This is a genomic window from uncultured Halomonas sp., assembly GCF_947501415.1.
Taxonomy (GTDB): domain Bacteria; phylum Pseudomonadota; class Gammaproteobacteria; order Pseudomonadales; family Halomonadaceae; genus Halomonas.
Genome location: NZ_CANMVL010000017.1, coordinates 1 through 55,340, shown reverse-complemented (window position 1 = coordinate 55,340; position 55,340 = coordinate 1). Strand labels below are relative to the sequence as shown.

At 63.5% G+C, this 55,340-nt stretch carries 62 protein-coding genes and 4 tRNA genes (1 of these 66 running past the window's edge); 16 read left to right on the top strand and 50 right to left on the bottom strand.

Translation table 11 applies throughout. From position 1 onward, the window contains the following. The 11 genes from Q0894_RS12025 to fabB all read left to right on the top strand — a co-directional run. A protein-coding gene (locus tag Q0894_RS12025) for an FAD-dependent oxidoreductase (protein ID WP_299235638.1) crosses the window boundary here: on the top strand, positions 1-695 show its 3' portion. The gene continues 346 nt to the left of window position 1, outside the view; the window shows 695 of its 1,041 coding nt (coding positions 347-1,041); its start codon lies off the left edge, out of view; the stop codon is at positions 693-695. Then, positions 692-1,612 (top strand): MerR family transcriptional regulator, encoded by a 921-nt coding sequence (locus Q0894_RS12020; protein ID WP_299235635.1) that lies wholly within the window; start codon positions 692-694, stop codon positions 1,610-1,612. The genes Q0894_RS12025 and Q0894_RS12020 overlap by 4 nt, the downstream gene beginning before the upstream one ends. 10 nt (positions 1,613-1,622) lie before the next feature. Continuing rightward, the gene (phrB, locus tag Q0894_RS12015) at positions 1,623-3,038 is read left to right on the top strand and encodes a deoxyribodipyrimidine photo-lyase (protein WP_299235632.1); all 1,416 of its coding nucleotides are present in this window, start codon (positions 1,623-1,625) and stop codon (positions 3,036-3,038) included. A gap of 15 nt (positions 3,039-3,053) precedes the next feature. Next, positions 3,054-3,494, top strand: a complete 441-nt coding sequence (locus Q0894_RS12010) for a nuclear transport factor 2 family protein (protein ID WP_299235629.1) — start codon at positions 3,054-3,056, stop codon at positions 3,492-3,494. A 40-nt stretch (positions 3,495-3,534) separates the two neighbouring features. Further along, positions 3,535-4,320 (top strand): SDR family NAD(P)-dependent oxidoreductase, encoded by a 786-nt coding sequence (locus Q0894_RS12005; protein ID WP_299235626.1) that lies wholly within the window; start codon positions 3,535-3,537, stop codon positions 4,318-4,320. Beyond that, positions 4,317-5,684 carry an FAD-dependent oxidoreductase gene (locus Q0894_RS12000; protein WP_299235623.1) on the top strand — a complete coding sequence of 456 codons (1,368 nt, stop codon included), beginning with the start codon at positions 4,317-4,319 and terminating at the stop codon, positions 5,682-5,684. Before Q0894_RS12005 ends, Q0894_RS12000 begins: the two co-directional genes overlap by 4 nt. Continuing rightward, on the top strand, positions 5,681-6,457 hold the full coding sequence (locus Q0894_RS11995; RefSeq protein WP_299235620.1) for a DUF1365 domain-containing protein: 777 nt from the start codon (positions 5,681-5,683) through the stop codon (positions 6,455-6,457). The genes Q0894_RS12000 and Q0894_RS11995 overlap by 4 nt, the downstream gene beginning before the upstream one ends. Before the next feature lie 12 nt (positions 6,458-6,469). Continuing rightward, positions 6,470-7,750 carry a cyclopropane-fatty-acyl-phospholipid synthase family protein gene (locus tag Q0894_RS11990; protein ID WP_299235617.1) on the top strand — a complete coding sequence of 427 codons (1,281 nt, stop codon included), beginning with the start codon at positions 6,470-6,472 and terminating at the stop codon, positions 7,748-7,750. 28 nt (positions 7,751-7,778) lie between these two features. Beyond that, positions 7,779-8,309 (top strand): DUF2878 domain-containing protein, encoded by a 531-nt coding sequence (locus tag Q0894_RS11985; RefSeq protein ID WP_299235816.1) that lies wholly within the window; start codon positions 7,779-7,781, stop codon positions 8,307-8,309. 86 nt (positions 8,310-8,395) lie between these two features. Further along, on the top strand, positions 8,396-8,911 hold the full coding sequence (fabA, locus tag Q0894_RS11980) for a 3-hydroxyacyl-[acyl-carrier-protein] dehydratase FabA (protein ID WP_132044135.1): 516 nt from the start codon (positions 8,396-8,398) through the stop codon (positions 8,909-8,911). 13 nt (positions 8,912-8,924) lie between these two features. After that, positions 8,925-10,142, top strand: a complete 1,218-nt coding sequence (fabB, locus tag Q0894_RS11975; protein ID WP_299235614.1) for a beta-ketoacyl-ACP synthase I — start codon at positions 8,925-8,927, stop codon at positions 10,140-10,142. Between the two features lie 142 nt (positions 10,143-10,284). Here fabB and Q0894_RS11970 read toward each other — a convergent pair whose 3' ends face one another. The 4 genes from Q0894_RS11970 to Q0894_RS11955 form a co-directional block, all read right to left on the bottom strand. Further along, positions 10,285-11,034: a lysophospholipid acyltransferase family protein gene (locus tag Q0894_RS11970; RefSeq protein ID WP_299235612.1), complete on the bottom strand. Its 750-nt coding sequence runs from the start codon at positions 11,032-11,034 to the stop codon at positions 10,285-10,287. Continuing rightward, a complete protein-coding gene (locus Q0894_RS11965) occupies positions 11,031-11,918 on the bottom strand; it encodes a sugar nucleotide-binding protein (protein WP_299235609.1) in 888 nt (295 codons plus the stop codon). Before Q0894_RS11965 ends, Q0894_RS11970 begins: the two co-directional genes overlap by 4 nt. 40 nt (positions 11,919-11,958) lie before the next feature. Further along, positions 11,959-12,609 (bottom strand): single-stranded DNA-binding protein, encoded by a 651-nt coding sequence (ssb, locus tag Q0894_RS11960; protein WP_132044129.1) that lies wholly within the window; start codon positions 12,607-12,609, stop codon positions 11,959-11,961. Positions 12,610-12,763: 154 nt separating this feature from the next. Beyond that, positions 12,764-14,152 carry an MFS transporter gene (locus tag Q0894_RS11955; protein WP_299235597.1) on the bottom strand — a complete coding sequence of 463 codons (1,389 nt, stop codon included), beginning with the start codon at positions 14,150-14,152 and terminating at the stop codon, positions 12,764-12,766. 177 nt (positions 14,153-14,329) lie between these two features. Between Q0894_RS11955 and uvrA the strand changes: the two genes are divergently transcribed. The 5 genes from uvrA (at position 14,330) to Q0894_RS11930 (ending at position 21,863) form a co-directional block, all read left to right on the top strand. After that, positions 14,330-17,203 (top strand): excinuclease ABC subunit UvrA, encoded by a 2,874-nt coding sequence (gene uvrA, locus Q0894_RS11950; RefSeq protein WP_299235594.1) that lies wholly within the window; start codon positions 14,330-14,332, stop codon positions 17,201-17,203. Between the two features lie 120 nt (positions 17,204-17,323). After that, complete coding sequence (locus Q0894_RS11945) at positions 17,324-18,466, top strand: endonuclease/exonuclease/phosphatase family protein (protein ID WP_299235591.1); 1,143 nt, start codon at positions 17,324-17,326, stop codon at positions 18,464-18,466. A 447-nt stretch (positions 18,467-18,913) separates the two neighbouring features. Next, positions 18,914-19,924 (top strand): TRAP transporter substrate-binding protein, encoded by a 1,011-nt coding sequence (locus Q0894_RS11940; RefSeq protein ID WP_299235588.1) that lies wholly within the window; start codon positions 18,914-18,916, stop codon positions 19,922-19,924. A 23-nt stretch (positions 19,925-19,947) separates the two neighbouring features. Continuing rightward, positions 19,948-20,460, top strand: a complete 513-nt coding sequence (locus Q0894_RS11935; RefSeq protein WP_299235585.1) for a TRAP transporter small permease subunit — start codon at positions 19,948-19,950, stop codon at positions 20,458-20,460. Between the two features lie 83 nt (positions 20,461-20,543). Next, positions 20,544-21,863 (top strand): TRAP transporter large permease subunit, encoded by a 1,320-nt coding sequence (locus Q0894_RS11930; RefSeq protein ID WP_299235582.1) that lies wholly within the window; start codon positions 20,544-20,546, stop codon positions 21,861-21,863. Positions 21,864-21,995: 132 nt separating this feature from the next. On the opposite strand, the gene rplQ is transcribed toward Q0894_RS11930, so the two are convergent. The 46 genes from rplQ to Q0894_RS11700 form a co-directional block, all read right to left on the bottom strand. Beyond that, a complete protein-coding gene (gene rplQ, locus Q0894_RS11925; protein ID WP_132044123.1) occupies positions 21,996-22,379 on the bottom strand; it encodes a 50S ribosomal protein L17 in 384 nt (127 codons plus the stop codon). A gap of 39 nt (positions 22,380-22,418) precedes the next feature. Further along, the gene (gene rpoA, locus Q0894_RS11920; protein WP_195689215.1) at positions 22,419-23,417 is read right to left on the bottom strand and encodes a DNA-directed RNA polymerase subunit alpha; all 999 of its coding nucleotides are present in this window, start codon (positions 23,415-23,417) and stop codon (positions 22,419-22,421) included. A gap of 86 nt (positions 23,418-23,503) precedes the next feature. Then, the gene (gene rpsD / locus Q0894_RS11915; RefSeq protein WP_132044119.1) at positions 23,504-24,124 is read right to left on the bottom strand and encodes a 30S ribosomal protein S4; all 621 of its coding nucleotides are present in this window, start codon (positions 24,122-24,124) and stop codon (positions 23,504-23,506) included. Positions 24,125-24,136: 12 nt separating this feature from the next. Continuing rightward, positions 24,137-24,523 carry a 30S ribosomal protein S11 gene (gene rpsK / locus Q0894_RS11910; protein WP_132044117.1) on the bottom strand — a complete coding sequence of 129 codons (387 nt, stop codon included), beginning with the start codon at positions 24,521-24,523 and terminating at the stop codon, positions 24,137-24,139. Positions 24,524-24,562: 39 nt separating this feature from the next. Continuing rightward, the gene (gene rpsM / locus Q0894_RS11905; RefSeq protein WP_161430190.1) at positions 24,563-24,919 is read right to left on the bottom strand and encodes a 30S ribosomal protein S13; all 357 of its coding nucleotides are present in this window, start codon (positions 24,917-24,919) and stop codon (positions 24,563-24,565) included. Positions 24,920-25,045: 126 nt separating this feature from the next. Then, a complete protein-coding gene (gene rpmJ, locus Q0894_RS11900; RefSeq protein ID WP_031384759.1) occupies positions 25,046-25,159 on the bottom strand; it encodes a 50S ribosomal protein L36 in 114 nt (37 codons plus the stop codon). 72 nt (positions 25,160-25,231) lie between these two features. After that, positions 25,232-26,563 (bottom strand): preprotein translocase subunit SecY, encoded by a 1,332-nt coding sequence (secY, locus tag Q0894_RS11895; protein ID WP_132044113.1) that lies wholly within the window; start codon positions 26,561-26,563, stop codon positions 25,232-25,234. Continuing rightward, positions 26,564-26,998 (bottom strand): 50S ribosomal protein L15, encoded by a 435-nt coding sequence (rplO, locus tag Q0894_RS11890; RefSeq protein WP_132044111.1) that lies wholly within the window; start codon positions 26,996-26,998, stop codon positions 26,564-26,566. A 3-nt stretch (positions 26,999-27,001) separates the two neighbouring features. Continuing rightward, positions 27,002-27,184 carry a 50S ribosomal protein L30 gene (gene rpmD, locus Q0894_RS11885; protein WP_132044109.1) on the bottom strand — a complete coding sequence of 61 codons (183 nt, stop codon included), beginning with the start codon at positions 27,182-27,184 and terminating at the stop codon, positions 27,002-27,004. A gap of 5 nt (positions 27,185-27,189) precedes the next feature. Then, positions 27,190-27,690, bottom strand: a complete 501-nt coding sequence (rpsE, locus tag Q0894_RS11880; RefSeq protein WP_027962365.1) for a 30S ribosomal protein S5 — start codon at positions 27,688-27,690, stop codon at positions 27,190-27,192. Between the two features lie 11 nt (positions 27,691-27,701). Beyond that, on the bottom strand, positions 27,702-28,052 hold the full coding sequence (gene rplR / locus Q0894_RS11875; RefSeq protein ID WP_027962364.1) for a 50S ribosomal protein L18: 351 nt from the start codon (positions 28,050-28,052) through the stop codon (positions 27,702-27,704). Positions 28,053-28,061: 9 nt separating this feature from the next. Further along, on the bottom strand, positions 28,062-28,592 hold the full coding sequence (rplF, locus tag Q0894_RS11870) for a 50S ribosomal protein L6 (protein WP_132044107.1): 531 nt from the start codon (positions 28,590-28,592) through the stop codon (positions 28,062-28,064). A 9-nt stretch (positions 28,593-28,601) separates the two neighbouring features. After that, positions 28,602-28,994: a 30S ribosomal protein S8 gene (gene rpsH / locus Q0894_RS11865; RefSeq protein WP_195689214.1), complete on the bottom strand. Its 393-nt coding sequence runs from the start codon at positions 28,992-28,994 to the stop codon at positions 28,602-28,604. A gap of 29 nt (positions 28,995-29,023) precedes the next feature. Then, positions 29,024-29,329 carry a 30S ribosomal protein S14 gene (gene rpsN, locus Q0894_RS11860; protein ID WP_132044103.1) on the bottom strand — a complete coding sequence of 102 codons (306 nt, stop codon included), beginning with the start codon at positions 29,327-29,329 and terminating at the stop codon, positions 29,024-29,026. Positions 29,330-29,339: 10 nt separating this feature from the next. Further along, positions 29,340-29,879, bottom strand: a complete 540-nt coding sequence (rplE, locus tag Q0894_RS11855; protein WP_132044101.1) for a 50S ribosomal protein L5 — start codon at positions 29,877-29,879, stop codon at positions 29,340-29,342. Positions 29,880-29,897: 18 nt separating this feature from the next. Further along, a complete protein-coding gene (gene rplX / locus Q0894_RS11850; RefSeq protein WP_040183125.1) occupies positions 29,898-30,212 on the bottom strand; it encodes a 50S ribosomal protein L24 in 315 nt (104 codons plus the stop codon). Positions 30,213-30,226: 14 nt separating this feature from the next. After that, positions 30,227-30,598: a 50S ribosomal protein L14 gene (rplN, locus tag Q0894_RS11845; RefSeq protein ID WP_027962358.1), complete on the bottom strand. Its 372-nt coding sequence runs from the start codon at positions 30,596-30,598 to the stop codon at positions 30,227-30,229. A gap of 38 nt (positions 30,599-30,636) precedes the next feature. Continuing rightward, the gene (rpsQ, locus tag Q0894_RS11840) at positions 30,637-30,897 is read right to left on the bottom strand and encodes a 30S ribosomal protein S17 (protein WP_132044203.1); all 261 of its coding nucleotides are present in this window, start codon (positions 30,895-30,897) and stop codon (positions 30,637-30,639) included. A 1-nt stretch (position 30,898) separates the two neighbouring features. Continuing rightward, positions 30,899-31,090: a 50S ribosomal protein L29 gene (gene rpmC, locus Q0894_RS11835; RefSeq protein ID WP_023007544.1), complete on the bottom strand. Its 192-nt coding sequence runs from the start codon at positions 31,088-31,090 to the stop codon at positions 30,899-30,901. Then, a complete protein-coding gene (gene rplP / locus Q0894_RS11830) occupies positions 31,090-31,503 on the bottom strand; it encodes a 50S ribosomal protein L16 (RefSeq protein ID WP_023007545.1) in 414 nt (137 codons plus the stop codon). The genes rpmC and rplP overlap by 1 nt, the downstream gene beginning before the upstream one ends. Positions 31,504-31,518: 15 nt before the next feature. Next, complete coding sequence (gene rpsC, locus Q0894_RS11825; RefSeq protein WP_132044097.1) at positions 31,519-32,217, bottom strand: 30S ribosomal protein S3; 699 nt, start codon at positions 32,215-32,217, stop codon at positions 31,519-31,521. 11 nt (positions 32,218-32,228) lie between these two features. Then, entirely contained in the window at positions 32,229-32,561 is a 333-nt protein-coding gene (rplV, locus tag Q0894_RS11820) for a 50S ribosomal protein L22 (RefSeq protein WP_027962354.1), read from the bottom strand. Positions 32,562-32,579: 18 nt separating this feature from the next. Beyond that, positions 32,580-32,855: a 30S ribosomal protein S19 gene (gene rpsS, locus Q0894_RS11815; protein WP_084286553.1), complete on the bottom strand. Its 276-nt coding sequence runs from the start codon at positions 32,853-32,855 to the stop codon at positions 32,580-32,582. Positions 32,856-32,877: 22 nt separating this feature from the next. Further along, the gene (rplB, locus tag Q0894_RS11810) at positions 32,878-33,705 is read right to left on the bottom strand and encodes a 50S ribosomal protein L2 (RefSeq protein ID WP_299235551.1); all 828 of its coding nucleotides are present in this window, start codon (positions 33,703-33,705) and stop codon (positions 32,878-32,880) included. A gap of 17 nt (positions 33,706-33,722) precedes the next feature. Then, positions 33,723-34,019 carry a 50S ribosomal protein L23 gene (rplW, locus tag Q0894_RS11805; RefSeq protein WP_132044093.1) on the bottom strand — a complete coding sequence of 99 codons (297 nt, stop codon included), beginning with the start codon at positions 34,017-34,019 and terminating at the stop codon, positions 33,723-33,725. Then, a complete protein-coding gene (gene rplD, locus Q0894_RS11800) occupies positions 34,016-34,621 on the bottom strand; it encodes a 50S ribosomal protein L4 (RefSeq protein ID WP_132044091.1) in 606 nt (201 codons plus the stop codon). Before rplD ends, rplW begins: the two co-directional genes overlap by 4 nt. A gap of 14 nt (positions 34,622-34,635) precedes the next feature. Then, a complete protein-coding gene (gene rplC / locus Q0894_RS11795; RefSeq protein WP_132044089.1) occupies positions 34,636-35,274 on the bottom strand; it encodes a 50S ribosomal protein L3 in 639 nt (212 codons plus the stop codon). A gap of 149 nt (positions 35,275-35,423) precedes the next feature. After that, positions 35,424-35,735, bottom strand: a complete 312-nt coding sequence (rpsJ, locus tag Q0894_RS11790; protein WP_021819602.1) for a 30S ribosomal protein S10 — start codon at positions 35,733-35,735, stop codon at positions 35,424-35,426. A gap of 163 nt (positions 35,736-35,898) precedes the next feature. Then, the gene (gene tuf / locus Q0894_RS11785) at positions 35,899-37,092 is read right to left on the bottom strand and encodes an elongation factor Tu (RefSeq protein ID WP_132044087.1); all 1,194 of its coding nucleotides are present in this window, start codon (positions 37,090-37,092) and stop codon (positions 35,899-35,901) included. 29 nt (positions 37,093-37,121) lie between these two features. Continuing rightward, complete coding sequence (fusA, locus tag Q0894_RS11780) at positions 37,122-39,242, bottom strand: elongation factor G (protein ID WP_132044085.1); 2,121 nt, start codon at positions 39,240-39,242, stop codon at positions 37,122-37,124. Positions 39,243-39,286: 44 nt separating this feature from the next. Further along, positions 39,287-39,757 (bottom strand): 30S ribosomal protein S7, encoded by a 471-nt coding sequence (gene rpsG, locus Q0894_RS11775; protein ID WP_132044083.1) that lies wholly within the window; start codon positions 39,755-39,757, stop codon positions 39,287-39,289. A gap of 130 nt (positions 39,758-39,887) precedes the next feature. After that, positions 39,888-40,262 (bottom strand): 30S ribosomal protein S12, encoded by a 375-nt coding sequence (gene rpsL / locus Q0894_RS11770; RefSeq protein ID WP_102626761.1) that lies wholly within the window; start codon positions 40,260-40,262, stop codon positions 39,888-39,890. 177 nt (positions 40,263-40,439) lie between these two features. Continuing rightward, complete coding sequence (gene rpoC, locus Q0894_RS11765) at positions 40,440-44,660, bottom strand: DNA-directed RNA polymerase subunit beta' (protein WP_299235541.1); 4,221 nt, start codon at positions 44,658-44,660, stop codon at positions 40,440-40,442. Between the two features lie 85 nt (positions 44,661-44,745). Continuing rightward, the gene (rpoB, locus tag Q0894_RS11760) at positions 44,746-48,825 is read right to left on the bottom strand and encodes a DNA-directed RNA polymerase subunit beta (RefSeq protein WP_299235539.1); all 4,080 of its coding nucleotides are present in this window, start codon (positions 48,823-48,825) and stop codon (positions 44,746-44,748) included. 235 nt (positions 48,826-49,060) lie between these two features. After that, positions 49,061-49,432: a 50S ribosomal protein L7/L12 gene (gene rplL, locus Q0894_RS11755; RefSeq protein ID WP_132044076.1), complete on the bottom strand. Its 372-nt coding sequence runs from the start codon at positions 49,430-49,432 to the stop codon at positions 49,061-49,063. A gap of 89 nt (positions 49,433-49,521) precedes the next feature. Then, positions 49,522-50,025, bottom strand: a complete 504-nt coding sequence (gene rplJ / locus Q0894_RS11750) for a 50S ribosomal protein L10 (protein ID WP_132044074.1) — start codon at positions 50,023-50,025, stop codon at positions 49,522-49,524. Between the two features lie 273 nt (positions 50,026-50,298). Further along, complete coding sequence (rplA, locus tag Q0894_RS11745) at positions 50,299-50,991, bottom strand: 50S ribosomal protein L1 (protein ID WP_132044072.1); 693 nt, start codon at positions 50,989-50,991, stop codon at positions 50,299-50,301. A gap of 2 nt (positions 50,992-50,993) precedes the next feature. Then, the gene (rplK, locus tag Q0894_RS11740) at positions 50,994-51,425 is read right to left on the bottom strand and encodes a 50S ribosomal protein L11 (RefSeq protein WP_132044070.1); all 432 of its coding nucleotides are present in this window, start codon (positions 51,423-51,425) and stop codon (positions 50,994-50,996) included. Positions 51,426-51,509: 84 nt separating this feature from the next. Further along, positions 51,510-52,043 (bottom strand): transcription termination/antitermination protein NusG, encoded by a 534-nt coding sequence (gene nusG, locus Q0894_RS11735; RefSeq protein WP_132044068.1) that lies wholly within the window; start codon positions 52,041-52,043, stop codon positions 51,510-51,512. Positions 52,044-52,051: 8 nt separating this feature from the next. Beyond that, complete coding sequence (gene secE, locus Q0894_RS11730; RefSeq protein WP_195689206.1) at positions 52,052-52,420, bottom strand: preprotein translocase subunit SecE; 369 nt, start codon at positions 52,418-52,420, stop codon at positions 52,052-52,054. A gap of 72 nt (positions 52,421-52,492) precedes the next feature. Then, positions 52,493-52,568, bottom strand: a tRNA-Trp gene (locus tag Q0894_RS11725). A gap of 148 nt (positions 52,569-52,716) precedes the next feature. Beyond that, positions 52,717-52,791: transfer RNA gene (locus Q0894_RS11720), tRNA-Thr, on the bottom strand. Positions 52,792-52,815: 24 nt separating this feature from the next. Continuing rightward, positions 52,816-52,889, bottom strand: a tRNA-Gly gene (locus tag Q0894_RS11715). A 51-nt stretch (positions 52,890-52,940) separates the two neighbouring features. Further along, positions 52,941-53,024 (bottom strand) — tRNA-Tyr (locus Q0894_RS11710). A 122-nt stretch (positions 53,025-53,146) separates the two neighbouring features. Next, positions 53,147-53,986, bottom strand: a complete 840-nt coding sequence (locus tag Q0894_RS11705; RefSeq protein WP_132044064.1) for a type III pantothenate kinase — start codon at positions 53,984-53,986, stop codon at positions 53,147-53,149. Next, positions 53,983-54,966, bottom strand: coding sequence for a biotin--[acetyl-CoA-carboxylase] ligase (locus Q0894_RS11700; RefSeq protein ID WP_299235530.1), 984 nt, complete (start codon positions 54,964-54,966; stop codon positions 53,983-53,985). The genes Q0894_RS11705 and Q0894_RS11700 overlap by 4 nt, the downstream gene beginning before the upstream one ends. Between the last annotated feature and the right edge of the window lie 374 nt (positions 54,967-55,340).

Below are 55,340 nucleotides of genomic sequence, written 5' to 3'. Positions count from 1 at the left end.
CTCGCCATCTGGCAGCGGGGCTCGAGCTTCACGCCAGGACCCGCATCGAGCGCCTCGAACACGATTCCCGAGAGTGGTGGCTGGTGGACGCCCAAGACGGGCGCCACGGCCCCTTCACCCAGGTGGTGATCGCCACCCCCTCAGCCCAGGCCAGGGCACTGGTGGCGCCCCACGACTCGGCCCTGGCCGCGGCCTGTGCGGCGGTGATCCAGCGCCCCTGCTGGGCCGCCTGGGTGCTGTTCGATGCCCCACTTCCTGCGCTGCCCGGCGTCGACGATGACTGGCAGGCGGTGCGCCTGCATGCGCCGGCGCTGCGCTTCGCGGTACGCAACCATCTCAAGCCCGGACGCGGCGACCAGGGCGAGAGCCTGACCCTGCTTGCCAACCTCGAATGGAGCAAGGTACGCCTCGAGGATGGCCCCGAAACCATCGCCGAGGCACTGCTCGACGCCTTCCAGCGCAGCCTGCCCGGAGATATTGCCCTGCCCGAGCCCAGTGTCATGGGCGCCCACCGCTGGCGCTACGCACAGCCCGATGTCTTCGCCTCGGGCGAGGCGGTCAACGTCGACTACCGCCTCGCCCGCAACGGCCTGGCGCTGTGCGGCGACGGCTGGCGCGGACCGCGCATCGAGGACGCCTGGCTCTCCGGACACCATCTCGGCGATGCCCTGACAGGAGGATCACCCACAACATGAACGAGCCGACCCAGCACGGCGGCGACACTCCGCTCTATCCGATTCGCGAGGTGTCGCGCCTCACCGGCGTCAACTCCGTGACCCTGCGGGCCTGGGAGCGTCGCTATGCGCTGATCAAGCCGCGCCGCACGCCCAAGGGGCATCGTCTATATGCCCGCGAGGACATCGAACGGGTCGAGCAGATCCTGCGCTGGCTCAACCGTGGCGTACCGGTGAGCCAGGTGCGCGAGCTGCTCGACCGCCCCACCAGCGATGAGCCCGAGGCACCGCCCCCCGCCCCGGGCGACTGGCCCGCCCAGCGCCGCCGCCTGTTCGAGGCCGTGGAGGCGATGGACCTCTCGCGCCTGGAGAGCCTCTACAACCAGTCACTGGCACTCTACCCGGTGGCCACCTGTGTCGCCGAGCTGTGGGCGCCGACGCTGCACGAACTGGAGGAGCGCTGGGGTGACGAGCGCCTGGGCAATACCCTTCAGCGCCGTACCCTGGAGTCCTTCCTGCGCTCGCGCATCGGCATGCGGCTCTACCACACCAACGCCCAGGTCTCGGGCCCAACCCTGCTGGCCATGCCACTGCCCGACGATCCCGGCACCCTGTGGCTGCTGCTCGCCGCCCTGCTGGCCGGTGACCGAGGCCTGGGTGTCATGCTGCTTGATACCGCTCCGCCCGTGGGCGAGCTGCCCCTGGCGGTGGAGCGCCTGAGCGCCAGCGGTGTGCTGATGGCCGGCAGCCATGCCGGACGCACCGACCTGATCCGCCGCCAGCTGCCACGCCTGGCAGAACAGCTCGAGGTCCCGCTGGGGCTTTGCGGGCCGGTGGCACGCATCCGCCAGTCCGAACTCGACGACAGCGGCGTGGCGGCACTGGGTGACGACCTCATCGAGGCCATCACACGCCTGCAGGCGCTGCTGCCCACCTGATGGAGCCGATATGTCCCCGACCCTGATGTGGTTTCGCAGCGACCTGCGCGTCCATGACAACCGTGCCCTGGCCGCCGCCGCAAACCGCGGCCCGGTGATCGCCGTCTACCTGCGCGCCCTGCCCCACTGGCAGCGCCACGGCCATGGCGCCAACCAGCTCGACTTCCGCGCCCGCGGCGTGGCGGCCCTCGAGACGGCGCTGCGAGGCCTGGGCATCCCGCTGCTGCATCGCGATATCGACGACTTCGGAGAGGCCCCGGAAACGCTGCTGACCATCGCCCGCGAGACCGGCGCCGGCAGAGTGCACTTCAATCGCGAGTACCCGGTGGACGAGCTCGCCAGGGACGCCGCGGTGATCGAGGCCTTCCAGGCGGCAGGTCTCGAGGCACGAGGCCATCACGATGCCGTGGCCTTCGCCCCGGGAGAGCTGCTCACCGGCAAGGGCGACTACTACGGGGTCTTCACCCCCTTCGCACGGGCCTGGCACCGTCAGCTGAGCGCGGAGCACCTGGCGCTGGCAGCCCCCCCGCCCCCCCAGGCATCCCTCGGTATCGAGAGCGACCCGCTGCCCGCCCTTCCGGTACTGGCGGACACCCCCATCGATGGCCGCCAGTGGCCCGCCGGTGAGGAGGCCGCCGCAGACCGCCTGGAGCGTTTCCTGCGCTTCCGTGCTCGCCACTACGCCAACCAGCGCGACTTCCCGGCGATTCGCGGCACCAGCGAACTCTCTCCCTACCTGGCACTGGGCATGATCTCCTGGCGCCAGTGTGTGCAGGCGGTGCTCGCCGAGAATGACGGCAGCCTGGCCGAAGGCGATGCGGGTCTGACCGCCTGGGTCAATGAGCTGGTGTGGCGCGAGTTCTATCGTCATGTGGCGGTGGGCTTTCCCCGCGTATGTCGGCATCGTGCCTTCCAGCGCCATACCGAGGGGCTCGCCTGGCGCGATGACGACGCAGGCTTCCGCGCCTGGTGCGAGGGCCGCACCGGCTACCCCATCGTCGACGCCGCCATGCGCCAGCTGGTCGCTACCGGCTGGATGCACAACCGCCTGCGCATGGTCACCGCCATGTTCCTGAGCAAGCACCTGTTGATCGACTGGCGCCGAGGCGAGGCCTTCTTCCTGCGCCACCTGGTGGATGGCGAGTTCTGCGCCAACAACGGCGGCTGGCAGTGGGCCGCCTCCACCGGCACCGATGCGGCTCCCTACTTCCGCATCTTCAACCCCACCACCCAGTCCACGCGCTTCGACCCCGATGGCACCTTCCTGTCCGAGTGGCTGCCGGAGCTGGCCGAACTGCCCGTCAAGGCCCGTCATGCGCCTCCCCGGGATCTGCTCGGCGGCAGCGACTATCCCCCCCCCATCGTCGACCACAAGGCGGCGCGTCTGCGCGCGCTGGAGGCCTTCAAGGCACTCAAGGCCGACTGAACCAAGGAGCGCCCGATGTCAGCCGACCCTCAGCTGGAGGCCTTCTGTGCCTTCTTTAAAAATCTAGACAAGAGCTGTACAAGAAAGGTGAGCGAGTTCTATACTCAAGACGTAATCTTTCACGACCCGCTTCACCATATCGAGGGTATAGAGGCACTCGAGCGCTACTTCTCGGCCTTGTACAGAAATGTCACCCAATGCCGATTTCGTTTTCACAGTCGGCAGCGCGTGGACCGCGAGGCCTTTGTCACCTGGACCATGCACCTGGTGCACCCCCGTCTGGAGAGCGGACGCGAGATCACGGTGGAAGGATGCTCTCACCTCGCCTTCGCGGAAGATGACAGCGGACGGATCGCCCGCCATCGCGACTACTTCGATGCCGGTGAACTGCTCTATGAACGGCTCCCTCTGCTAGGGGGTGCCATCCGACTGATAAAGCGCCAGCTCGACGCCTGAGAACAACGGCCCCGGGCATGGCAACCACCCCGGAGGCCCCATGTCCGACTCCCAGCGCATCTGGCTCACCGGCGCCAGCTCGGGTATCGGCCGCGCCCTGGCCGAACGCCTGCTGGCCCGCGGCGACCGCGTGGCACTCAGCGGCCGCAACACGGCAGCCCTCGATGAGCTGGCCGCCGGCCGCGCCAACGCCCTGGTACTGCCGCTGGATGTGACCGACCGCGGGGCGGTACGCGACGCCAGTCGGCAACTGGCGGCCGCCCTGGGGGGCCTCGACCTGGTGATCCTCAATGCCGGCACCTGCGAATATCTCGATGCTCGCCACTTCGACGTCGATCTGGTGGAACGAGTCTTCGCCGCCAACTTCCACGGCGCCCTCCACTGCATCGATGCCGCCCTGCCACTGCTGCGCCGCGCCCGCATCGAGGGCGGGAACCCGCTGCTCGCCGCCACCTCGAGTGCCGCGGCCTACCTGCCCCTGCCTCGGGCCGAGGCCTATGGCGCCTCCAAGGCGGCGCTGAGTCACTTCCTGGAGTCGCTGCGTCTGGACCTGGCCGACGAAAGGATCGACGTCAGCCTTATCCACCCGGGTTTCGTGCGCACGCCACTCACCGACCGCAATGATTTCCCTATGCCCATGCGAATGGAGGTCGACCAGGCCGCCGAGGCGATCCTCGACGGCCTCGCCCGCCGCCGCCTGGACATCCACTTCCCTCGACGCTTCACCCTGCCGCTCAAGCTGATGGGGATCCTGCCCGCCACGCTGCGCTATCGGCTGGGGCGACGCATGACGCGGTCCGAGACCGCCACGGAGAACACCCGATGAATGCTCGCCCCCCTCTCACCACAACCAGGCAGACCAACACCGTGAACAGCAGGCGCATCGCCGTGATCGGCAGCGGCATCGCCGGCATGGCCGCCGCCTGGTACCTGACGGGCCGCCACGAGGTGACTCTCTTCGAGTCCGATGCACGCCTGGGCGGCCACACCGCCACCGTGGATGTGGAGCTCGAGGGCCGCCACTACGCCATCGACACCGGTTTCATCGTCTTCAACGACTGGACCTATCCGCACTTTCAGCGCCTGATGCAGCGCCTCGGTGTGCTCTCCCAGCCCACCGAGATGAGCTTCTCGGTGCATGAGACCGCCCGCGACTTCGAGTACAACGGCCACACCCTGGCCAGCCTGTTCGCCCAGCGGCGTAACCTGATGCGCCCCAGTTTCTACCGCCTGCTGCGCGAGATTCTGCGCTTCAACCGCGAGGCGATACGCGCCATGGATGACGGCGCACTCGATCCCGCCATGACCCTGGGCACATGGCTCGAGGCGCGCGGCTTCGACAGCGCCTTCCAGAGGCGCTACCTGCTGCCCATGGGAGCGGCGATCTGGTCGGCAAGCCTGAGCGACCTGCGCGACTTTCCGCTGCAGTTCTTCGTGCGCTTCTTCCGCCACCACGGTCTGCTCTCGGTCAACGACAGGCCCCAGTGGTACACCCTGGTCGGCGGTTCGCGCAGCTATATTCCGCTGCTCACCGCGCCCTACGCCGGCCGCATCCGCCTGTCGACACCGGTGCGCGGCATCCGCCGACAGGCCGACGGCGTGGCGGTGCGCAGCGCCCTCGGCATCGAGCACTTCGACGAGGTGGTGATGGCCTGCCATGCCGACCAGGCCCTGGCGCTGCTGGAGGACCCCACCCCCGCCGAGCGCGAGCTCCTGGGCGCCCTGACCTACCAGGACAACGAGGTGGTGCTGCATACCGACACCCGCCTGCTGCCCCGCCGCCGCCGCGCCTGGGCGAGCTGGAACTATCGACTGGATGGTCGAGACGAGACGGCGCGCGTCTCGGTGACCTATGACATGAATATCCTGCAGCGCCTGGCGGCACCGCATACCTTCTGCGTCACCCTCAACGACAGTGAGGCGATCGCGCCGGAGAAGGTGCTGGGCCGATTCACCTATGCCCATCCACAGTTCACCCTGGAGGGCGAAGCGGCCAAGGCCCGCCATGACGAGATCTCCGGCACCGCCTTCCACACCCACTACTGTGGCGCCTACTGGCGCAACGGCTTCCACGAGGATGGCGTCTGGAGCGCCCTGCGCGTGGCCCACGCCCTGGGCGGTGACGAGGCGGGGCCCGAGGGGATCACCAACCTGCTCGCTCCCGTGGTCGAGGGGGCCATGAGCGCATGATCGCCACGCCCCGCTCACGCATCTACCGCGGCGAGCTGCGTCATCGGCGCTTCCTGCCGCGTAAGCACGCCTTCACCTACGGGACATGGATGGCCTGGCTCGATCTCGGTGAGTTGCCCGAGCTTTTCGACGATGTGCCCGGCTTCAGCGCCCGGCGCCCCGCGCTGGCTCGCTTCCGCCGCGAAGATCATCTCAAGGGCGGGCCGGTATCCGAGGATCTCCCGCTCGAGCAGGCGGTGCGCGAGGAGCTCTCGCGCCAGCTGGGCGACGCTCCCGACGGCCGCATCTGCCTGCTCACCCAGCTGCGCACCCTGGGCCTGGGCTTCAACCCCATCTCGCTCTACTACGCCTTCGATACCCGTGGCGGGCTACGCGCCGTGCTGGGCGAGGTGAGCAACACCCCCTGGGGCGAGCGCACCCGCTATGCCTGCGCCGTGGACCCGAGCCGGCATGCCCATACGGCCGAGTTCACCAAGGCGATGCACGTCTCGCCCTTCAACCCCATGGACATGATCTATCGCTGGCGCTTCAACACCCCCGGCGAGCGGCTGCTGATGCATATGGAGAACTGGCGCGAAGGGGAACGCCACTTCGACGCCACCCTGACCCTGGAGGGTCGCCCGGCGACCCGTGGCGTGCTGCTCACCACCCTGGCACGCCAGCCGTGGATGGGGGCCAAGACCCTGGCCGGCATCCACCTCGAGGCGCTACGCCTGTGGGCCAAGCGAGTACCGATCCATGACCACCCCGGCACCGACGCCGATCGTTCGTAAGGAGAGACCGACGTGAACACGCTGCGCTCCGCCAACACCACTCGTCCCCTGACGGACGACGCCGACCGTCTGACACGCTGGCTACGCCCGCGCCTGCTGGCCCAGCTGGACCGCCTGGAGGGCGGCCAGATCACATTGATCGAGGGGCATCGCCGCCACTGTCTGGGCCAGGGGGGGCCACTCGTGGCCAACCTGGTGGTGCGCGACAGCCGGGCCTGGAGGCGCCTGGCGCTGGGTGGCACCGTGGGGGCCGCGGAGGCCTACATGGATGGCGACTGGGATACCGATGATCTGGTCGCACTGGTACGGCTGTGCGCCGCCAACCTGGAGCGGGTCAACGGCGAGATCGAGAACGGCCCCGCGCGCCTGGGACGCTGGCTGCTGACCGCCCTCTACCGCCTGCAGCGCAACAGCCTGTCGGGTTCACGACGCAACATCTCGGCCCACTACGACATCGGCAACGAGCTGTTTGCCACCTTCCTCGACCGCGAACACCGCATGTATTCCAGCGCCGTCTTCCCCCACGTCGAGGCGAGCCTGGAGGAGGCCTCCACCCACAAGCTGGACCTCATGCTGGAGCGGCTGGATGTGCGCCCCGACCACCATCTGCTGGAGATCGGCACCGGCTGGGGCGGGCTCGCCATCCACGCGGCCAGGACCCGCGGGTGTCGGGTCACCACCACCACCATCTCCGAGGAGCAGTACGCCCATACCGCGCGCCGCATCGAGGAGGAGGGGCTCGGAGAGCGTATCACCCTGCTCATGCAGGACTACCGCGAGCTCGAGGGCCGCTACGACCGGCTGATCTCAGTGGAGATGATCGAAGCGGTGGGCCACCAGTATCTGGAGACCTACCTGGCCACCCTGGATCGGCTGCTCACCGACGACGGCCTGACGATGCTGCAGGCGATCACCATACGCGACCAGCGCTTCGAGGCCGCCAAGCGCGAGATGGATTTCATCAAGCGTCATATCTTCCCCGGGGGCTTCCTGCCCTCCCACCACGCCATCCTGCAGGGGGTGACGCGAAGCACCTCACTCAATGTGCTGTCCCTGAGCGAGATAGGCCCGCACTACGCGCGCACCCTGCGTGAATGGCGCCAGCGCTTCGAGGCCAACCTGGAGACCGTACGCAACCTGGGCTATGACGAACGATTCATCCGTATGTGGCGTTATTACCTGAGCTACTGCGAGGGCGGCTTTCTCGAGCGCACCATCGGCGCCTGCCACCTGCTGCTGGCCAAGCCCGGCGCCCGCCCGACGCCGCTCACCGACACCCGGGCCGATGCCTGATCCGATGCCCGAACCGAAGTCCGAACCGATGCCTGAGCCACCCTCGGGTCGACGACTCTCGCCCCCGCGCCTGCTGGCCAACCTGCTGACCTTCGAGGCGGGCTGGCTGGCCTGCGTGCTGGGCGGCAGCCTGGTGGGCGGGGCCGTGGCGGCGGCGCTGCTCGCCGCACATCTGCGTTGGCAGGCCCGGCCCGGGGAGTGGCGCTGGCTGCTCGGCTTTATCCTGCTCGGCCTGGCCGTCGACGGTGGCCTGACCCGGGTCGGCGGCTTCGACTTTGGCGACTCGCGCCTGGCCCTGGGGCTGCTACCGGCCTGGCTGTGGCTCTTGTGGCCACTGTTCGCCACCCTGCTGCATCACTCCCTGGCCTGGCTGTGGTCGCGACCTCGGCTCGCCGTCCTGGGCGGGGCCGTCGGTGGTCCGCTCTCCTACTACGCCGGCGCCAAGCTTGCCGAAGTCTCCCTCGCTCCCTGGCTGCTGCCTGCCCAGGCTGTTATCTGGGCCGGCCTCTGCCTGTGGCTATGCCGGCGACTGGGCGGCCACCCCAGCCCCGGGCAGTGAACTCCTGAACGCTCGGACCACGTGCATTCACCTTTCACGGGCAGTAGACTACGCCTCTAATAACATTCGACTCTCGGAATGACTCTGTGACCAAGCAACACTCCTTCAACCGCGACGAACTGCTGGCCTGTTCGCGAGGCGAACTGTTCGGCCCCGGCAACGCCCAGCTGCCGGCCCCCAACATGCTGATGCTCGATCGCATCATCTCGATCACCGAGGATGGCGGGGAGCATGGCAAGGGCGAGCTGATCGCCGAGCTCGATATCCACCCCGACCTGTGGTTCTTCGACTGCCACTTCCCCGGAGATCCGGTCATGCCCGGCTGCCTGGGCCTGGATGCCATGTGGCAGCTGGTGGGCTTCTATCTGGGCTGGCTTGGCCACCCCGGCCGCGGTCGTGCCCTGGGCTGTGGTGAGGTGAAGTTCACCGGCCAGATCCTGCCCGATGCCCAGAGGGTCACCTACCGCATCAATATCAAGCGCATCATCACCCGGCGCTTGATTCTCGGCATGGCCGACGGCACTGTTTCCGTCGACGGCCGCGATATCTACCAGGCCAACGACCTGCGCGTCGGCCTTTTCACCTCCACCGCGAACTTCTGACCAGGAGGTTTCCATGCGACGAGTGGTAGTCACCGGCCTGGGCATCGTCTCCTGCCTGGGCAACGACAAGCAGCAGGTTCTGGAGGCACTCCGTGAAGGGCGCTCCGGTATTCGTTTCAAGGAGGAGTACGCCGAGCGCGGATTCCGTAGTCATGTGGCCGGCGTGGTCGATATCGACCTCGATGCCCTGATCGATCGCAAGCAGCGTCGCTTCATGGGTGATGCCGCTGCCTACGCCTATGTCAGCATGGCTCAGGCCATCGAGGACGCGGGGCTGACGCCGGAACAGGTTTCCAATGAACGCACCGGCCTGATCGCCGGCTCCGGTGGCGCCTCCAGCGCCAACCAGGTGGAGGCCGCCGACGTAATGCGCGAGAAGGGCCTGCGCCGCGTGGGCCCGTACCGGGTCACCCGCACCATGGGCAGTACCGTCTCGGCCTGCCTGGCGACGCCGTTCAAGATCAAGGGCATCAACTACTCGATCTCCTCTGCCTGCGCCACCTCCGTGCACTGCATCGGCAACGCCGTGGAGCAGATCCAGATGGGCAAGCAGGATGTGGTCTTTGCCGGCGGCGGCGAGGAGGAGCACTGGACCCTCTCCTGCCTGTTCGACGCCATGGGTGCCCTCTCCACCCAGTACAACGATACGCCGGAAAAGGCCTCACGCCCCTATGACCAGGCCCGCGATGGCTTCGTCATCGCCGGCGGTGGCGGCATGCTGGTGCTCGAGGAGCTCGAGCATGCGCGTGCCCGGGGCGCCAAGATCTATGCCGAGGTGACCGGTTACGGCGCCAACTCCGATGGTCACGACATGGTTGCCCCCTCCGGCGAGGGAGCCGTTCGCTGCATGCGTCAGGCCATGGCCACCGTCGACGGCAAGATCGACTATATCAACACCCACGGCACCTCGACGCCGGTAGGCGATATTTCCGAGCTACGGGCGATCCGTGAGGTGTTCGGCGACGCGACCCCGGCAATCAGCTCCACCAAGTCGCTGACCGGTCACTCGCTGGGGGCCACCGGCGTGCAGGAGGCGATCTACTCGCTGCTGATGATGGAGAACGACTTCATCGCCGCCTCGGCCAATATCGAGACCCTCGACGAGCAGGCCGAAGGCGTCGATATCGTGACCCAGCGTCGTGACGCGGTGAAGGTCGAGCGCGTGCTCTCCAACAGCTTCGGTTTCGGCGGCACCAACGCCTGCCTGGTGCTGGAGACCTTCCGCGACTGATGGCACTCAGCCGCGCACCGCAACGCAAGACGGCGCCCTCAGGGGCGCCGTCTTGCATTCGTCACTCGCGATAGTGGCATCACGCTCGTAGGGCTTATCGCCAGATCAGCCCCGTCTGCCAGGCTACCTGTCGACTCGGGCGTCACACGGCCGAGTCGGCACTATCGGTCACTGGCCTCGGTACCTCGGAGATCTCTTCGAGAGTCGCTTCGATCCACGCCTCCACCTCGAGCAGGACCTCCTCCGGGCTACGCCCCTCGGTGGCGATGGGAGCCCCCACCACCAGCGACAGCCGGCCCGGGTTCTTTACCCAGTCACGCCCTGGCCAGCGCTCGCCGGCATTGTGGGCCACAGGCACCACCGGTACCCCGGCACGGCAGGCAATCACCGCCCCACTCTTGTTGTAGCGCTTGCGGCTGCCCGGGGCGACCCGGGTGCCCTCGGGAAAGATCAGCACCGACAGTCCCTCACCCAGGCGCTGCTTGCCCTGGGTGAGCACCTGCTTGATGGCCCGAGAGGGCCGCGAGCGGTCCAAGGCGATGGGGTGCAGCAGACGCAGCCCCCAGCCGAAGATCGGCAGATTCAGCAACTCCTTCTTGAGCACCGTGCACACTGGCGGATGCAGCAGCTGAAGATAGACGGTCTCCCACTCGGACTGATGATTGGCAAGGATCACACAGGGGCCATCGGGCACGTTCTCACGGCCACGGAAGTCATAGCGCACCCCGACGACCAGCCGGAACCAGCTGATGATGAAGTGGTTGTAGAGGTTGAGCAGACGATAGCGAGAGCCGAGCGGCAGGAAGGGCGCCGGCGGCAGAAACAGTACGCCACATACCAGCATGGCGATGAAGTAGCCCAGGTAGAAGATCAGGCTGCGCAGCACGTTCACGATGTGCTCTCCTCCTTGCTGCACGCCGGCGCATTGGCCAGACACCAGGCATCGAGCATATTGCTCAGCTCCAGGCGCCAGGGCTTCTGATGGACACCGAAGACTTCCAGCACGCGGCGGCAGTTGAGCACGCGGCGCAGTGGATGGTCGTGATGATGATGCAGGGCGCGCAGAGGGCCCAGCTCTCGCTTCTCACCGCGACCCTCGAGCCGGGTGGCCAGCTGGGTGCGCACCACCGAGACAAAGGTGTAGACGCTGACCGGCTCGGTACCCGCCAGGTGATAGCTACCCCAGGCGCCGGCCCCGCACTGCTGCTGCTGCAACATGCCGACCAGCGCCATGGCCACCGCATCCGCCGAGGTGGGGCAGCAGGTCACATCGACCTCGCCGCGCACCTCACCGCCAACGATCAGTGTATCGATCAACTCGTTGAGCCAGGCGTGGCTGCCCTCCAGCGCGAACAGCGGCCCCAGCCGCACGATCAGATGGTGAGGGTGCTCGGCTCGGATGCGATCACCGGTAACGACCAGGCGTCGCAGGCTCTCGTCTCGCGGGCGTGGAATGACATGTTCGTCGATGGGCTCGGCGAAGCCATCCTCGTAGAGCTGGTCGGAGACGCACCACACCAGCGGAATATCCGCCTCTCGACACAGCTCCATGCAGCGCTCCACCGCCTCGGCGTGCGCCGTCACCTCCGCCGGCGCGGCGATGATCGGCCGCGACAGCGGCGGAATCACCAGGGCATCCGGCGCCACCTGCGCCAGCCAGTCCGGGTCCAGCGTCAGGCTCTCCTCGATGATCAGCTCGGTATCCGAGCGGCGATTGGCCTCCCGAGCCAGGGCCAGGCTCAGGCAGTGACCGGCATCCAGTACCAGCAGCTTCACTCGCGCACCTCTCTCGCCATGGCGTCAGCGGATCAACGTATCAGAACGGGATCTCGTCATCGAAGTCGTCGAAGCTGCCCGGGTCGGGTGCCCCGAAGTTGCCGCCCTGCTGCTGACCGCCAGCCGGCTGGCCACCCTGGGCGGGACGCTGGGGAGGCTGCTGCGGGGGACGCTGGGGCGCTCCACCGCCGAAGCCTCCGCCCTGCTGGGGAGCTCCACCCTGCTGAGGCTGGTTACCATAGCCGCCCTGCTGGGGTTGACCGCCATAACCGCCCTGCTGGGGCTGGCCACCACCATAGCCACCCTGCTGCTGGGCACCGCCGAAGCCGCCCCCCTGGAAGTCTCCACCACCGGCGCGGCCGTCGAGCATCTGCATGTCATTGACCACGATCTCGGTGGTATAGCGATCCTGACCATCCTGGCCCTGCCACTTGCGGGTCTGCAGGCGTCCCTCGACATAGATCTTGCTGCCTTTCTTGAGGTACTGCTGGGCGATCTCGGCGGTCTTGTTGAACATCACCAGACGGTGCCACTCGGTACGCTCCTGGCGCTGGCCGCTCTGGCGATCCATCCAGGTATCGGTGGTTGCCAGGTTGACATTGGCAACGGCGGTACCGGAGGGGGTGAAGCGAACCTCGGGGTCCTGCCCCAGATTGCCGATGAGGATGACCTTGTTGATGCCACGGGCCATGAGGGACTCCTTGTTTCAGAAAAGTTTTCAGAAAAGTTGTCAGAAAAGAGATACAGGAAAGTGTTGTCTGGAAAGAGATGCCATCAATGCACGGTTTCGCGGGCCGGGGTCGCCATCTGGCGTGTCATGCCGGCCGGCGTGGATGAGGGCGCCGTCAGGCACGCTCCCTTCCCGAGTCGATCAGTCTGGCCAGCGCCTCCTCGTCGAGGCGCTGACGATCCACCTTGAGATAGGCCAGGCGCTCCTCGGGGACGACCAGCACATCCTCGACGCCGGCCACCTCGGCAAACTTCGCCATCAGAGTCTCCAGGGCATCATCGCCGTGATCACCGTCGAGTGCCACCACTTCACTGACCAGATGCGGCGGCTGGCGCATGCCCACCATGACCGCGAGCCAGACCGCGGCCAACGCGGCTGCCCCCAGGAAGACCGCCGACAGCCCCCATTGCTGGGCCAGGGCGCCACCCAGCACGCCGCCCAGGAAGGCCCCCAGAAACTGGCTGGTCGAGTAGACCCCCATGGCAGTGCCCTTGGCTCCGGCCGGTGCCAGCTTGCTGATCATCGATGGCAGCGTGGCCTCGAGCAGATTGAAGCCGATGAAGTAGGCCAGCAGCCAGGCCAGCAACCACCAGAGACCGGCGCCGCCCCAGGCCATGCCCAGCAGGCTGACCAGCATCGCCGAGATGGCCAGCAGGCACATCGCCTTCATGCGTCGACGCTTCTCGGCCACCACGACCAGTGGCACCATGCCGATGAAGGCCAGCAGCATCACGCCCAGATAGGCCAGCCCGTGGCGCTCCGAGGGAAGCCCCGCCTCGATCAGCCGGAAGGGTACCGCAACGAAGATCGCCATCAGCACCAGGTGCAGGGCGAAGATGGAGAAATCCAGGCGCAGCAGGTCGGGCCGCCTCAGTGTGCGCCCCAGCTGGGCGCGGTCGATGCCCACATCGCGATGGCGCAACCGGCGTGGTGCGGGCGGCACCAGTCGCCACAGCACCGGTAGCCCCATGGCAGCCAGGAGGGCGTTGAACCAGAACACTCCCGAAAGACCGAAGCTGGCGGCCACCAGCGGCCCCAGCACCATGGCCACGGCGAAGGCCACTCCGATGGAGAGGCCGATGGTGGCCATCGCCGCGGTGCGCACCTGCTCGCGTGTCTGGTCGGCCAGCAGCGCCATGATCGCCGCGGCCACCGCACCGCTGCCCTGCAGGCAACGCCCCAGGATGACGCCGCCGATGGTGTCGGCGGCGGCGGCCACCACGCTGCCCAGCACAAACAGCACCAGGCCGGCGGCGATCACCGGCTTGCGCCCAAGTCGATCGGAGAGCAGCCCGAAGGGAATCTGCAGAGCCGCCTGCGTCAGGCCGTAGATGCCCAGCGCCAGCCCCACCAGCAGCGGCGTGGCGCCGGCCAGATCATCGGCATACAGCGCGAGAACCGGCAGCACCATGAACAGGCCGAGCATACGAGTGGCGTAGAGACCGGCCAGGCCGGTGATGGCGCGCCGTTCGGCGGGGAGCAGCAGCCCGGAGACCTTGCGCATAGGCGTAGCGTATCTTCCCTGGAGGGGGCGTCATGCGCCCAGGAGTTGACCGTCTATTCTAGCGGTTTGCCACCTGCCGGGGAAAGTCGACATCCAACCCGCTTTGCCGCCGCCGGGAGCCGGCCCGTATAATCGACCTTTTGCCGCGCTCTCTTTTGCCGCGCTCATGAGGTGGGAATGGACAGGATTCTGGTCAGGGGTGCCCGCACCCACAACCTGAAGAATATCGACGTCGAGCTGCCCCGCGACAAGCTGATCGTGGTCACCGGTCTATCCGGCTCGGGCAAGTCCTCGCTGGCCTTCGATACGCTCTATGCCGAGGGGCAGCGGCGCTACGTGGAGTCGCTCTCCACCTATGCCCGCCAGTTCCTGTCGATGATGGAGAAGCCCGACGTCGATCATATCGAGGGGCTCTCGCCGGCGATCTCCATCGAACAGAAGTCCACCTCCCATAACCCGCGTTCAACCGTGGGCACCATCACCGAGATCTACGACTACCTGCGCCTGCTGTTCGCGCGGGCCGGCACGCCGCGCTGTCCGGAACACGGCGAGGACCTCGAGGCCCAGACCGTCTCGCAGATGGTCGATCAGGTGCTGGCGCTGCCCGAGGGAAGCAAGCTGATGCTGCTGGCCCCGGTGGTCAAGGGGCGCAAGGGCGAGCACCTGCAGCTGCTCGCCGAGCTGCGTGCCCAGGGCTTCGTGCGCGCGATGGTCGACGGCCAGGTCCTGGAGCTCGATGATATCGCCCCGCTGGAGAAGACCCGCAAGCACGATATCAGCGTGGTGGTGGATCGCATCAAGGTTCGCGACGGCTTGCAGCAGCGCCTGGCGGAGTCCTTCGAGACCGCCCTCGGCCTGGCGGACGGCGTCGCCATGGTCCACTTCATGGACGGCGAGCGAGAGGATATCGCCTTCTCGGCACGCTTCGCCTGCCCGGTGTGCGGCTACTCGATCGCCGAGCTCGAGCCGCGCATGTTCTCCTTCAACAACCCCGCCGGCGCCTGCTCGACCTGCGATGGCCTGGGGGTGCAGCAGGTCTTCGATCCCGACAAGCTGATCAGCCACCCGGAACTGTCATTGGCCGAAGGCGTGATCAAGGGCTGGGACCGGCGCAGTGTCTTCTACTTCAATCAACTCCAGGCGGTGGCCGATCACTACCGCTTCACCCTGGAGACCCCCTGGCAGGAGCTGGCACGCCACGAGCGCGAGGTGATTCTCTACGGCAGCGGTCACGACGATATCGCCTTCCACTATGTCAATGATCGTGGCCGCAAGGTGAGTCGCGAACACCCCTTCGAAGGGGTGCTGCCCAACCTGCAGCGCCGCTACCGTGAGACCGAGTCGAACATGGTGCGCGAGGAGCTGGCACGCTATATCGCGCTCCAGCCATGCCCGGGCTGCGACGGGTCGCGACTGCGCAAGGAGTCGCGCCATGTCTTTATCGATGAGCGCTCCCTGCCCGACATGGTTCGCCTGCCCATCGGTGAGGCCTGGCACTACTTCCAGGAGCTCGAGCTGCCGGGCCGGCGCGGTGAGATCGCCACCAAGATCATCAACGAGATCCATGCCCGCCTGGAGTTCCTGGTCAACGTCGGACTCGACTACCTCAATCTGGAGCGCAGCGCCGAGACCCTCTCCGGTGGCGAGGCCCAGCGTATCCGCCTGGCCAGCCAGATCGGCGCCGGCCTGGTGGGAGTGATGTATATCCTCGATGAGCCCTCCATCGGCCTGCACCAGCGTGACAACGACCGTCTGCTGCAGACCCTCGAGCGCCTGCGCGACCTGGGCAACACCGTGATCGTGGTGGAACACGATGAGGATGCTATCCGTGCCGCCGATCATGTGCTCGACATCGGCCCCGGAGCCGGCGTTCACGGCGGCCGGATCATCGCCCAGGGCACCCCCGAGGAAGTGACCGCGACCACCGATTCGCTCACCGGCCAGTATCTGGCCGGCACCCGGCGCATCGAGGTCCCGCCCTGGCGCATCCCCGGCAACCCCGAGAAGGTACTGCGCCTCTCAGGCGCCCGCGGCAACAACCTTCAGGATGTCACCCTGGAGCTGCCGCTGGGCCTGTTCGTGTGTGTCACCGGCGTCTCCGGCTCCGGCAAGTCGACGCTGATCAACTCGACCCTGATGCCCATCGCCGCCCGCGAGCTCAACCACGCCACCAGCCTGACACCGTCGGCCCACGATGAGATCGAGGGGCTCGATCATCTCGACAAGGTGATCGATATCGATCAGAGCCCCATCGGGCGTACCCCGCGCTCCAACCCGGCCACCTACACCGGGATCTTCACGCCGATCCGCGAACTCTTCGCCGGCACCCAGGAGGCGCGCTCGCGGGGCTACAAGCCCGGCCGCTTCTCCTTCAACGTCAAGGGGGGGCGCTGCGAGGCGTGCCAGGGCGAGGGCATGATCAAGGTTGAGATGCACTTCCTGCCCGATATCTATGTGCCCTGCGATGTCTGCAAGGGCAAGCGCTACAACCGCGAGACCCTGGAGATCGAGTACAAGGGCAAGAGCATCGACGAGGTGCTGGGGATGACCGTGGAGGAGGCGCTGGAGTTCTTCAGCCCCGTACCGGCCATCGCCCGCCGCCTGCAGACCCTGCTCGATGTGGGCCTCTCCTATATCCGCCTGGGCCAGAGCGCCACCACCCTCTCCGGCGGCGAGGCCCAGCGGGTCAAGCTCGCCCGGGAGCTGGCCAAGCGCGACACCGGCAAGACGCTGTATATCCTCGATGAGCCCACCACCGGCCTGCACTTCGAGGATATCCGCCAGCTTCTCGGCGTGCTCCATCGCCTGCGCGACCACGGCAACACCATCGTAGTCATCGAGCACAACCTGGATGTGATCAAGACCGCCGACTGGCTGATCGACCTGGGTCCCGAGGGCGGCTCCGGCGGCGGACGCATCATCGCCGAGGGTACCCCGGAGCAGGTGGCCCGCAGCGAGGTCTCCCATACCGGGCGCTTCCTCAAGCCCTTGCTGGAGCGGGCTGCCACTCCCGGGGCCGAATCGCCAACCACCACAACCACAACGTCATAGCGGTGCCGAGTCCGGCGTTACCTTTTTATAACGCACACGCGATGACTCAGTGACTAGGATAGGAGCAAGTGCGCAAGGAGGTGGGTCCACTCTACTTCACTGCACAATGGATGAATCGCCATGGCTGCAAGGCTCCTTCTCTGGACCATCCGAGCGTTAACCCTGCTCGTGGTGGTCGTTAGCGTCCTGCCCATGATCCCGAGCGGCCAGTGGTGGGTCCGCGTCTGGGAGTTCCCGCGGCTTCAGCTGACCTTGGCTCTGGTGATCCCGCTGGTGTTGCTGGCGGTGCTGGCCTGGTGGCACCGCCCGCGGCTGGAACACGCCGCCTGGCTGGCGGTGATCCTTGCGACAGGGGGGTGGCAGCTCTCCCATATCCTGCCATTCACGCCGCTCTGGCCGACCGAGGTGCCGGCCGCCGAGGTCAAGCCTGGCGAGAACCGGCCAACCCTGAAGGTGATGAGCGCAAATATCGACTACACCAATGAGCGGCATGACGAACTGCTGGCCACGGTCCGGCGCGAGGATCCGGACCTGCTGCTGTTGATCGAGGTCGATCGCGCCTGGGCCGAGGGGCTAACTCCTCTGGACAATCACTATGAGCACCGGGTCGGGGAGGTGCGCAGCGAAGGGCTGGGGATCATGCTCTGGTCACGCATTCCGCTGCTGGAGCAGCAGGTCAAGCATCTGGTTTCCGAGCGCCGGCCATCCATCTTCGTGACCCTTGACGTTCCGGGGATCGGCCCGGTGCGGTACGTTGGCACCCATCCCGTCCCTCCGGGCCTGCGGGACCGAATCAAGAGCAACGACGAAACGACCGAACGCCGGGACAGTCGTGTCCGCGATGCAGAGCTGGTGCTCGTTGCTCGCCATGTTCAACAGGACCCGGACAACCGCTGGATCGTTACCGGGGACTTCAATGATGTCGCCTGGTCCGACGGAACTCGCCTGTTCACCGACCTGAGCGATCTGAAAGACCCCCGCCGCGGTCGGCGGCTACTGAGCTCTTACCACGCTCATCGACCGCTATGGCGTTACCCGATCGACCATCTGTTCGTGTCCGACGGCTTTCACCTGATCGACCTCGACCGAGTACGGGTGCCAGGCTCCGACCACTTCGCCGTCACAGCAACGCTCACCGCCGCGGAGAAGGACCACGCGAGGCCCGAGGCCTCTGTCATGGAAAAGAAGCAGGCCAGGGAGATGGTCGAGAAAGGGACCGAGGATGCCGCCGAGCATGGCGTTAGCGCCACACAGGCAGATTGAGTAAAGACTCAATGGAGGTCGACCAAGCCACCCCTCTTGATGATGACGACCCTGTTTCCGGCTTACTGAAATGGCGAAGGCTGTGCACGGGTTTTCTTTATAACCCAGGGCGGGTTTGGCGGCGGTTGCATTATCTTCGAGTCTCTCACGGCAAGGCCTCCTACACCGACCGCACTATCAAGCCGCTGCTGAGGCGGACACTCGCAAACCGCCACTCGCCAAGAGCGGATAGGCGTCAACGCTGACCGCCATAGTCGAAAAACCACAAAACCGACAGCAAACCAATGTCCAACGCTACGGCGTAGAACAAGCCCGATCCTTGTGGTGTACTCATCCATGTCGATCGGTGCCGGTTATACGCCGTGAGCACACCGGAAGACCTCCGCACAAGGCAACCCAACCACGGAGCCTGTGTGCCAACAATCAATAACACTGTGTGAGGTTTTCATGAAGCTGATGCCCCCCTTGAGAGTCGCCATACTCACCTCCGTGGCTAGCCTGGTCCTGAGTTCGGCGGTGGCGGCGGATACGACCCGCATTCGTTTCCACACCTTTTACGGCACCGAAATGGACGAGATTGCCGACAAGATGCGAGATACGGTCAAGGAGGCCAGCAATGGAGAGCTGCGCATCCAGTATTTCCGCGGGGGCGAGCTGGTAGACAGCGACCAGTTCGTCGATGCCGTGGGGCGCGGCTCCATCGACGTGGGTTACGGGGTAGGTAGCTACTGGCCCGGTCAGGTCGGCATCGGCAATATCGAGGCCGGTTTGCCTGGCGCCTGGACCAGCGTAGAGGAGGCGCGCCAGATCTTCGAGGAGAGGGGGCTGGGCGCCCTGACGGAGGAGGCATACGCCGAGAAAGGCGTGAAGCTGCTGGGCCATGGCTATGGCAGCAACTATGACCTGCTGACCAAGGAGCCGGTCACCAGCCTGGAAGACCTGCAGAGCATGAAGATTCGTGCCACGGGACAGATGGCACGGGTTCTTCAGGCCTTCGACATACCCACGGTATTCCTGCCGGCAGAGGAGCTCTATGTGGGGCTGTCTACCGGGGTAATCGACGGTGCCATCTACGGTGGGCCGGTCGAGTATGAGCAGCTCAAGCTAAATGAAGTGGCCGAACACTATACCTTCATGAACCTGCTCAACCCTGGATGGACCGAGACCATCATCGTCAACGAGTCGACCTGGGAGGAGCTCTCCGACGAACACCGCTCCATCCTGGAGGATGCCGTCAAGCAGTATGCCGCCGATATTCACGCCTGGCTCGAAGAGGGTAATCAGGAAATCATCCAGGAAGGCGAAATGTTCGAGTTTGCCACACTCCCCGAGGAGGACTCGAAGCGCTTGACCGAGGCCGCCCAGGTCGTCTGGCAGGAAGAGGCCGACAAGTCTGAACGCAATGCCAGGGCGATCGAGATCCTGGTCGAGAATGCCAAGGCACAGGGCCGCCTGTAGTGAACAGGGTAACCCGCTATCTCGTGGCCCAGGATGGCCTGTCCGACGTGGTCGGACGGGTCGTCTCCTGGCTGACGCTGGCACTCATCGGCGTTCTGCTTTTTGAAATCGTGGCGCGCTACTTTCTCAATTCGCCGACGATCTGGGCGCACGAGCTATCGACGATGCTATATGGCGCCTTCTGCATCCTGGCCGGCAGCTATACCCTGCGTCATCACGGCCATGTTCGCAGTGAGGTGGTCTATGGCCTCATGCCCCCCAGACTCAGGGCGTTCTGTGATCTGGTGGTATATGCACTCACCCTCGCGGTGCTGGCCATCTTTCTCCGCTTCGCCCTCAGTTTCGCTTATGAGTCCTGGTCCACCGGCGAGTACTCCAACATGAGCATGTGGCAGCCACCGCTCTATCCGATCAAGGCAACCATTCCCCTGGCGGTTGCATTATTGATGCTTCAAGCGCTGGCTGAACTGGTTCGCGCCGTACTTCGCCTGTTTGGCATCTCCTACCACGACCCCAGGGATGAGCCCTCGTACTGACAGCTTGAGAAGACCGTGAGTCGAAGGCTGCCCGATCCAACTATTACCTCGTGCCGTGGCATGTCTCATAAAGGATTTCCCCTATGGCTGACCTGGACCCGCTGACAATCACGGCCATCATGTTCTTCTCCATGCTCCTCCTGATGGCGATAGGCGCCCCCTTGACGTTCGCTCTGATGATCTCGGGCATGGGGAGCGCCTATCTAATGTTCGGTCCGGGCGGTATCGATCTGCTCCTTGCCTCCGCCTACAGCGCCATGGACAACTTCCTGCTGGTCTCCCTCCCGCTGTTCATCTTCATGGGACTGGTCCTTGAGCGCTCCGGGGTCACCGATGACCTCTTCGAGATGATCCACAAGCTTATGGGCAGCATTCCCGGCGGCCTCGGCGTAGGCACCGTGCTGGTCTGCGCACTGATTGCCGCCATGGCGGGGGTATCGGGTGCCGCCACCGTCAGCCTGGGCATTATCGCCCTGCCGGCGATGCTGAAGCGAGGTTATGACAAGCGACTGGTCACCGGCACCATCATGGCCGGCGGCGCACTAGGCTTCCTGATACCGCCCAGTGTGCTGATGATTATCTATGCATTCCTTTCCCGCGACTCGGTGGGCAAGCTGTTTGCTGCCGGCCTGGTCCCGGGCCTGATGCTGGCCGGCATCTATATTCTTTATATATTGATACGCTGCCGCTTCAAGCCCGAGATGGGCCCTCCTGCCCCGGCAGAAGAGCGCTTTACTCTCGTCGATAAGTTGAAGTCGCTGCGTTTCGTGCTGGCTCCAGGCTTGCTGGTAACGGCGGTGCTGGGGTGCATCATCGGAGGCGTGACATCGCCATCGGAGGCTTCGGCCATCGGTGCTGCTGGGGCTCTGTTGATCGCTGCCCTGAAGGGGCGAGCCAACTGGAAACTTCTTCGCTATGCCATGCTATCCACCACCAAGATCACCGGGATGCTACTGTGGATCGCCATCGCAGCGGTATTCTTCAGCAAGATCTATGTCGGACTGGGCGCCGGCATGGTGGTAACCGACTTTATCGAGGATTACGCTCTCTCACCCTATGCGGTGATCATCATGATGCTCGTCAGCTACTTCGTACTGGGCATGTTCCTGGACGACTTTGCGATCATCTTCATTACCGTGCCGCTATATGTCCCTATCGTGCGCGACCTCGGCTTCGACACCACCTGGTTCGCCGTGCTGTTTATCCTCAGCATGCAGTCGGCATACCTGACCCCACCATTCGGATACAACCTGTTCTACATGCGGTCGGTAGCGCCCAAGGAGATCACGATCATGGATATCTATCGCTCCGCCCTGCCGTTTGTGGCCCTTCAGGTGCTGGGACTCGCGCTGATTGTCGCCTTCCCGCAGATTGCACTGTGGCTGCCCGAGATGCTGTTCTAGGGCTGGCCGAGAGGCTGTGCTAGCCAGATCGACCATCATCAGATGAGGTTGGGATAAGCACAAGAAAAAAACCGGCCCCTTGCGGGAACCGGTTTTTCTTTACAGCGTATGCCTGGCCCAGGGGCCCGAGGATCACTCCTCGTCGGCATCCTCGACGACCGGACGGTCGACGAGCTCGACGAAGGCCATGGGGGCGTTGTCGCCGGTGCGGAAACCGCACTTGAGGATACGGACGTAACCGCCCGGACGCTCGGCGTAACGCGGACCCAGCTCATTGAAGAGCTTGCCGACCGCTTCCTTGGAACGGGTGCGGCTGAAGGCCAGACGACGATTGGCGACGCTGTCCTGCTTGGCCAGAGTGATCAGCGGCTCGATGACGCGACGCAGCTCCTTGGCCTTGGGCAGGGTTGTCTTGATGACCTCGTGCTCGATCAGCGACACGCTCATGTTCTTGAACATGGCCTGGCGATGCGAGCTGTTACGGTTCAACTGGCGACCGCTTTTACGATGACGCATGGTTGTGATTCCTTACCAAACTGGGACTCGAGTCGGCGCTCACGCGGAGGCCTTGTCGTCCTTCAGGCTTGCCGGCGGCCAGTTTTCCAGCCGCATGCCCAGGGAAAGACCGCGTGCTGCCAGCACGTCCTTGATCTCGTTCAGGGACTTCTTGCCGAGGTTCGGCGTCTTGAGCAGCTCCACCTCGGTGCGCTGGATCAGATCGCCGATGTAGTAGATATTCTCGGCCTTCAGGCAGTTGGCGCTGCGAACGGTCAACTCGAGATCGTCTACGGGGCGCAGCAGGATCGGATCGATATGATCCTCTTCCTCCTCCACTTCCTGTTCCTTGTCGGCTTCCAGATCGACGAACGCGGCCAGCTGATCCTGCAGGATGGTCGCGCTGCGACGGATCGCCTCTTCGGGATCCAGGGTGCCGTCGGTTTCCAGGTCGATGATCAGCTTGTCGAGGTCGGTGCGCTGTTCGACACGCGCGGCCTCGACGCTGTAGGAAACACGACGGACGGGGCTGTAGGTCGCATCCAGCTGCAGGCGGCCGATGGCGCGAGACTCGTCATCTGCACCGACACGTGCATCCGCCGGCTCATAGCCGCGGCCGCGCGCCACCTTGAGCTGCATCTTCAGCTCGGCGCCCTCGTTGACGTGGGCGATGACGTGGTCGGGATTGATGATCTCGACGTCATGGTCGAGGGCGATATCGCCCGCAGTCACGACGGCCGGGCCCTGCTTGTTCAGCGAGAGCACCGCCTCGTCGCGGCTATGCATCTTGATCGCCACGTCCTTGAGGTTCAGGAGGATCTCGATGACATCTTCCTGGACGCCCTCGATCGCGCTGTACTCATGCTCGACGCCGCCGATCTCGGCCTCTACCACGGCACAGCCGGGCATGGACGAGAGCAGGATGCGACGCAGGGCGTTGCCCAGCGTGTGGCCGAAGCCACGCTCGAAGGGCTCGAGCACGATCTTCGCGTGGTGTGCACTGATCTCTTCGACCTTGATGTCGCGCGGGCGAAGAAACTCTGTCACTGAACGCTGCATATGAACACCTTTCAGGCTGCCAAACGGATACTGGGTACTCTTGGCCTGCCCCCGTTACCGGGAGCAGGCACGGCGCTTGGCACCGCTTACTTGGAGTACAGCTCGACGATCAGGGCCTCGTTGATGTCGGCAGTCAGGTCGCCACGCTCGGGCAGCGCCTTGAAAGTGCCTTCCATCTTCTTGGCATCGACCTCGATCCAGGCCACGTCGCCGCGGTTGGCGGCCAGGGCCAGGGCGTTCTGGATGCGCGCCTGATTCTTCGCCTTCTCGCGAACGGAGACCACATCACCGGGCTTGACCTGGTAGGAAGCCACGTTGACGGTCTTGCCATTCACGGCGATGGCCTTGTGGCTGACCAGCTGCCGAGCTTCGGAGCGGGTCGAGCCGTAGCCCATGCGGTAGACGACGTTGTCCAGTCGGGATTCGAGAAGCTGCAGCAACACTTCGCCGGTCGCGCCCTTGAGACGGGCCGCTTCCTTGTAGTAGTTGCGGAACTGCTTCTCGAGTACGCCATACATGCGACGTACTTTCTGCTTCTCGCGAAGCTGCAAGCCGTATTCGGAAATACGCTGACGGCGCTGGCCGTGCACACCCGGAATCTGCTCGGATTTGCACTTCTTCTCGAAGGGAGTGACACCGCTCTTCAGAAAGAGGTCGGTCCCCTCACGACGAGACAGTTTGCACTTCGGTCCAATGTAACGAGCCATGAATCTGTCTCCTTAAACGCGGCGTTTCTTCGGCGGACGGCAGCCATTGTGGGGAATGGGCGTCGCGTCAATGATGCTCTGCACGCGGAAGCCGGCGGCGTTGAGTGCGCGCACGGCGGATTCACGGCCAGGACCGGGGCCCTTGACCAGCACGTCGACGTTTTTCACACCATACTCGGCTGCAGCGGTCGCTGCACGCTCGCTTGCCACTTGAGCAGCGAACGGGGTGCTCTTGCGAGAACCACGAAAACCCGAACCACCGGCAGTTGCCCAGGAAAGGGCATTGCCCTGGCGGTCTGTGATCGTAATGATCGTGTTGTTAAAAGAGGCGTGGATATGCGCGACGGCATCCACCACCTGCTTTTTAACCTTCTTGCGATTGCTACGCGGGTTAGCCATGTTGATGATTCTTCCTGTCTTTACGCCAGAACGTGCGTGTTATTTGCGGATCGGCTTACGCGGGCCCTTACGGGTGCGCGCATTGGTCTTGGTACGCTGACCACGCAGCGGAAGACCACGACGATGACGCAGACCACGGTAGCAACCCAGGTCCATGAGACGCTTGATATTCAGCGTCACATCACGACGAAGGTCACCTTCAACGGTGTACTTGCCGACTTCGGAACGCAGGGTGTCGATCTCTTCAGATGACAGCTCCTGGATCTTGGTGGTCGGCGCGATGCCGGACGCGGCACAGATATCCTGTGCACGAGTGCGGCCAATCCCGAAGATATAGGTCAGCGAGATCGCCGCATGCTTGTTGTCCGGGATATTGACGCCTGCAATACGGGCCATCAGCTTACTCCGAATATGTGAGCGGCTTGCTCGTTGGGTCTACTACAAAAGGCGCAACAGCATACCCCTTTACCCTGCACAGGGCAAGGGGGCATGCCGGCACCCGGTTCAGCGCAGTCGCCAGGATCAACCCTGACGCTGCTTGTGCCGCGGCTCCGTGCAGATGACGCGGACGGCGCCATTGCGACGGATGATCTTGCAGTTGCGGCACATTTTCTTCACGGAAGCTCGAACTTTCATCGTTCCATCTCCAAAGTCGGCTAGCGAGGCGGCCCTTGCGGGCCGCAACGCGCCAGTTCGACGAGCGGCGCCTCAGCGCATGATGCCGCCGCCGCCGTAGCCTTTCAGGTTGGACTTCTTCATCACCGACTCGTACTGGTGCGACATGAGGTGCGACTGCACCTGACCCATGAAGTCCATGATGACCACCACCACGATCAGCAGCGAGGTACCGCCAAAGAAGAACGGCACGTTCCACGCCACGATCAGGAACTGGGGCATCAGGGAAACCGCAGTGATGTACAAGGCGCCAAACAGGGTCAGACGGGTCATGACCTTGTCGACGTAGCGAGCCGTCTGCTCGCCAGGACGAATCCCCGGCAGGAAGGCACCCGACTTCTTGAGGTTGTCGGCGACGTCCTTGGGATTGAAGACCAGCGCTGTGTAAAAGAAGCAGAAGAATACCACCGCAGCGGCAAAAAGCAAGATGTACAGCGGCTGACCCGGACCGAGGGCCTGGGACGCACGCTGCAGCCAGTCGAGACCGTCACCGGCACCGACCCACTGCCCCAGCGAGGCCGGGAACAGCAGGATGCTGGAGGCAAAGATCGGCGGAATGACGCCCGCCATGTTCACCTTCAGCGGCAGATAGCTGCTCTGACCAGCATACATCTTGTTGCCGACCTGACGACGCGGGTAGTTCACGGTGATGCGGCGCTGACCGCGCTCAATGAACACCACGAAGGCCACGGTAGCAACGCCCAGGGCAGTGAGTGCCAGCAGCGGCAGGACGTTCCACGCCCCTTCGTTGCGAGCCAGCTCGAAGGCCTGACCGACGGCGCCGGGCAGGCCCGCCACGATACCGGCGAAGATCAACAGCGAGATGCCGTTGCCGATCCCCTTCTCGGTGATCTGTTCACCCAGCCACATCAGGAATACTGCACCACCCACGAACGTGACGATGGCGGTGAAGTAGAAGCTGAAGTCGGCAGTATAGGCGATGCCCTGGCTGGCCAGCCCCACCGACATGCCGGTGGCCTGTACCAGTGCCAGGGCAACGGTACCGTAGCGGGTGTACTGGCTGATCTTGCGCCGCCCGGCCTCGCCTTCCTTCTTGAGCTGCTCAAGATGGGGCGAGACCGCGGTCAGCAGCTGCATGATAATCGACGCCGAGATATAGGGCATGATGCCCAGGGCGAAGATGCTCATGCGCTCCAGGGCGCCACCCGAGAACATGTTGAACATGCCAAGGATGGTACCCTGCTGCTCCCTGAACAAGGCAGCAAGCTGGTCAGGATTCATACCGGGCACGGGGATGTGGGCACCGATGCGGTACACCACGATGGCGAGGAGCACGAAGCGCAGACGCGCCCACAGTTCACCTAGACCGCTGCCCATCGCCGGCATTTTTCCTGACTTCGCCATTTAGTCCTCTACCTTGCCACCGGCGGCTTCGATCGCGGCACGGGCACCCTTGGTGACCTTGAGACCGCGAACCGTAACCGCCTTGTTCAGATCGCCGGAGAGGATCACCTTCGCGTGCAGCGTGGCGTCCTTCAGCACGTTGGCCTGCTTGAGGGTCTCGAGGGTGACTTCGTCACCGGCAACCTTGGCCAGCTCGGCCAGGCGCACTTCCTCGGAAACCAGCGACTTCGCAGAGGTGAAGCCGAACTTCGGCAGACGCCGCTGGAGCGGCATCTGGCCGCCCTCGAAGCCGGGCTTGACGCTACCGCCGCTGCGCGACTTGAGGCCCTTGTGGCCACGGCCGCCGGTCTTGCCCAGACCGGAGCCGATGCCACGACCGACACGCTTTTCGGCGTGCTTGGAACCCGGTGCCGGGCTCAGGCTATTGAGTTTCATGGATTACTCTCCCTCAACGCGCACAAGGTAGTTAACCTTGTGAATCATGCCGCGTACGGCGGGGGTATCTTCCAGTTCGACCGTGTGACCGATGCGGCGCAGGCCGAGGCCCTGAATGGTGGCCTTATGCTTGGCCAACACGCCGATGGTGCTGCGGGTCTGGGTAACCTTGATCGTTGCTGCCATGGTGCTCACCCCGTGATCGCTTCGACAGGCATACCGCGCTTGGCGGCGATGTCTTCCGGCGACTGAATGGCGCTCAGGCCCTTGACGGTCGCCCGTACCACGTTCACCGGGTTGGTGGAGCCGTAGCACTTGGCCAGGACGTCATGGACGCCGGCCAGCTCCAGCACGGAGCGCATGGCACCGCCGGCGATAACGCCGGTACCCTCGGAGGCGGGCTGCATGTACACCTTGGAGGCACCGTGACGGGCCTTGATCGGGTACTGCAGGGTGCCGCCGGAGAGGTGCACCTTGACCATGTTGCGACGCGCCTGGTCCATCGCCTTCTGGATCGCGACCGGCACTTCACGTGCCTTGCCGCGACCGAAGCCGACACGACCCTTGCCGTCACCCACGACGGTCAGAGCGGTGAAACCGAAGACACGGCCACCCTTGACCACCTTGGCAACACGGTTGACCTGTACCAGCTTCTCCTGGAGGTCGCCGCTTTGCTGTTCGTTCTTCGCCATCGTAAAACCCTTTAGAATTCCAGGCCGCCTTCACGAGCGGCGTCGGCCAGGGCCTTGACGCGGCCGTGGTACTTGAAACCGGCGCGGTCGAAGGCTACCTGGGTGATGCCCGCTTGCTTGGCGCGCTCAGCAATCAGTTCGCCAACCTTGGCGGCGGCGTCAGCGTTGCCGGTAGCACCCTCACGCAGGACCTTGTCCAGCGTAGAGGCGCTGGCCAGCACCTTGCCACCATCCGGCGAGATAATCTGCGCGTAGATGTGACGCGGGGTACGGTTGACGCACAGGCGATACACGCCCAGCTCGCGGATCTTGGCGCGAGCGCGGCGGGCACGACGGAGACGAGATTCTTTCTTCGCGTTCATAACCCTGCCTTACTTCTTCTTGGCTTCTTTGCGACGCACCTGCTCGTCGGCGTACCTGACACCCTTGCCCTTGTAGGGCTCGGGCGGACGGAAGGCGCGGATTTCCGCGGCCACATGGCCGAGCTTCTGCTTGTCCGCGCTCTTCAGCACGATCTGGGTGTTCTTCGGCGTTTCCGCGGAGACACCCTCAGGCAGCGTATACTCGACCGGGTGCGAGAAGCCTAGTGACAGATTGAGCGTCTGGCCCTTGGCCTGGGCACGATAACCGACGCCGATGATTTCGAGGGACTTGGTGAAGCCTTCGCTTACCCCGGTCACCAGGTTCTGAACCAGGGCGCGGGTGGTACCGGCCATGGCCCAGGTCTTGGCAGACTCGCTGGGGGCGAAGGTCAGCTGACCCTCTTCCTGACCTACCACCACGTCGTGGTGGATGGTCATTGACAGCGTGCCCTGGCCGCCCTTGGCGGTCAGCTGGTCACCGTCGATCTTGATCTCGACGCCAGCGGGCACTTTTACTGGATATTTGGCTACGCGGGACATTCCAAACTCCTAGAATACGGTGCAGATGACTTCGCCACCGACACCGGCCTTGCGAGCCGCGCGATCGGTCATCACCCCGTTGGAGGTGGTGACGATAGCGATACCCAGGCCCTCGGCGACTTTCGGCAGCGCGTCCTTGCCCTTGTACTGGCGCAGGGAGGGCTTGGAAACTCGCTGGATGTGCTCGATGACCGGCTTGCCCTCGAAATACTTGAGGGTCACGGCCAGCTCCGGCTTGGCGCTTTCGGACACCGCGAAGTCGTTGATGTAACCCTCTTCCTTCAATACGCGGGCCACCTCAACCTTGAGGCGGGAAGACGGCATGGTGACCGTCTCCTTGGTGGCCATTTGCGCATTGCGGATACGGGTAAACATATCCGCCAGAGTGTCTTGCATGCTCATTTACGTTGCGCTCCTGATTCTTGCGTGGCTTACCAGCTGGACTTCTTGAGTCCGGGAACATCGCCACGCATGGCGGCTTCACGAAGCTTGTTGCGGCCGAGACCGAACTTGTTGTAGAAGCCGTGCGGACGACCAGTGATACGGCAGCGGTTACGCTGACGCACCGGGCTGGAGTCGCGCGGCAGCTGCTGAAGCTTCAGCGTAGCCTCGAAGCGCTCTTCGTCGGAAGCGTTCGCGTCCTGGATGATCGCCTTGAGCTCGGCACGCTTGGCGGAGTACTTCTCCACCAGCTTGGCGCGCTTGAGCTCGCGCTCTACCATGCTTTTCTTTGCCATGATCCCACCCTTATTTCTTGAACGGGAAGTTCAGCGCGCTCAGAAGCGCACGACCTTCATCATCGGTGTTGGCGGTGGTGGTGATGGTGACATCCAGACCACGGATCCGGTCGATCTTATCATACTCGAGTTCCGGGAAGATGATCTGCTCACGCACCCCCATGGAGTAGTTGCCACGACCGTCGAAGGACTTCGGGTTGAGACCACGGAAGTCACGAACGCGGGGGATCGCGATATTCACCAGGCGATCGAGGAAGTCCCACATGCGCTCGGAGCGCAGGGTCACCTTGATCCCGATCGGCCAGCCTTCACGCACCTTGAAGCCCGCGATGGACTTGCGTGCCTTGGTTACCACCGGCTTCTGACCGGAAAGCTTCTCCAGGTCGCCGATAGCGTTGTCGATCAGCTTTTTATCGCTGGTCGCTTCGCCGATGCCCATATTCAGAGTCACCTTGGTGACTCGCGGCACCTGCATCACGTTGGCGTAGCTGAACTGCTCTTTGAGTTGAGCCACCACCTCGTTCTGATAACGTTCTTTCAAGTTCGCCATTATGCTACCCGACTCGCGTTAGGCGTCGATCTGCGACTGCGTCGACTTGTAGATACGTACCTTGGTACCGTCTTCCTGAACCTGGAAGCCGACGCGATCTGCCTTTCCGGTCTCCTGGTTGAAGATGGCCACGTTGGACGCGTGAATCGGAGCCTCGCGCTCGACGATACCGCCTTGATTACCCGCCATGGGATTGGGCTTGGTGTGACGCTTGATCATGTTCACACCGGACACCACGAAGCGGTTTTCGAGAACCCGCTTGACGGTGCCACGCTTGCCCTTGTCCTTGCCGGCGATGACGATGACTTCATCGTCACGTTTGATCTTTTGCATATTCGCCTCGCTCCTTACAGCACTTCAGGCGCCAAGGAAATGATCTTCATGAACTTCTCGTTACGAAGCTCACGGGTCACCGGCCCGAAGATACGGGTGCCGATCGGCTGATCATTGGTGTTGTTCAACAGAACCGCCGCATTTCCGTCGAAGCGAATCAGCGAGCCGTCGGAACGACGGACACCGCTGCGGGTGCGAACCACCACCGCCTTGAGGACCTGGCCTTTCTTGACCTTGCCACGCGGAATGGCTTCTTTCACCGTGACCTTGATGATGTCGCCAACGTGGGCATAGCGGCGATGTGAACCGCCCAGCACCTTGATGCACTGCACCCGGCGCGCTCCACTGTTGTCGGCGACGTCCAGCATTGTCTGAGTCTGAATCATCGGTTTTCTCCAAACCTAATCTGACAGCAGGTGTAGGGTTAGCCCTTGGCCTGCTCGACCACCTCGACCAGCGTCCAGGACTTGGTCTTGGACAGCGGACGGCACTCCTGGATGGAGACCGTATCACCGGCCTTCGCCTGGTTCGCCTCGTCATGGGCGTGGAGCTTGGTGGAGCGCTTAACGTACTTGCCGTAGATCGGGTGCCGCTCGCGGCGCTCGATCATCACGACGATGGACTTGTCCATCTTGTCGCTCACCACCTTGCCGGTGAGCGTACGGGTTTTCTTCTCTTCGGCCATCTCAGTCACCTGCCTTCTCGTTGAGCACAGTCTTCACCCGGGCGATGTCCCGACGAACCTGCTTGAGCAGGTGCGTCTGGCTGAGTTGGCCAGTGGCCTTCTGCATGCGCAGGTTGAACTGCTCGCGGAGGAGTTCGAGGAGCTGATCGTTCAGCTCGTCGACTGACTTTTCACGGATTTCCTGGGCTTTCATCACATCACCGTCCGTTTCACAAAGGTGGTGGAAACCGGGAACTTCTGCGCCGCCAGGCCAAAGGCCTCGCGTGCCAGCTCCTCGGACACGCCTTCGATCTCGTAGAGGATCCGACCGGGCTGAATCTGCGCGACCCAGTACTCGACGGAACCCTTCCCCTTACCCATACGGACTTCCAGGGGCTTCTTGGAGATCGGCTTGTCCGGGAAGACCCGAATCCAGATCTTGCCACCACGCTTGACGTGACGGGTGATCGCACGACGACCGGCTTCGATCTGACGGGCGGTGATACGACCACGGCCAGTCGCCTTGAGGCCGTATTCGCCGAAGCTTACCTTGCTTCCGCGATGCGCCAGGCCACGGTTGCGGCCCTTCTGCATCTTGCGGAACTTCATACGCTTGGGTTGTAACATCGACTCGCTCTCCCCTTACCTGGAACCTTTCTTCTTGGAGGGCGCGGCCTGCGGCTGCTTAGCCTTGGCGCGGACCTCCTCGATGCCCCCGAGGATTTCACCCTTGAAGACCCAAACCTTGACACCGATGATGCCGTAGGTGGTCTTGGCCTCGTAGGCGGCGTAGTCGATGTCGGCGCGCAGCGTGTGCAGCGGAACACGACCTTCCCGGTACCACTCGGTACGGGCGATTTCCGCGCCGCCGAGACGACCGGAGAGCGACACCTTGATGCCGCCGGCGCCCAGACGCATGGCGTTCTGCACGGAGCGCTTCATGGCGCGACGGAACATCACGCGGCGCTCGAGCTGGCCAGCGATGTTCTGGGCCACGAGCATGGCATCCAGCTCGGGCTTGCGAACTTCCTCGATGTTGACGTGCACGGGCACGCCCATCATCGCGGTCAGTTCGCGGCGCAGACGGTCAACGTCCTCGCCCTTCTTGCCAATCACGATGCCCGGACGGGCAGTGTGAATGGTGATGCGCGCGTTGTTGGCCGGACGCTCGATGGTGATGCGGCTAACGGAGGCGTTCTTGAGACGCTCTTCCAGGAAGCTGCGCACCGCGAGGTCGCTGTTCAGCTTGTCGGCATAGGCGCCGCGCTCGGCGTACCACACCGAGGTATGGTCTTTGACGATACCCAGGCGGATGCCTGTTGGATTGACTTTCTGACCCATCTGGTCGACTCCTACTTCTCGGCTACCTTGACGGTGATGTGGCAGGTGCGCTTCAAGATACGATCCGCGCGGCCCTTGGCACGCGGCTTGATACGCTTGAGCGTCATGCCCTCATCGACGCAGATGGTCGAGACACGCAGCTCGTCGATATCCATGCCGTTGTTTTCTTCCGCGTTCGCGATGGCGGACTGCAGCACTTTCTTGACCAGCTTGGCAGCCTTCTTCGGTGAGAAGGTCAGCAGGTCCAGCGCCTCGGCGACCGGCTTATCGCGCACCTGGTCAGCCACCAAACGGGCCTTCTGGGCGGATAAACGAGCGCCACGCAGCTTAGCTGTGACTTCCATCTCTCAATCCTCTCTGGCTTACCGTTTGGCTTTCTTGTCCGCCGCATGACCGCGATAGAGGCGGGTAGCAGCGAATTCGCCCAGTTTGTGGCCAACCATTTCCTCGGAGACATGCACCGGGACGTGTTGGCGACCGTTATGGACTGCGATGGTGAGTCCTACCATGTTGGGCAGGATCATGGAGCGACGCGACCAGGTCTTGATCGGTTTACGGTCACTCTTCTCCACAGCAGCCTCGACCTTCTTCAGCAGATGAAGGTCAATAAAGGGACCTTTCTTCAGTGAACGTGGCACAGCCGTTACCTCTTAAAGTGTGTTACTTGGCCTTGCGGCGACGAACGATCAGCGCGTCGGTGCGCTTGTTCTTGCGGGTCTTGTGGCCCTTGGTGGGAACGCCCCACGGAGTCACCGGATGACGACCACCGCTGGTGCGGCCTTCACCGCCACCGTGCGGGTGATCCACCGGGTTCATGGCCACGCCGCGAACGGTCGGACGCACACCTTTCCAGCGCTTCGCACCGGCCTTGCCAAGCTGACGCAGGCTGTGCTCTGAATTGCCCACTTCTCCCAGGGTCGCGCGGCACTCGCTCAGCACCTTGCGCATCTCGCCGGAGCGCAGACGCAGGGTGGCATAGTTGCCTTCACGAGCGACCAGCTGGGCGCTGGTACCGGCGCTACGAGCGATCTGGCCGCCCTTGCCGGGCTTGAGCTCGATGCAGTGCACGGTGGAACCCAGCGGAATGTTACGCAGCGGAAGAGCGTTGCCCTTCTTGATGGCCGCGTTGACGCCGGACTCGAGACGGTCGCCGGCGCTCACGCCCTTGGGCGCCAGGATGTAGCGACGCTCGCCATCGAGATACTTCAGCAGCGCGATGTTGGCGCTACGGTTCGGATCGTACTCGAGACGCTCAACGATGGCCGGAATGCCATCCTTGGTGCGCTTGAAGTCGATGATCCGGTAGTGCTGACGGTGACCACCGCCCACGTGACGGGTGGTGATACGACCGTTGTTGTTACGTCCGCCATTGCGCGACTGCTTCTCGAGCAGAGGCGCGTAGGGTGCACCCTTGTGGAGCTCGCTGTTCACGACCTTTACAAGGTGGCGACGACCGGCGGATGTGGGTTTAGTCTTGACGATTGCCATTGTCCGTACTCCTGCCCTTATTCGGCGCCAGAGAAGTCTTCAAGGGTCTCGCCGGCGGCCAACGTGACGTAAGCCTTGCGATACCCCTTGCGGTGACCCAGACCCTGCGCGGTGCGCTTGGTCTTGCCCTTGACGTTCAGCGCTTGAACGCGGTCGACCTTCTTGCCGAACAGAGCCTCGACGGCTTTCTTGATCTCGGGCTTGGTCGCGTCGCTGGCCACCTTGAACACGTACTGGTTGCGTTCAGCAGCCATGGCGGCCTTCTCGGTCACGTGCGGGCCGAGCAGCACCTTGAATACACGTTCCTGGTTCATGCCAGCTTCTCCTCGAATTTACGGAGGGCGGAGACGGTGGCCAGCACCTTGTCGAAGGCGACCAGGCTCACCGGATCGGCGGCGGCCACATCGACCACATCCACATTGGGGATGTTGCGGGCGGCCAGGTAGAGGTTCTCATCGACTTCTTCGGTGACGATCAGCACCTTCTCCAGACCCAGCTCGTTGAGCTTGGCGACCAGCTGCTTGGTCTTCGGAGCGTCGACGGCGAACTCCTCGACGGCCACCAGACGATCCTGGCGCACCAGCTCGGAGAGGATCGAGCGCATCGCCGCACGGTACATCTTGCGGTTGACCTTCTGGGTGTAGTCCTGGGGACGAGCCGCAAAGGTCACACCGCCACTGCGCCAGATCGGCGAGCGGATGGTACCGGCACGGGCACGACCGGTGCCCTTCTGACGCCACGGCTTCTTGCCGCCGCCACGCACGTCGGAACGGTTCTTCTGAGCGCGGGTACCCTGACGACCACCAGCCAGATAGGCGGTGACGACCTGATGCACGAGCGCTTCATTGAATTCTTTGCCAAAGGTGGCGTCGGACACGTCGACGGTGCCGGCGCCGGCAGCAAGATTCAGATTCATCGGTAGATTCCCCTTCAGCCAGCTTTCACGGCGCTGCGCACGATAACGTCACTACCGGTGGCACCAGGCACGGCACCCTTGACCAGCAGCAGATTACGCTCAGCATCGACGCGGACGACTTCAAGACTCTGGACGGTGCAACGCACGTTGCCCATCTGGCCAGCCATTTTCTTGCCCTTGAACACTCGCCCAGGGGTCTGGCACATGCCGATGGAGCCCGGCGCGCGGTGGGCCAGGGAGTTACCGTGGCTGTTGTCCTGGGTGCGGAAGTTCCAGCGCTTGACTGCGCCCTGGAAACCCTTGCCCTTGGAGCTGCCAGTCACATCGATCGATTGACCAGCTTCGAAGAGGGATACGGTGAGTTCGCCGCCCACTTCCGGAGCCTCATCGCCTTCTGCAAGGCGGAACTCCATCAGCGAACGACCGGCCTCGATACCTGCCTTGGCGAACTGCCCAGCCTGGGCCTTCGACAGGTGCTTGGCCTTGCGGGAGCCAGTTGTAACCTGAATCGCCGCGTAGCCGTCGCTTTCGACGGTCTTGACGCGAGTGACGCGATTAGGCTCAACCTCGATCACGGTTACGGGCACGGAAGCGCCGTCTTCGGTGAAGACACGGGTCATCCCGGCCTTCTTGCCGACTAAACCGATAGTCATTCTCAGTCTCCTATAGTGTACGGGGCTATCACCCGCTATGGCTGCCCTTTCCAGAGCATTCCACTAGCACGTTGTGTGGCGCCTCACGGCGCGGCGGCTGCTGCTCGAGCGAATTGTCGAACGCTGGGCCGCGGTGTCTAGTGTAATAATCAGTCGAGCTTGATCTGCACGTCCACGCCGGCGGCGAGATCGAGCTTCATCAGGGCATCGACGGTCTTCTCCGTCGGCTCGACGATATCGAGCACGCGCTTGTGAGTGCGAATCTCGTACTGGTCGCGCGCGTCCTTGTTGACGTGCGGCGAGATCAGCACGGTATAGCGCTCGCGATTGGTCGGCAGAGGAATCGGTCCACGAACCTGGGCGCCGGTACGCTTGGCGGTTTCGACAATCTCCGCAGCGGACTGGTCGATCAGGCGATGGTCGAAGGCCTTCAACCGAATGCGAATCTTCTGGTTCTGCATTTGCCCTAACTCCAATGGATTCTGACGGCGCGAGCCGTCAACCCACGCATTCAAAGGATGCGCATTATATGCACACCGAAAACGAGAGTCAAACACTCGTTGACGATGAACAGCAAAGGGGCTCCTCCTGGAGCCCCTTCTGATCATTCAAGCAGCGCGATGCTTACTCGACGATCTTGGCCACGACGCCAGCGCCGACGGTACGACCGCCTTCACGGATGGCGAAGCGCAGGCCATCGTCCATGGCGATCGGCGCGATCAGGCTGACCACCATCTTGACGTTGTCGCCCGGCATGACCATCTCGACGCCTTCCGGCAGCTCACAGGTACCGGTGATGTCGGTGGTACGGAAGTAGAACTGCGGACGGTAGCCCTTGAAGAACGGAGTGTGACGACCACCCTCGTCCTTGGACAGCACGTACACCTCGGCCTCGAACTTGGTGTGCGGGGTGATGGTGCCCGGCTTGGCCAGAACCTGACCACGCTCGACGTCGTCACGCTTGGTGCCACGCAGCAGGGCGCCAACGTTCTCGCCGGCACGACCTTCGTCGAGCAGCTTGCGGAACATCTCGACGCCGGTAACGACGGTCTTGACGGTGTCCTTGATACCGACGATCTCGACTTCCTCGCCAGCCTTGACGATGCCGCGCTCGACACGACCGGTGACCACGGTGCCGCGACCGGAGATGGAGAACACGTCCTCGATCGGCATCAGGAACGGCTGATCGATGGCACGCTCCGGCTCCGGGATGTAGTCGTCCAGGGCCTTGATCAGGCTGGCAACGGCGGTGGTGCCCATGCCGTTGTCGTCCTTGCCTTCCAGCGCCATCAGGGCAGAGCCGGTGATGATCGGGGTGTCGTCGCCCGGGAAGTCGTACTCGTCGAGGAGCTCACGAACTTCCATCTCGACCAGCTCGAGCAGCTCTTCGTCGTCGACCATGTCGGCCTTGTTCAGGAACACGACGATGTACGGCACGCCAACCTGACGAGACAGCAGGATGTGCTCGCGAGTCTGCGGCATGGGGCCGTCGGCAGCGGAACAGACCAGGATCGCACCGTCCATCTGGGCGGCACCGGTGATCATGTTCTTGACGTAGTCGGCGTGCCCCGGGCAGTCGACGTGCGCGTAGTGGCGCGCTTCGGACTGGTACTCGACGTGAGAGGTGGCGATGGTGATACCACGCTCACGCTCTTCGGGAGCGTTGTCGATGGCGTCGAACTCGCTCCAGTCACCACCGAACACCTCGGCGGAAACACGGGTCAGGGCCGCAGTCAGAGTGGTCTTGCCGTGGTCGACGTGACCGATGGTACCGACGTTGACGTGCGGTTTGGAACGCTCAAATTTTTCCTTAGCCACTGCTATAACCTCTTTACGTTAGCTAACGGTTAACCGTTTTGGTTGATGACGGCTTCAACGACGCTGGACGGCGCCTCTTCGTAATCCGCAAACTCCATGACGTAGCTTGCGCGTCCCTGGGTCTGAGAACGCAGATCGGTCGCGTAACCGAACATCTCAGCCAACGGAACTCTGGCGCGAATGACCTTGCCCATGGGCGAGTCATCCATGCCGGATACCAGACCACGGCGGCGGTTGAGGTCACCCATGACGTCGCCCATGAAGTCCTCGGGGGTGACGACCTCGACCTTCATTACCGGCTCGAGCAGCACCGCCTTGGCCTTCTTGGCACCTTCCTTGACTGCCATGGAAGAAGCAACCTTGAACGCGGTCTCGTTGGAGTCCACGTCGTGGTAGGAACCATCGTACAGCGTAACCTTGACGTCGATCATCGGGTAGCCCGCGATGACACCGTTCTGCAGCTGCTCGTAGGCCCCTTTCTCGACGGCTGGCACGTATTCCTTGGGAACCACGCCGCCGACGATCTCTGAAGCGAACTTGAAGCTCATGTCTTCATCTTCGCCCTTGTCTTCCGCGGTCAGCGGCTCGATGCGCAGATGCACGTGACCGTACTGACCACGACCACCGGACTGGCGCACGAACTTGCCTTCCTGCTCGACCGAACCACGAATGGTCTCGCGGTAGGCGACCTGCGGCTTGCCGATGTTGGCCTCGACCTTGAACTCACGACGCATGCGGTCGACGATGATGTCGAGGTGCAGCTCGCCCATGCCGGAGATGATGGTCTGGCCCGTCTCCTCGTCGGTACGCACCTGGAACGAGGGGTCTTCCTGGGCCAGTTTGCCCAGCGCCACGCCCATCTTCTCCTGGTCCGCCTTGGACTTCGGCTCGACGGCCACGGAGATAACCGGGTCCGGGAACTCCATGCGCTCCAGCACGATCTTGTCATTCAGGTCGCACAGGGTGTCGCCGGTGGTGACGTCCTTCAGACCGATACAGGCGGCGATATCGCCGGCCAGCACTTCCTTGATCTCCTCACGGGAGTTGGCGTGCATCTGCACCAGACGCCCGATACGCTCCTTCTTGTTGCGCACGGAGTTGTAGACGCTGTCGCCGGACTTCAGCACGCCGGAGTAGACGCGGATGAAGGTCAGGGTGCCGACGAAGGGATCGGTCGCGATCTTGAACGCCAGGGCGGCGAACGGCGCCTTGTCATCGGCCTCGCGAGTCTCGATGGTACCTTCCTTGTCGTCCAGCTCACCCTCGATCGCCTTGACCTCGGTGGGAGACGGAAGGTATTCGACGACTGAGTCCAGCACCGCCTGCACGCCCTTGTTCTTGAACGCAGAGCCGCAGGTGACCAGCACGATCTCGTTGTCGAGAGTACGACGGCGCAGACCGGCCTTGATCTCTTCCTTGGAAAGCTCGCCACCTTCCAGGTACTTGTCCATCAGCTCTTCGGAAGCTTCGGCTGCGGCCTCGACCATCTCCTCGCGATACTTCTCCGCGGTCTCCTGGAGATCGGCGGGGATATCGATCAGGTCATAGGTGGCACCGAAATCGCTTTCGTTCCACTGGATGGCCTTCATCTCGATCAGATCGATGACGCCCTTGAAGTCTTCCTCGGTGCCCCAGTTGATCTGGATCGGCACGGCATTGGCACCGAGCCGGTCCTTGAGCTGGGCGACCACGTTGAAGAAGTCAGCGCCGGTACGGTCCATCTTGTTGACGAACACCATGCGCGGAACTTCGTACTTGTTGGCCTGACGCCAGACTGTCTCGGTCTGCGGCTGCACGCCGGAAGAGCCACACAGCACCACCACGGCACCGTCGAGCACACGCAGGGAACGCTCCACCTCGATGGTGAAGTCAACGTGCCCGGGGGTGTCGATGATGTTGATGCGATGCTCGTCGAACTGGTGGTTCATCCCCCTCCAGAATGTCGTCACGGCAGCGGAGGTGATGGTGATACCACGCTCCTGCTCCTGCTCCATCCAGTCGGTGGTAGAAGCGCCTTCGTGGGTCTCGCCCAACTTGTGGTTGATCCCGGTATAGAACAGCACGCGCTCGGTCGTGGTGGTCTTGCCGGCATCGACGTGGGCGACGATCCCGATGTTGCGATAGCGTTTTAGCGGAGTTTTGCGAGCCACGGTGGAACTCCCCGTTGGTTGGCGATGCGTTTTGCGGCCGGCACTTAGAACCGGAAGTGCGAGAAGGCCTTGTTGGCTTCAGCCATACGATGCACGTCTTCACGCTTCTTGACCGCAGAGCCCTTGCCTTCGGCGGCATCGAGCATCTCGCCGGCGAGACGCAGCACCATGGTCTTTTCACCACGGCGGCGCGCGGCATCTGCCAGCCAACGCATGGCCAGCGCCTGACGACGCGAGGGACGCACCTCGACCGGCACCTGATAGGTCGCGCCGCCGACGCGGCGTGACTTCACCTCGACCATCGGCTGGATGCTCTCCAGCGCCTTGTCGAAGATCTCCAGCGGCTCTTCGTTACTGCGCTCGGCAACCCTGTCCAGCGCACCATAGACGATGCGCTCAGCTACGGACTTCTTGCCGCCGATCATCAGGTGGTTCATGAACTTCGCCAGGCGTTCGCTTCCGAACTTGGGATCCGGCAGGATCTCACGCTTGGCCGCAACTCTTCTTCTAGGCATGATAAGCCCTCTGTTGAAGGGTCCTTCAGGTAAACTCGGAACTCCCGCGCACTCGCTTTGAGCCCGCGACGCCCGACCTTACTCTTATCAGACCGATATCAATGGGTGGTGAAATCGCGATCCGGGCCGATCAGGCCTTGGGACGCTTGGTACCGTACTTGGAACGACCCTGCTTACGGTTCTGCACGCCGGAGGTGTCCAGAGCGCCGCGCACGGTGTGATAACGCACACCGGGAAGGTCCTTGACTCGACCACCGCGGATCAGAACCACGGAGTGCTCCTGCAGGTTGTGCCCCTCACCACCAATGTAGGAGGAAACCTCGAACCCGTTGGTCAGGCGAACACGGCACACCTTACGCAGTGCGGAGTTCGGCTTCTTCGGGGTAGTCGTGTAGACGCGGGTGCAAACGCCGCGCTTCTGCGGGCAGGCCTGCAGCGCCGGCACGTCACTCTTGCTGACGGGACGCTTGCGCGGCTTGCGCACCAGCTGATTGATTGTTGCCATCTATTGCTCCAATGGGTTGCCTTGCGGAAGCGAGGTAGCCGCTCGCTTTCCTGTACTACGCTACCTTCCCAGCAGGTTCGGGCGCACCCGCCCCACTGTTAAAGGCTGCGCATTCTACTGGCTGACGCCGCCCTTCGTCAAGCCCGGCCGCCGCAGCGGCCGGAGCTGCCGGTGACGTCAGATCTCGTCGTCATCCGAATCCAGCGCGGTCAACTGAGCACCCAGCGCCTGCTCGACGTCATGGGCCGACGGTGCGGCAGGCTCTTCGACACCATTGCGCCGGCGGCGACGCTCGGCATGGTGAGTCAGGCCGGTACCGGCCGGGATCAGGCGACCCACCACGACGTTCTCCTTCAAGCCGCGCAGGTAATCCCGCTTGCCGGTCACCGCGGCTTCGGTCAGCACTCGCGTGGTCTCCTGGAAGGAGGCCGCGGAGATGAACGACTCGGTTGCCAGGCTGGCCTTGGTGATACCGAGCAGCACACGCTGATACTTGGCCGGGAACTTGCCCGCCTTCTCGAGGCGCGCATTCTGTTCGAGCACCCGCACCAGCTCAGCCTGATCGCCGGGGATGAAGTCGGAGTCACCGGCATCGGTGATCTCGACCTTGCGCAGCATCTGACGCACGATCACTTCAATGTGCTTGTCGTTGATGCCCACGCCCTGGAGGCGGTAGACCTCCTGGATCTCGGCGGTGATGTACTTGGCCAGCTCCTCGACACCCAACAGACGCAGGATGTCGTGGGGGTTGCTGGGACCATCGGAGATGACCTCGCCCTTCGCGACCGACTCGCCCTCGAAGACCGCGATCTGACGCCACTTCGGGATCAGCGTCTCGAAGGGATCGCCACCGCCTTCCGGGGTAATCGTCAGGCGACGCTTGCCCTTGGTCTCCTTGCCGAAGCTGATCACGCCGCTGATTTCGGCGAGGATCGACGGTTCCTTGGGCTTGCGCGCCTCGAACAGATCCGCGACACGCGGCAGACCACCGGTGATGTCCTTGTTCGAAGAGGCCTCCACCGGGATACGCGCGACCACTTCACCGATACCGATCCGAGCGCCGTTGTCGGCGGTGACAATCGACTTGCCGGGCAGCGGATACTGCACGGGAGTATCGGATCCAGTGACGGTGACCGGCTTGCCGGACTCGTCATTGAGCAGGATCATCGGGCGCTTGTCGCGACCAGCCATCGGCCGCGCCGCCGCCTCGATCACCTCGATGGAGGAGAGACCGGTCATCTCGTCCACGCTGCGGTGGATGGTGACGCCCTCCTCCATGTCGGCGTACTGCACGGCACCCTCGGCCTCGGCGACGATCGGGTGGGTGTGCGGATCCCACTTGGCCACTGCCTGACCGGCGTCGACACTGTCGCCGTCGCGGACCGACAGCTCGGCACCGTAGGGCAGCTTGTAATATTCGCGCTCGCGACCATGCTCGTCGGCGACGGCCAGGGCACTGGAGCGCGAGACCACCACCAACTTGCCGTCGGCGCGCTCGACATACTTGATGTTGTGCAGACGTACCTTACCGCCATGCTTGACCTGGACACTGTCCACCGCGGAGGCCCGCGATGCGGCACCACCGATGTGGAAGGTCCGCATGGTCAGCTGGGTGCCCGGCTCACCGATCGACTGCGCGGCGATGACGCCGACGGACTCGCCGATATTGACCTGATGGCCACGCGCCAGGTCGCGGCCGTAACAGGCCGAGCAGACGCCATGGGCGGTCTCACAGCTGATCGCACTGCGCACCACGATTTCGTCGACACCCATGGTGTCGAGATCGGCACACCACTTCTCGTCGAGCAGGGTGTTACGCGGGATCAGCACCTCGTCGCTGGCCGGATCGATGACATCCTGGGCGACCACACGGCCCAGCACCCGCTGTGCCAGGGGCACGATGATATCGCCACCCTCGATCACCGGATGCAGGGTCAGGCCACGCTCGGTACCACAGTCCGTCTCGGTGATCACCATGTCCTGGGCCACGTCGACCAGGCGACGGGTCAGGTAACCGGAGTTGGCGGTCTTCAGGGCGGTATCCGCCAGACCCTTACGGGCACCGTGGGTGGAGATGAAGTACTGGAGTACGTTCAGACCCTCACGGAAGTTCGCCACGATCGGTGTCTCGATGATCGAGCCGTCCGGCTTGGCCATCAGGCCACGCATGCCCGCCAGCTGGCGGATCTGGGCGGCGCTACCCCGAGCACCGGAGTCGGCCATGATGAACACGCTGTTGAAGGAGTCCTGTTCGACCTCCTTGCCTTCGCGGTCGATCACGGTCTCCTTGGAGATCCCCACCATCATCGCCTTGGCCACCTTGTCGTTGGCCTTGGACCAGATGTCGATCACCTTGTTGTACTTCTCGCCCGCGGTCACCAGGCCCGATGAGAACTGGTCCTCGATCTCCTTGACCTCCTCCTCGGCGGCCTCGACGATCTCGGCCTTGGCGTCCGGGATGACGAAGTCGTTGACCCCGATGGAGGCGCCGGACCAGGTGGCCAGGCGGAAGCCGGTGTACATCAGCTGGTCGGCGAAGATGACCGTCGGCTTGAGACCCGAGCGACGATAGACCTCGTTGAGCAGGCCGGAGATCGCCTTCTTCTTCATCGGCTGGTCGACCAGCTCGAAGGGCACGCCCTCCGGCAGGATGCGGAACAGCAGTGCACGCCCGACGGTGGTGTCGCGCAGCATGCGCTGATGGGTCTTCTCGCCGCTCTCCTCATCGATGAGAACCTCGTCGAGACGCACCTTGATGCGGGCATGCAGCGCCACATTCTGGGTGTTGAAGGCGCGCTCCACCTCGTTGAGGTCGGTGAAGACCATGCCCTCGCCCCGGGCGTTGATCTTCTCCCGGGTCATGTAATACAGACCCAGCACCACGTCCTGGGAGGGCACGATGATCGGCTCACCGTTGGCCGGCGACAGCACGTTGTTGGTCGCCATCATCAGCGTACGCGCCTCGAGCTGAGCTTCCAGGGTCAGCGGCACGTGGACCGCCATCTGGTCACCGTCGAAGTCAGCGTTGTAGGCGGCACACACCAGCGGGTGCAGCTGGATCGCCTTGCCCTCGATCAGCAGCGGCTCGAAGGCCTGGATGCCGAGGCGGTGCAGGGTCGGCGCGCGGTTGAGCAGAACCGGGTGCTCGCGAATGACGTCGGCGAGGATATCCCACACCTCGGCCGTCTCGCGCTCGACCATCTTCTTGGCCGCCTTGATGGTGGAGGCATGGCCCAGCGACTGCAGCTTGGAGTAGATGAACGGCTTGAACAGCTCCAGCGCCATCTTCTTGGGCAGGCCGCACTGGTGCAGGCGCAGGGTCGGGCCGACGGTGATCACCGAACGGCCGGAATAGTCGACGCGCTTGCCCAACAGGTTCTGACGGAAACGCCCCTGCTTGCCCTTGATCATGTCGGCCAGGGACTTCAGCGGGCGCTTGTTGGAACCGGTGATGGCACGGCCACGGCGACCGTTGTCGAGCAGCGCATCGACCGCTTCCTGCAGCATGCGCTTCTCGTTGCGCACGATGATATCGGGCGCATTGAGATCGAGCAGCCGCTTCAGGCGGTTGTTGCGGTTGATCACACGACGATAGAGGTCGTTGAGGTCGGAGGTCGCGAAGCGCCCACCGTCCAGCGGCACCAGCGGACGCAGGTCCGGCGGCAGCACCGGCAACACCTCCATGACCATCCAGGCCGGATCGTTGCCGGATCCCTGGAAGGCCTCCAGCAGCTTGAGCCGCTTGGAGAGCTTCTTGATCTTGGTCTCGGAGTTGGTCTGGGGGATCTCCTCGCGCAGGCGCTCGATCTCCTCCAGCATGTCGATGTCCTTGAGCAGCGCCTGGACCGCCTCGGCACCCATGCGGGCGTCGAAGTCGTCTCCAAACTCCTCGAGGGCCTCGAAGTACTGCTCGTCGTTGAGCAGCTGACCGCGCTCCAGCGTGGTCATGCCCGGGTCGATGACCACGAAGCTCTCGAAGTAGAGCACGCGCTCGATATCACGCAGGGTCATGTCCAGGAACATGCCGATACGTGACGGGAGCGACTTCAAGAACCAGATATGGGCGACGGGGCTGGCCAGCTCGATATGCGCCATGCGCTCACGACGCACGGCGGCCTTGGTGACCTCCACGCCGCACTTCTCGCAGATGATACCGCGATGCTTCATGCGCTTGTACTTGCCGCACAAGCACTCGTAATCCTTTACCGGACCAAAGATCTTGGCACAGAACAGGCCGTCCCGTTCCGGCTTGAAGGTACGGTAGTTGATGGTCTCGGGCTTCTTGACTTCCCCGAATGACCAGGAACGGATCATGTCCGGGGACGCCAGGGTAATCTTGATCGCGTCGAACTCGTCGGACTGAGACTGCGATTTGAGGACTTTCACCAAATCTTTCATGGGGTCGGCTCCGCTGCGGAGTTGTCATGGGCGGGGGCGATGCTGCCACCCCCGCGGACCGTCATAATGTGAAGCGTCGGCCGCCTCAGCTCTCGAGCTCGATGTCGATGCCCAGCGAGCGGATCTCCTTCACCAGCACGTTGAAGGATTCCGGCATGCCCGCCTGCATGGCGTGATCGCCATCCACGATGTTCTTGTACATCTTGGTACGACCCTCCACGTCATCGGACTTGACGGTGAGCATCTCCTGGAGGGTATAGGCGGCACCATAGGCCTCCAGGGCCCAGACCTCCATCTCACCGAAGCGCTGACCACCGAACTGCGCCTTGCCGCCCAGCGGCTGCTGGGTCACCAGCGAGTAGGAGCCGGTGGAACGGGCGTGCATCTTGTCGTCCACCAGGTGGTTGAGCTTGAGCATGTACATGTAGCCAACGGTCACCGGACGGTCGAAGGCATCGCCGGTACGGCCGTCATAGAGCGTCATCTGACCGGAATCCGGCAGCTCGGCCAGGCGCAGCAGATGCTTGATCTCATCCTCTTCGGCGCCATCGAACACCGGCGTGGACATCGGCACCCCTCCCTTGAGGTTCTTCGCCAGGGCGATCACCTCATCATCGGAAAGCGTGTCGAGTTCCTCGATCCGGGTGCCCGGAGTGGTGTTGTAGACCTGCCCCAGGAACTCGCGGATCTCGGCCACCTGCTGCTCACGTGCATCGCGCAGCAGAGCGTCGATCTTGCGACCCAGCCCCCAGGCGGCGAGACCCAAGTGGGTTTCCAGGATCTGACCGACGTTCATGCGCGAGGGCACGCCCAGCGGGTTGAGCACGACATCCACCGGCTCGCCCTGATCGTCGAACGGCATGTCCTCGATAGGCATGATCGCCGAGATGACACCCTTGTTACCGTGACGACCCGCCATCTTGTCGCCCGGCTGCAGGCGACGCTTGACCGCCATGTAGACCTTGACGATCTTGAGCACGCCCGGCGCCAGGTCGTCCCCCTGGGTCAGCTTGCGCTTCTTGTCCTCGAAACGCTCGTCCATCTCCTTGCGACGCGTCTCCAGCTGCTCGTCGGCCTGGGCCAGCAGCTCGTTGAGCGTCTCGTCCTGCAGGCGCAGCTTGAACCACTGCTGACGCGGCAACTCGTCGAGGTAGCTCTCGGAGAGCACGTCACCCTTCTTGAGCTGGGGACCACCGTTCACCGCCTGTCCACTCAGGGTGCGCTTGAGACGCTCGAAGGTGGCATCCTCGGCGATGCGATAGGTCTCCTGGAGGTCCTTGCGTACCTCGTCGAGCTGCATCTGCTCGATGGAGAGCGCACGCGAGTCCTTCTCCACGCCGTCGCGGGTGAAGACCTGGACGTCGATGACGGTCCCCTTCATGCCGGTCGGGGCACGCAGGGAGGTGTCCTTCACGTCGCTGGCCTTCTCACCGAAGATCGCACGCAGCAGCTTCTCTTCCGGCGTCAGCTGGGTCTCCCCCTTGGGCGTGACCTTGCCGACCAGGATATCGCCGGGACCGACTTCCGCACCGATATAGACCACACCGGCCTCATCCAGCTTGGAGAGCGCCGACTCGCCGACGTTGGGGATATCGGAGGTGATCTCCTCCGGCCCCAGCTTGGTGTCGCGGGAGACGCAGGTCAGCTCCTGGATATGGATGGTGGTGAAGCGGTCCTCCTCCACCGCCCGCTCCGAGAGCAGGATCGAGTCCTCGAAGTTGTAGCCGTTCCAGGGCATGAAGGCGATGCGCATGTTCTGGCCAAGCGCCAGGTCACCCATGTCCACTGAGGGGCCATCGGCGAGGATGTCGCCACGCGCCACCGAGTCACCAGGACGCACGATCGGCCGCTGGTTCTGGCAGGTGTTCTGGTTGGAGCGCACGTACTTGGTGAGGTTGTAGATATCAACGCCGGCCTCACCGCCGATGATCTCATCCTCGTTGACACGCACCACGATGCGCTTGGCATCCACGGAGTCGATCACCCCGCCGCGACGCGCCACCTCACAGACCCCGGAGTCACGGGCGACGAAGCGCTCCATGCCGGTACCCACCAGCGGCTTGTCGGCACGCAGGGTCGGCACCGCCTGACGCTGCATGTTGGCTCCCATCAGGGCGCGGTTGGCGTCATCGTGCTCGAGGAAGGGAATCAGCGCGGCGGCAACCGATACCACCTGACGCGGCGACACGTCCATCAGCGTCACCTGCTCGGGACGCATGAAGGTGGTCTCGCCCTTGTGGCGCACCTGCACCAGGTCGTCGGCCAGCTTGCCGCTCTCATCCACGGTCGCCGAGGCCTGGGCGATAACGAAGTTACCCTCCTCGATGGCCGAGAGATGGACTACCTCGTCGGTCAACTGGCTGTCCACCACCTTGCGGTACGGCGTCTCGAGGAAGCCATAGCTGTTGGTGTGGCTGTAGGTCGCCAGGGAGTTGATCAGGCCGATGTTGGGGCCTTCCGGGGTCTCGATCGGGCACAGACGACCATAGTGGGTTGCGTGAACGTCACGCACCTCGAAGCCGGCCCGCTCGCGGGTCAGGCCGCCCGGACCAAGCGCGGAGACACGACGCTTGTGGGTGACCTCGGAGAGCGGGTTGTTCTGGTCCATGAACTGGGAGAGCTGGCTGGAACCGAAGAACTCCTTGACCGCCGCGGCGACGGGCTTGGCGTTGATCAGGTCCTGGGGCATCAGGCCCTCGCTCTCGGCCATGGAGAGACGCTCCTTGACCGCGCGCTCGACGCGCACCAGACCGACGCGGAACTGGTTCTCGGCCATCTCGCCCACGCAGCGGATACGGCGGTTGCCCAGGTGGTCGATGTCGTCCACCTCGCCGAAGCCGTTACGGATATGGATCAGCTCCTTGAGCACGTCGAGGATGTCACGACGATCCAGTACGCCTGAGCCGGTATCGGACTCGCGACGCAGGCGGCGGTTGAACTTCATGCGACCGACACTGGAGATGTCGTAACGGTCTTCGCTGAAGAACAGGTTGTTGAACAGGGTCTCGGCGGCCTCCTTGGTGGGCGGCTCGCCGGGGCGCATCATGCGATAGATCTCGACCAGCGCCTCGAGCTGGGACCCTGTGGTGTCCAGCTTGAGGGTGTCGGAGATGAAGGGACCACAGTCGAGATCGTTGGTGTACAGCGTCTCGAGGGTGGTGATGCCGGCCTGGCCGAGCTTCTCGAGCAGCTCCGGGGTGATCTCGGTGTTGCAGGGGCAGAGCAGCTCACCGGTGTTCGGGTCGACCTGATCCTTGGCCAGGGTCTTGCCGAACAGATACTCCATCGGCACCTCGAGGCGCTCGAGGCCGGCCTTCTCCAGCTGACGGATATGCTTCTGGGTAATGCGACGGCCTTCCTCGACGATCAGGCCGCCATCGGCATCCTTGATGTCGAAGGTGGCGGTCTCGCCGCGCAGGCGCGACGGCACCAGTTCCACGGAGAAGCCCTTCTTCTCGACGTGGAAGGTGCTGGTCTCGAAGAACTCCTCGAGGATCTCCTCGGCGCTCATGCCCAGCGCGCGCAGCAGTACCGAAGCCGGCAGCTTGCGGCGACGGTCGATACGCACGAAGACACTGTCCTTGGGATCGAACTCGAAGTCGAGCCAGGAGCCGCGGTAGGGGATGACCCGCGCGGAGTAGAGCAGCTTGCCGGAGGAGTGGCTCTTGCCCTTGTCGTGATCGAAGAACACGCCGGGAGAACGGTGCAGCTGGGAAACGATAACCCGCTCGGTACCGTTCACCACGAAGGTACCATTCTCCGTCATCAGGGGGATCTCCCCCATGTAGACTTCCTGCTCCTTGATGTCCTTGATCGCCTTGTTCGATGACTCCTTGTCATAGATGATCAGGCGAACCTTGACGCGCAGTGGAGCCGAATAGGTGACACCACGCAGCTGACACTCCTTGACGTCGAAGGCCGGCGTACCGAAGCGGTAGCTGACATACTCCAGCGCAGCATTGCCGGACATGCTCTCGATCGGGAACACCGATCTGAAGGCAGCATGCAAGCCGGTCTCGAGACGCTCCTCGGGCGCTCGGTCCTGCTGGAGGAAGTCGTAATAGGAATCAAGCTGGATCGCCAGCAGGTAGGGCACATCCATCACTTGGGGCAGTTTGCCGAAATCCTTGCGGATGCGTTTTTTCTCAGTGTATGAGTAAGCCATCTGTATTCCCCAGCTTGTTCACCATGGGTGACCGATGCGTGGTCGGCGCCACCCGACGGGGTGCGGCTCCGTCAGGCGATGAAGGCAAGCGCCTAGAGGGACGCTCGCCTTCTGGAATTCGTCTGGCCGGACTGCCGAAGCAGCGGCCAGTGACAACAGAAAAAGGCCGGCAGCGGGTGTCCCGCCACCAGCCGTGGAAGCTTACGCCGCGCGTGAAGCCATGTTGCTCAAGGACTTACTTGAGCTCCACGCTCGCGCCGGCTTCTTCCAGCTTGGCCTTGGCCGCTTCTGCATCTTCCTTGGACATAGCTTCCTTGACGGTAGCCGGTGCGCCGTCGACGGCACCCTTGGCTTCCTTCAGGCCCAGACCGGTGATCTCACGGACGACCTTGATCACGTTGACCTTCTTGTCGCCAGCGCTGGTCAGCACCAGGTCGAACTCGGTCTGCTCTTCCTCGGCAGCGGCTTCACCGCCACCCGGGCCAGCCACGACAGCGGCGGCGGCGGAGACGCCGAACTTCTCTTCCATGGCCTCGATCAGCTCGACCACTTCCATGACGGACATGTCGGAGACGGCGTTGATGATATCTTCTTTGGTCAGTGCCATTGTCACGATTCCTAACTTTGCGGGAGCCACGCTCAAGCGTCGGCTCGGGATTCAATATTCGATTCAGGCTGCCTGCAGGAGTTCGCCGATCAGGCGGCTTCTTCCTGCTTCTGGTCGCGCAGGGCGGCCAGGGTACGGACCAGCTTGCCGGCAGATGCCTCTTTCATGACGGACATCAGCTTGGCAATGGCCTCGTCGTAGGTCGGCAGCGTCGCCAGACGATCGAGTTCGGTGGCCGGAATCAGCTCACCTTCGTAGGCCAGCGCCTTGACTTCGAAGCTCTTCTCCTCCTTGGCGAACTCCTTGAACAGACGGGCGGCGGCGCCCGGGTGCTCGTAGGAGAAAGCCAGCAGGGTCGGACCCGAGAAGCTTTCGTCCAGAATCTCCCAGGGAGTTCCGGACAGGGCGCGGCGTGCCAGGGTGTTGCGAACAACACGCACCTGGACGCCATTCTCGCGGGCCTGCTTGCGCAGTTCGGTCATCTTGCTGACCGCGACGCCACGAGAATCGGCAACTACGACGGAGAGCGCATCCTTGGCCGCTTCACTGACCTCGGCAACAATCGCCTTCTTGCCTTCGAGTGCTAGTGGCACGGTGATCACTCCTTCGTGCCGGAACCTCGCGATGAGGGTTCCGGTGGTTACCATCTCTCCCGGCTGCCCGAAGGCGGGCCGGAAGTCCTGGGTGATGGTGCTCACCAGAAGCCTGGCGGCCACACCATCTGCGCAGGCCAGCCCCGAAGGGATGATTAAGCCGCCTCACACGAGCGAGGCGGCGCCTGCGGTCTTTGACGGTGCCCCGCCGGCGAGTCATGACTCGACACGGGGACCGCAAAGTTCTTGCTGAATGTTCGACCTACCGACCGATCAGACCAGACCGGAGTGGTCGATGGTCACACCCGGGCCCATGGTGGTGGACAGGGTGACCTTCTTGAAATACACGCCCTTGGAGGTGCTCGGCTTGAGCTTCTTCAGGTCGGCGACCAGCGCGTCCAGGTTGCCCTGGATGGCGGTGGCGTCGAAGTCGACCTTGCCAAGGGTGGTGTGGATGATGCCGTTCTTGTCGGTACGGAAACGCACCTGACCGGCCTTGGCGTTCTTGACGGCAGTCGCCACGTCAGGGGTCACGGTGCCGACCTTGGGGTTCGGCATCAGGCCGCGCGGGCCGAGGATCTGGCCCAGCTGGCCGACCACGCGCATGGCGTCGGGCGAAGCGATCACCACGTCGAAGTCCAGCTGGCCCTTCTTGACCTGTTCGGCCAGGTCATCCATGCCGACGATATCGGCACCGGCTTCCTTGGCGGCATCGGCGTTGGCACCCTGGGTGAACACGGCGACGCGAACGTCCTTGCCGGTTCCGTTGGGCATCACGGTCGCACCACGCACCACCTGGTCGGATTTGCGCGGATCGACGCCCAGGTTGATGGCGACGTCCAGGGACTCCTTGAACTTGACCGTGGAGAGCTCGCTGAGCAGAGCCACGGCTTCCTCGAGAGAGTAGACCTTGGTGGAGTCGACCTTCTCGCTAATCATCTTCGCGCGCTTGGACAGCTTGGCCATGATCAGAGACCCTCCACGTTCAGGCCCATGCTGCGGGCACTACCGGCAATGGTACGCACCGCGGCGTCGAGATCGGCAGCCGTCAGATCCGGCTCCTTGGTCTTGGCGATCTCTTCGAGCTGTTCACGGGTCACGGTACCGACCTTGTTCTTGTTCGGCTCACCGGAGCCGGACTTGATGCCAGCCGCCTTCTTCAGCAGGACCGCCGCGGGCGGGGTCTTGGTGATGAAGGTGAAGCTGCGGTCGGAGTAGACGGTGATCACCACCGGAGTGGGCAGACCCGGCTCAATTTCCTGGGTCGCGGCGTTGAACGCCTTGCAGAACTCCATGATGTTGACGCCGTGCTGACCCAGCGCGGGGCCCACGGGGGGACTCGGGTTGGCCTTACCAGCTGCTACCTGCAGCTTGATGTAAGCCTGTACTTTCTTGGCCATATTGGACTCCAGTTGGGTAGTAGCGCCTTTCGGCTCCCCGGTATTGCGGCCGCTGCTGCGGCCCTGCCTGCATCAGGTCGAGCGTTACTCTTTCTCGACCTGCGCGAATTCCAGCTCGACAGGGGTCGAGCGTCCGAAGATCAGCACGCTGACCTGAACGCGACTCTTGTCGTAGTTCACCTCTTCGACGACACCGTTGAAGTCGGCGAAGGGGCCATCGATGACCCGAACCGACTGCCCCGGCTCGAACAGGGTCTTGGGCTTTGGCTTGTCGGTCCCATCCTCGACCCGACGCAGGATGGCATCGGCCTCTTTCTGAGTGATGGGTGCCGGCTTCTCCTTGGTGCCACCGATGAACCCCATGACGCGCGGGGTTTCGTTGACCAGGTGCCAGGTTTCGTCATCCATTTCCATCTCGACCAGCACATAGCCGGGATAGAACTTGCGCTCGCTCTTGCGACGCTTGCCATCACGCATCTCGACGACTTCTTCGGTTGGCACCAGAATCTCGCCGAAGCGATCCTCCATGCCAAACATCTTCACGCGCTCACCAAGTGAACGCATGACATGTTTCTCGAAGCCGGAGTAGGCGTGAATGACGTACCAACGCTTGGACATGGGGGCTCCTAACCGATAACGCCGGACATCGCCCAGCCAAGAAGGGTGTCGATCAACCACAGCATCAAGCCGACCACCAGCACGGCGACCAGCACGATGACGGTAGTCTGGATGGTCTCGGGCCGCGTCGGCCACACTACGCGCTGGATCTCTTTCTTGGCGGCACGGGCCAGCTCGGCCAGGCTGCGCCCCTTGGCGGTGGTCATGGCCACCAGGGCCGCCATGACGCTCAACGCCACAACACCCAACACGCGATAGAGCAGAGCCTGGTCGGCGAAGTAGGTATTGCCTACCACGGCCAGAACCAGCAGAGTGACGACAACCGCCCACTTGAGCCCGTCGTGGCGCGACTCCTGCACCTCGGCGTTATGTTTCATGAAAACGAGACTCCTCAAGGCGCGGCAATCGAAACGTGAATTCTTACGGGAGTAAGCCAGCCTGGGGAAGACTGGCAGGCCAGGAGGGAATCGAACCCCCAACCTGCGGTTTTGGAGACCGCTGCTCTGCCAATTGAGCTACTGGCCTGTATCTGCCTTTCTCCACCCTTTGCAGGTGGCTTGCGACAGCGGGCGCCATCATAGCGAAAGCCGCTTCGCCTGGCAACCCCTCTCGCCACTTTGCATCTATCAATGGCGAGAAAGAGAAAAGGCGAGCCGTGGCTCGCCTTTCAATGTGGAGCTCATGGACGGATTTGAACCGTCGACCTCACCCTTACCAAGGGTGTGCTCTACCCCTGAGCTACATGAGCCTAACCTTTAGCACCCAAAGGTGCTGGAGCGGGCAGCGGGGATCGAACCCGCATCATCAGCTTGGAAGGCTGAGGTTCTACCATTGAACTATGCCCGCCTACCCACTCTTGCGGCCTCGATGACCAACCTCATCATCGCTGCCTGATTCTGGTGGAGGGGGAAGGATTCGAACCTTCGAAGCTTTCGCGGCAGATTTACAGTCTGCTCCCTTTGGCCACTCGGGAACCCCTCCAACTGGCGGCCTATTCTAGCAGCGCCATTCCGAAAGTCAAGCCATTGTTTTACCAGCAGCTTTTCATGCCTAGAGCGACTCGTGACACCGCCGCCCTTCTCTTCGGAACGCGGCGCATTGTGTCAAAGCAGCATGGAGAATGCAAGCCCGGCGCGAATTTTTTCCAACGCCACCGGCGATGGCACGCACGGGGCACCCGCCATTCGTCCTGCCCGCTCGGCAGCCGTCAGTGGGAAGCATGCCTCGAGTCCGCCATAGACCATATCGGGCCAGACGGCGTGGGGCACCTGAAGACCACGAGCCACCACCCGTGCATCACCGCCGGTCAGCATCAACGGCAACGCAACTCCTTCGCTATCGCACACCTCGGCATAGACGCGGTTGATCGCGCTGACTGCCGCCATGTAGATGCCATGATTGACCGCCTCCACCGTGCGCCGGCCGGGAACCAGCAGCTCTTCGGGCTCGCTGTCGGGGTCGATGGCCACGTTACGGGTCCCCAGCTTGAGGCTCTCCTTCATCAGCCTCAGCCCCGGCAGGATATACCCACCCAGGTGGCGCCCTCCCGGCAGCACAAAATCGATGGTGATGGCACTACCACAGTCCACGGCACAACAGGCGCCAACCTGCTGGTAACCCGCCAGCACTCCCAGCCAGCGGTCGACCCCGAGCCGCTCGGGCTCTTCATAACCATTGGTGACACCCAGCGCCTCGGGGGTGGAGCTGGCCACATAAACGGCCCCCACGCGCTGACGCAGCAGCTGAACGGTCTCCTCGAGCACCGCTCGCCTCGCGACACTGGATATGCGCACCGACTCGACCACCTCGAGGTTGGGAATATCGGCCCCCGGCCGCCACTCCTCTCGCGTCCATACCGCCCCACGAGAACGGATCTCGCTGGTATCGACATCCTTGAGGCGCCACTTGGAGAGCGTGTTGCCGATATCAAGGTCGAGAATCATGGGCGCACACGCAGACTGATCTCGCCACCCGCCAGGTAGCGTCGCTCTCCACCCTGAACCACCACCAGGTTGCCGGAGGCATCCACCTCCTCGACCAGCGCCACCTCCCGTGCATTGCCACTCAACACGTCCACTTCGCGGCCGGCGAAGGCGTGTCGGGCGTTCCAGGCATCGCGCCACGGGGCAAACCCCTCATGCTCGAACTCCGCCACCAGGGGAAGCAGCGCCTCCAGCAGATCGACTGCCAGTGCGTTGCGGGATACCCCGGTGACCTGATCCTCGACAGCCGCGGCAGGCTGTCCCAGGGAGCCGCGGAACGCATCGCTCAGGGAAAGGTTGAGCCCCATGCCGATCACCACCTCACAGGGGCCAGAGGCGTCCCCACTGACCTCCACCAGGATGCCCGCCAGCTTGCCGTACTCACCATCCGGTCTCTTCAGCAGCACATCATTGGGCCACTTCAGTAGCGGCGAAACCCCGTGACTCTCCAGCACCCGGGCCAGGGCCACCCCTGCGGCAAGGCTCAGCCCCTCCAGGGCAGCAATGCCGGACTCGACTCGCCACCCCAGGGAGAGCATGACGCTCTTACCCCAGGGAGTGCTCCAGGCCCGCCCACGGCGACCGCGCCCGGCGCTCTGCTGTTCCACCAGGCAAACTTCACCGTGCCCCGCCCCATGATCGAAGCGTTCACGCAGAAAGGCATTGGAGGAGGGAAGGGTTTCCTCGACGATCAGGCGAGTCAGATGGCCACGTGCCTGACGAGAGAGTCCAGCGATGATGCGCGGCCCATCCAGAAGCTCCAGGGGTTCGGCAAGCCGATACCCCTGCCCTTTCACCGCCTCCATGCTGATGCCCAGAGACTCGAGCTTGCGCAACTGCTTCCATACCGCAGCGCGCGACACACCGAACTTCTCACCGAGCTGCTCGCCCGAATGGAATTCGCCGTCGCCAAGAAGGCGTATGAGGTCACCGATGGTCATGCCAGGGATCCCGGACCGGAAAAGAACCTATTCTAGCGGATGCAACGCACCCCGGAAATGTAAGTGGCCGGAAATGTAAGCGTCTGGAGAGGCTCGGTATCCAGACGCAAAAAAGCCTCGAGCTCATCATGAGCTCGAGGCTTTTTCCAATAAGTGCCTGAGGGTGTTCCGGCCGGCGCTCCGGGCTCCGGCGGCCGGCGCTCCGGTGAGCGGCTCCTCAGACGGCCGGCATTCCGGGACTCTCCATGGGGAGGCCCCTAAAACGACGAAACCCCGACCATGGGTCGGGGTTTCTGAATAAGTGCCTGACGATGACCTACTCTCGCATGGGGAGGCCCCACACTACCATCGGCGCAGAGCGGTTTCACTGCTGA

What these genes read in the sequence shown, in the direction of transcription:
- Q0894_RS12020 (WP_299235635.1), top strand. Translation starts at nt 692, where the DNA reads ATGAACGAGCCGACCCAGCACGGCGGCGACACTCCGCTCTATCCGATT.
- phrB (WP_299235632.1), top strand. Translation starts at nt 1,623, where the DNA reads ATGTCCCCGACCCTGATGTGGTTTCGCAGCGACCTGCGCGTCCATGAC.
- Q0894_RS12010 (WP_299235629.1), top strand. Translation starts at nt 3,054, where the DNA reads ATGTCAGCCGACCCTCAGCTGGAGGCCTTCTGTGCCTTCTTTAAAAAT.
- Q0894_RS12005 (WP_299235626.1), top strand. Translation starts at nt 3,535, where the DNA reads ATGTCCGACTCCCAGCGCATCTGGCTCACCGGCGCCAGCTCGGGTATC.
- Q0894_RS12000 (WP_299235623.1), top strand. Translation starts at nt 4,317, where the DNA reads ATGAATGCTCGCCCCCCTCTCACCACAACCAGGCAGACCAACACCGTG.
- Q0894_RS11995 (WP_299235620.1), top strand. Translation starts at nt 5,681, where the DNA reads ATGATCGCCACGCCCCGCTCACGCATCTACCGCGGCGAGCTGCGTCAT.
- Q0894_RS11985 (WP_299235816.1), top strand. Translation starts at nt 7,779, where the DNA reads ATGCCTGAGCCACCCTCGGGTCGACGACTCTCGCCCCCGCGCCTGCTG.
- fabB (WP_299235614.1), top strand. Translation starts at nt 8,925, where the DNA reads ATGCGACGAGTGGTAGTCACCGGCCTGGGCATCGTCTCCTGCCTGGGC.
- ssb (WP_132044129.1), bottom strand. Translation starts at nt 12,609, where the DNA reads ATGGCCCGTGGCATCAACAAGGTCATCCTCATCGGCAATCTGGGGCAG.
- Q0894_RS11955 (WP_299235597.1), bottom strand. Translation starts at nt 14,152, where the DNA reads ATGCGCAAGGTCTCCGGGCTGCTGCTCCCCGCCGAACGGCGCGCCATC.
- uvrA (WP_299235594.1), top strand. Translation starts at nt 14,330, where the DNA reads ATGGACAGGATTCTGGTCAGGGGTGCCCGCACCCACAACCTGAAGAAT.
- Q0894_RS11945 (WP_299235591.1), top strand. Translation starts at nt 17,324, where the DNA reads ATGGCTGCAAGGCTCCTTCTCTGGACCATCCGAGCGTTAACCCTGCTC.
- Q0894_RS11940 (WP_299235588.1), top strand. Translation starts at nt 18,914, where the DNA reads ATGAAGCTGATGCCCCCCTTGAGAGTCGCCATACTCACCTCCGTGGCT.
- Q0894_RS11930 (WP_299235582.1), top strand. Translation starts at nt 20,544, where the DNA reads ATGGCTGACCTGGACCCGCTGACAATCACGGCCATCATGTTCTTCTCC.
- rplQ (WP_132044123.1), bottom strand. Translation starts at nt 22,379, where the DNA reads ATGCGTCATCGTAAAAGCGGTCGCCAGTTGAACCGTAACAGCTCGCAT.
- rpoA (WP_195689215.1), bottom strand. Translation starts at nt 23,417, where the DNA reads ATGCAGCGTTCAGTGACAGAGTTTCTTCGCCCGCGCGACATCAAGGTC.
- rpsD (WP_132044119.1), bottom strand. Translation starts at nt 24,124, where the DNA reads ATGGCTCGTTACATTGGACCGAAGTGCAAACTGTCTCGTCGTGAGGGG.
- rpsK (WP_132044117.1), bottom strand. Translation starts at nt 24,523, where the DNA reads ATGGCTAACCCGCGTAGCAATCGCAAGAAGGTTAAAAAGCAGGTGGTG.
- rpsM (WP_161430190.1), bottom strand. Translation starts at nt 24,919, where the DNA reads ATGGCCCGTATTGCAGGCGTCAATATCCCGGACAACAAGCATGCGGCG.
- rpmJ (WP_031384759.1), bottom strand. Translation starts at nt 25,159, where the DNA reads ATGAAAGTTCGAGCTTCCGTGAAGAAAATGTGCCGCAACTGCAAGATC.
- secY (WP_132044113.1), bottom strand. Translation starts at nt 26,563, where the DNA reads ATGGCGAAGTCAGGAAAAATGCCGGCGATGGGCAGCGGTCTAGGTGAA.
- rplO (WP_132044111.1), bottom strand. Translation starts at nt 26,998, where the DNA reads ATGAAACTCAATAGCCTGAGCCCGGCACCGGGTTCCAAGCACGCCGAA.
- rpmD (WP_132044109.1), bottom strand. Translation starts at nt 27,184, where the DNA reads ATGGCAGCAACGATCAAGGTTACCCAGACCCGCAGCACCATCGGCGTG.
- rpsE (WP_027962365.1), bottom strand. Translation starts at nt 27,690, where the DNA reads ATGGCGAAGAACGAACAGCAAAGCGGCGACCTCCAGGAGAAGCTGGTA.
- rplR (WP_027962364.1), bottom strand. Translation starts at nt 28,052, where the DNA reads ATGAACGCGAAGAAAGAATCTCGTCTCCGTCGTGCCCGCCGCGCTCGC.
- rplF (WP_132044107.1), bottom strand. Translation starts at nt 28,592, where the DNA reads ATGTCCCGCGTAGCCAAATATCCAGTAAAAGTGCCCGCTGGCGTCGAG.
- rpsH (WP_195689214.1), bottom strand. Translation starts at nt 28,994, where the DNA reads ATGAGCATGCAAGACACTCTGGCGGATATGTTTACCCGTATCCGCAAT.
- rpsN (WP_132044103.1), bottom strand. Translation starts at nt 29,329, where the DNA reads ATGGCAAAGAAAAGCATGGTAGAGCGCGAGCTCAAGCGCGCCAAGCTG.
- rplE (WP_132044101.1), bottom strand. Translation starts at nt 29,879, where the DNA reads ATGGCGAACTTGAAAGAACGTTATCAGAACGAGGTGGTGGCTCAACTC.
- rplX (WP_040183125.1), bottom strand. Translation starts at nt 30,212, where the DNA reads ATGCAAAAGATCAAACGTGACGATGAAGTCATCGTCATCGCCGGCAAG.
- rplN (WP_027962358.1), bottom strand. Translation starts at nt 30,598, where the DNA reads ATGATTCAGACTCAGACAATGCTGGACGTCGCCGACAACAGTGGAGCG.
- rpsQ (WP_132044203.1), bottom strand. Translation starts at nt 30,897, where the DNA reads ATGGCCGAAGAGAAGAAAACCCGTACGCTCACCGGCAAGGTGGTGAGC.
- rpmC (WP_023007544.1), bottom strand. Translation starts at nt 31,090, where the DNA reads ATGAAAGCCCAGGAAATCCGTGAAAAGTCAGTCGACGAGCTGAACGAT.
- rplP (WP_023007545.1), bottom strand. Translation starts at nt 31,503, where the DNA reads ATGTTACAACCCAAGCGTATGAAGTTCCGCAAGATGCAGAAGGGCCGC.
- rpsC (WP_132044097.1), bottom strand. Translation starts at nt 32,217, where the DNA reads ATGGGTCAGAAAGTCAATCCAACAGGCATCCGCCTGGGTATCGTCAAA.
- rplV (WP_027962354.1), bottom strand. Translation starts at nt 32,561, where the DNA reads ATGGAAGTCACAGCTAAGCTGCGTGGCGCTCGTTTATCCGCCCAGAAG.
- rplB (WP_299235551.1), bottom strand. Translation starts at nt 33,705, where the DNA reads ATGGCAATCGTCAAGACTAAACCCACATCCGCCGGTCGTCGCCACCTT.
- rplW (WP_132044093.1), bottom strand. Translation starts at nt 34,019, where the DNA reads ATGAACCAGGAACGTGTATTCAAGGTGCTGCTCGGCCCGCACGTGACC.
- rplD (WP_132044091.1), bottom strand. Translation starts at nt 34,621, where the DNA reads ATGAATCTGAATCTTGCTGCCGGCGCCGGCACCGTCGACGTGTCCGAC.
- rplC (WP_132044089.1), bottom strand. Translation starts at nt 35,274, where the DNA reads ATGACTATCGGTTTAGTCGGCAAGAAGGCCGGGATGACCCGTGTCTTC.
- rpsJ (WP_021819602.1), bottom strand. Translation starts at nt 35,735, where the DNA reads ATGCAGAACCAGAAGATTCGCATTCGGTTGAAGGCCTTCGACCATCGC.
- rpsG (WP_132044083.1), bottom strand. Translation starts at nt 39,757, where the DNA reads ATGCCTAGAAGAAGAGTTGCGGCCAAGCGTGAGATCCTGCCGGATCCC.
- rpsL (WP_102626761.1), bottom strand. Translation starts at nt 40,262, where the DNA reads ATGGCAACAATCAATCAGCTGGTGCGCAAGCCGCGCAAGCGTCCCGTC.
- rpoC (WP_299235541.1), bottom strand. Translation starts at nt 44,660, where the DNA reads ATGAAAGATTTGGTGAAAGTCCTCAAATCGCAGTCTCAGTCCGACGAG.
- rpoB (WP_299235539.1), bottom strand. Translation starts at nt 48,825, where the DNA reads ATGGCTTACTCATACACTGAGAAAAAACGCATCCGCAAGGATTTCGGC.
- rplL (WP_132044076.1), bottom strand. Translation starts at nt 49,432, where the DNA reads ATGGCACTGACCAAAGAAGATATCATCAACGCCGTCTCCGACATGTCC.
- rplA (WP_132044072.1), bottom strand. Translation starts at nt 50,991, where the DNA reads ATGGCCAAGCTGTCCAAGCGCGCGAAGATGATTAGCGAGAAGGTCGAC.
- rplK (WP_132044070.1), bottom strand. Translation starts at nt 51,425, where the DNA reads ATGGCCAAGAAAGTACAGGCTTACATCAAGCTGCAGGTAGCAGCTGGT.
- nusG (WP_132044068.1), bottom strand. Translation starts at nt 52,043, where the DNA reads ATGTCCAAGCGTTGGTACGTCATTCACGCCTACTCCGGCTTCGAGAAA.
- secE (WP_195689206.1), bottom strand. Translation starts at nt 52,420, where the DNA reads ATGAAACATAACGCCGAGGTGCAGGAGTCGCGCCACGACGGGCTCAAG.
- Q0894_RS11705 (WP_132044064.1), bottom strand. Translation starts at nt 53,986, where the DNA reads ATGATTCTCGACCTTGATATCGGCAACACGCTCTCCAAGTGGCGCCTC.
- Q0894_RS11700 (WP_299235530.1), bottom strand. Translation starts at nt 54,966, where the DNA reads ATGACCATCGGTGACCTCATACGCCTTCTTGGCGACGGCGAATTCCAT.